58 protein-coding genes and 4 tRNA genes (2 of these 62 cut by a window edge) are annotated in these 57671 nt (G+C 34.4%); 8 read left to right on the top strand and 54 right to left on the bottom strand.

What is annotated here, in order from left to right; all coding sequences use genetic code 11:
* The 28 genes from C683_RS02190 to C683_RS02060 form a co-directional block, all read right to left on the bottom strand.
* Positions 1-800 carry the 5' portion of a CvfB family protein gene (locus C683_RS02190; RefSeq protein WP_009488902.1) on the bottom strand. It extends 58 nt beyond the left edge of the window, so the window shows 800 of its 858 coding nt (coding positions 1-800); the start codon lies at positions 798-800; its stop codon lies beyond the left edge, outside the window.
* A gap of 99 nt (positions 801-899) precedes the next feature.
* Positions 900-1241: a phage holin family protein gene (locus C683_RS02185; protein ID WP_009488900.1), complete on the bottom strand. Its 342-nt coding sequence runs from the start codon at positions 1239-1241 to the stop codon at positions 900-902.
* A gap of 118 nt (positions 1242-1359) precedes the next feature.
* Complete coding sequence (gene hpf / locus C683_RS02180) at positions 1360-1929, bottom strand: ribosome hibernation-promoting factor, HPF/YfiA family (RefSeq protein WP_009488898.1); 570 nt, start codon at positions 1927-1929, stop codon at positions 1360-1362.
* 101 nt (positions 1930-2030) lie between these two features.
* Positions 2031-2705, bottom strand: coding sequence for a ComF family protein (locus tag C683_RS02175; RefSeq protein WP_040388592.1), 675 nt, complete (start codon positions 2703-2705; stop codon positions 2031-2033).
* On the bottom strand, positions 2686-4011 hold the full coding sequence (locus C683_RS02170; RefSeq protein WP_009488894.1) for a helicase-related protein: 1326 nt from the start codon (positions 4009-4011) through the stop codon (positions 2686-2688). The genes C683_RS02175 and C683_RS02170 overlap by 20 nt, the downstream gene beginning before the upstream one ends.
* A gap of 46 nt (positions 4012-4057) precedes the next feature.
* A complete protein-coding gene (locus C683_RS02165) occupies positions 4058-4693 on the bottom strand; it encodes a YigZ family protein (RefSeq protein ID WP_009488892.1) in 636 nt (211 codons plus the stop codon).
* Between the two features lie 4 nt (positions 4694-4697).
* Positions 4698-5405 carry a GntR family transcriptional regulator gene (locus C683_RS02160; protein WP_009488890.1) on the bottom strand — a complete coding sequence of 236 codons (708 nt, stop codon included), beginning with the start codon at positions 5403-5405 and terminating at the stop codon, positions 4698-4700.
* Positions 5406-5475: 70 nt separating this feature from the next.
* Positions 5476-5547, bottom strand: a tRNA-Gln gene (locus tag C683_RS02155).
* Positions 5548-5561: 14 nt separating this feature from the next.
* Positions 5562-5633, bottom strand: a tRNA-Gln gene (locus C683_RS02150).
* Between the two features lie 5 nt (positions 5634-5638).
* Positions 5639-5719 (bottom strand) — tRNA-Tyr (locus C683_RS02145).
* Between the two features lie 31 nt (positions 5720-5750).
* Positions 5751-5820 (bottom strand) — tRNA-Gln (locus C683_RS02140).
* A gap of 148 nt (positions 5821-5968) precedes the next feature.
* Positions 5969-6202 (bottom strand): DUF2969 family protein, encoded by a 234-nt coding sequence (locus C683_RS02135; RefSeq protein ID WP_009488888.1) that lies wholly within the window; start codon positions 6200-6202, stop codon positions 5969-5971.
* A complete protein-coding gene (gene yidD, locus C683_RS02130; RefSeq protein ID WP_040388591.1) occupies positions 6186-6494 on the bottom strand; it encodes a membrane protein insertion efficiency factor YidD in 309 nt (102 codons plus the stop codon). The genes C683_RS02135 and yidD overlap by 17 nt, the downstream gene beginning before the upstream one ends.
* 35 nt (positions 6495-6529) lie before the next feature.
* Entirely contained in the window at positions 6530-6703 is a 174-nt protein-coding gene (locus C683_RS06465; protein WP_009488884.1) for a DNA-directed RNA polymerase subunit beta, read from the bottom strand.
* A gap of 11 nt (positions 6704-6714) precedes the next feature.
* Entirely contained in the window at positions 6715-7986 is a 1272-nt protein-coding gene (gene murA / locus C683_RS02125; protein WP_040388606.1) for a UDP-N-acetylglucosamine 1-carboxyvinyltransferase, read from the bottom strand.
* Between the two features lie 56 nt (positions 7987-8042).
* On the bottom strand, positions 8043-8255 hold the full coding sequence (locus C683_RS02120; RefSeq protein ID WP_425277607.1) for a DUF1146 family protein: 213 nt from the start codon (positions 8253-8255) through the stop codon (positions 8043-8045).
* Positions 8256-8413: 158 nt separating this feature from the next.
* Positions 8414-8839, bottom strand: coding sequence for a F0F1 ATP synthase subunit epsilon (locus tag C683_RS02115; protein WP_009488880.1), 426 nt, complete (start codon positions 8837-8839; stop codon positions 8414-8416).
* A gap of 12 nt (positions 8840-8851) precedes the next feature.
* Complete coding sequence (atpD, locus tag C683_RS02110) at positions 8852-10261, bottom strand: F0F1 ATP synthase subunit beta (protein WP_009488878.1); 1410 nt, start codon at positions 10259-10261, stop codon at positions 8852-8854.
* Positions 10262-10305: 44 nt separating this feature from the next.
* Positions 10306-11205 carry a F0F1 ATP synthase subunit gamma gene (locus tag C683_RS02105; protein WP_009488876.1) on the bottom strand — a complete coding sequence of 300 codons (900 nt, stop codon included), beginning with the start codon at positions 11203-11205 and terminating at the stop codon, positions 10306-10308.
* A gap of 11 nt (positions 11206-11216) precedes the next feature.
* Complete coding sequence (atpA, locus tag C683_RS02100) at positions 11217-12725, bottom strand: F0F1 ATP synthase subunit alpha (protein ID WP_040388589.1); 1509 nt, start codon at positions 12723-12725, stop codon at positions 11217-11219.
* Between the two features lie 22 nt (positions 12726-12747).
* Positions 12748-13296, bottom strand: coding sequence for an ATP synthase F1 subunit delta (atpH, locus tag C683_RS02095; protein WP_009488872.1), 549 nt, complete (start codon positions 13294-13296; stop codon positions 12748-12750).
* Positions 13283-13813 (bottom strand): F0F1 ATP synthase subunit B, encoded by a 531-nt coding sequence (atpF, locus tag C683_RS02090; protein WP_009488870.1) that lies wholly within the window; start codon positions 13811-13813, stop codon positions 13283-13285. Before atpF ends, atpH begins: the two co-directional genes overlap by 14 nt.
* A gap of 41 nt (positions 13814-13854) precedes the next feature.
* Positions 13855-14073: a F0F1 ATP synthase subunit C gene (gene atpE, locus C683_RS02085; protein WP_009488868.1), complete on the bottom strand. Its 219-nt coding sequence runs from the start codon at positions 14071-14073 to the stop codon at positions 13855-13857.
* A 17-nt stretch (positions 14074-14090) separates the two neighbouring features.
* On the bottom strand, positions 14091-14807 hold the full coding sequence (gene atpB / locus C683_RS02080) for a F0F1 ATP synthase subunit A (protein WP_040388588.1): 717 nt from the start codon (positions 14805-14807) through the stop codon (positions 14091-14093).
* A gap of 297 nt (positions 14808-15104) precedes the next feature.
* Positions 15105-15566 (bottom strand): SsrA-binding protein SmpB, encoded by a 462-nt coding sequence (gene smpB, locus C683_RS02075; protein ID WP_009488864.1) that lies wholly within the window; start codon positions 15564-15566, stop codon positions 15105-15107.
* Positions 15567-15575: 9 nt separating this feature from the next.
* Positions 15576-17903 carry a ribonuclease R gene (gene rnr, locus C683_RS02070; protein WP_009488862.1) on the bottom strand — a complete coding sequence of 776 codons (2328 nt, stop codon included), beginning with the start codon at positions 17901-17903 and terminating at the stop codon, positions 15576-15578.
* 105 nt (positions 17904-18008) lie between these two features.
* Positions 18009-18245: a preprotein translocase subunit SecG gene (gene secG / locus C683_RS02065; protein WP_009488860.1), complete on the bottom strand. Its 237-nt coding sequence runs from the start codon at positions 18243-18245 to the stop codon at positions 18009-18011.
* 59 nt (positions 18246-18304) lie between these two features.
* On the bottom strand, positions 18305-20473 hold the full coding sequence (locus C683_RS02060) for a HelD family protein (RefSeq protein WP_009488858.1): 2169 nt from the start codon (positions 20471-20473) through the stop codon (positions 18305-18307).
* A gap of 153 nt (positions 20474-20626) precedes the next feature.
* On the opposite strand from C683_RS02060, the gene mvk reads away from it, so the two are divergent.
* From mvk to C683_RS02035, 5 genes are read left to right on the top strand one after another with little or no spacing between them, the layout of a single operon-like run.
* Positions 20627-21541, top strand: a complete 915-nt coding sequence (mvk, locus tag C683_RS02055) for a mevalonate kinase (protein WP_009488857.1) — start codon at positions 20627-20629, stop codon at positions 21539-21541.
* Between the two features lie 4 nt (positions 21542-21545).
* Positions 21546-22553: a diphosphomevalonate decarboxylase gene (mvaD, locus tag C683_RS02050; protein ID WP_040388587.1), complete on the top strand. Its 1008-nt coding sequence runs from the start codon at positions 21546-21548 to the stop codon at positions 22551-22553.
* A gap of 23 nt (positions 22554-22576) precedes the next feature.
* Positions 22577-23650 (top strand): phosphomevalonate kinase, encoded by a 1074-nt coding sequence (locus tag C683_RS02045; protein WP_009488855.1) that lies wholly within the window; start codon positions 22577-22579, stop codon positions 23648-23650.
* On the top strand, positions 23647-24699 hold the full coding sequence (gene fni / locus C683_RS02040; protein ID WP_009488854.1) for a type 2 isopentenyl-diphosphate Delta-isomerase: 1053 nt from the start codon (positions 23647-23649) through the stop codon (positions 24697-24699). Before C683_RS02045 ends, fni begins: the two co-directional genes overlap by 4 nt.
* A 42-nt stretch (positions 24700-24741) precedes the next feature.
* On the top strand, positions 24742-25176 hold the full coding sequence (locus C683_RS02035; protein WP_009488853.1) for a hypothetical protein: 435 nt from the start codon (positions 24742-24744) through the stop codon (positions 25174-25176).
* 35 nt (positions 25177-25211) lie between these two features.
* Here C683_RS02035 and C683_RS02030 read toward each other — a convergent pair whose 3' ends face one another.
* The 8 genes from C683_RS02030 to rpoN all read right to left on the bottom strand — a co-directional run bounded on the left by C683_RS02030 (position 25212) and on the right by rpoN (position 34232).
* The gene (locus tag C683_RS02030; RefSeq protein WP_009488852.1) at positions 25212-26054 is read right to left on the bottom strand and encodes a hypothetical protein; all 843 of its coding nucleotides are present in this window, start codon (positions 26052-26054) and stop codon (positions 25212-25214) included.
* Positions 26054-26959: a hypothetical protein gene (locus C683_RS02025; protein ID WP_009488851.1), complete on the bottom strand. Its 906-nt coding sequence runs from the start codon at positions 26957-26959 to the stop codon at positions 26054-26056. Before C683_RS02025 ends, C683_RS02030 begins: the two co-directional genes overlap by 1 nt.
* 183 nt (positions 26960-27142) lie before the next feature.
* A complete protein-coding gene (eno, locus tag C683_RS02020) occupies positions 27143-28435 on the bottom strand; it encodes a phosphopyruvate hydratase (protein WP_009488850.1) in 1293 nt (430 codons plus the stop codon).
* A gap of 82 nt (positions 28436-28517) precedes the next feature.
* Positions 28518-29273: a triose-phosphate isomerase gene (gene tpiA, locus C683_RS02015; protein WP_009488849.1), complete on the bottom strand. Its 756-nt coding sequence runs from the start codon at positions 29271-29273 to the stop codon at positions 28518-28520.
* Positions 29274-29297: 24 nt separating this feature from the next.
* Positions 29298-30491 carry a phosphoglycerate kinase gene (locus C683_RS02010; protein WP_009488848.1) on the bottom strand — a complete coding sequence of 398 codons (1194 nt, stop codon included), beginning with the start codon at positions 30489-30491 and terminating at the stop codon, positions 29298-29300.
* 110 nt (positions 30492-30601) lie between these two features.
* Positions 30602-31609: a type I glyceraldehyde-3-phosphate dehydrogenase gene (gap, locus tag C683_RS02005; protein WP_009488847.1), complete on the bottom strand. Its 1008-nt coding sequence runs from the start codon at positions 31607-31609 to the stop codon at positions 30602-30604.
* Between the two features lie 69 nt (positions 31610-31678).
* Entirely contained in the window at positions 31679-32710 is a 1032-nt protein-coding gene (locus C683_RS02000) for a sugar-binding transcriptional regulator (RefSeq protein WP_009488846.1), read from the bottom strand.
* A 199-nt stretch (positions 32711-32909) separates the two neighbouring features.
* Positions 32910-34232 carry an RNA polymerase factor sigma-54 gene (gene rpoN / locus C683_RS01995; protein ID WP_009488844.1) on the bottom strand — a complete coding sequence of 441 codons (1323 nt, stop codon included), beginning with the start codon at positions 34230-34232 and terminating at the stop codon, positions 32910-32912.
* Between the two features lie 140 nt (positions 34233-34372).
* Here rpoN and clpP point away from each other — a divergent pair, with 140 nt between their 5' ends.
* A complete protein-coding gene (gene clpP, locus C683_RS01990) occupies positions 34373-34966 on the top strand; it encodes an ATP-dependent Clp endopeptidase proteolytic subunit ClpP (RefSeq protein WP_009488842.1) in 594 nt (197 codons plus the stop codon).
* A 132-nt stretch (positions 34967-35098) separates the two neighbouring features.
* The gene (locus C683_RS01985) at positions 35099-36001 is read left to right on the top strand and encodes an L-lactate dehydrogenase (RefSeq protein ID WP_009488840.1); all 903 of its coding nucleotides are present in this window, start codon (positions 35099-35101) and stop codon (positions 35999-36001) included.
* Between the two features lie 47 nt (positions 36002-36048).
* Here the strand turns inward: C683_RS01985 and C683_RS01980 are convergent, their stop codons facing one another.
* The 8 genes from C683_RS01980 to uvrB all read right to left on the bottom strand — a co-directional run bounded on the left by C683_RS01980 (position 36049) and on the right by uvrB (position 47971).
* On the bottom strand, positions 36049-37047 hold the full coding sequence (locus C683_RS01980) for a lipid II:glycine glycyltransferase FemX (RefSeq protein WP_009488838.1): 999 nt from the start codon (positions 37045-37047) through the stop codon (positions 36049-36051).
* Position 37048: 1 nt separating this feature from the next.
* Entirely contained in the window at positions 37049-38266 is a 1218-nt protein-coding gene (locus tag C683_RS01975) for a carboxylate--amine ligase (RefSeq protein ID WP_009488836.1), read from the bottom strand.
* A 29-nt stretch (positions 38267-38295) separates the two neighbouring features.
* On the bottom strand, positions 38296-40179 hold the full coding sequence (gene asnB, locus C683_RS01970) for an asparagine synthase (glutamine-hydrolyzing) (protein ID WP_009488834.1): 1884 nt from the start codon (positions 40177-40179) through the stop codon (positions 38296-38298).
* A gap of 169 nt (positions 40180-40348) precedes the next feature.
* A complete protein-coding gene (gene whiA, locus C683_RS01965; RefSeq protein ID WP_009488832.1) occupies positions 40349-41305 on the bottom strand; it encodes a DNA-binding protein WhiA in 957 nt (318 codons plus the stop codon).
* 1 nt (position 41306) lies between these two features.
* The gene (locus tag C683_RS01960; RefSeq protein WP_009488830.1) at positions 41307-42293 is read right to left on the bottom strand and encodes a gluconeogenesis factor YvcK family protein; all 987 of its coding nucleotides are present in this window, start codon (positions 42291-42293) and stop codon (positions 41307-41309) included.
* A gap of 12 nt (positions 42294-42305) precedes the next feature.
* Positions 42306-43172, bottom strand: a complete 867-nt coding sequence (gene rapZ / locus C683_RS01955) for an RNase adapter RapZ (protein WP_009488828.1) — start codon at positions 43170-43172, stop codon at positions 42306-42308.
* Complete coding sequence (gene uvrA / locus C683_RS01950; RefSeq protein ID WP_009488826.1) at positions 43162-46011, bottom strand: excinuclease ABC subunit UvrA; 2850 nt, start codon at positions 46009-46011, stop codon at positions 43162-43164. The genes rapZ and uvrA overlap by 11 nt, the downstream gene beginning before the upstream one ends.
* Complete coding sequence (gene uvrB / locus C683_RS01945; protein WP_009488824.1) at positions 45998-47971, bottom strand: excinuclease ABC subunit UvrB; 1974 nt, start codon at positions 47969-47971, stop codon at positions 45998-46000. The genes uvrA and uvrB overlap by 14 nt, the downstream gene beginning before the upstream one ends.
* Before the next feature lie 143 nt (positions 47972-48114).
* Here uvrB and C683_RS01940 point away from each other — a divergent pair, with 143 nt between their 5' ends.
* On the top strand, positions 48115-48993 hold the full coding sequence (locus C683_RS01940) for a cation diffusion facilitator family transporter (protein ID WP_009488822.1): 879 nt from the start codon (positions 48115-48117) through the stop codon (positions 48991-48993).
* 16 nt (positions 48994-49009) lie between these two features.
* On the opposite strand, the gene C683_RS06720 is transcribed toward C683_RS01940, so the two are convergent.
* From C683_RS06720 to C683_RS01895, 10 genes are all read right to left on the bottom strand, one after another.
* Positions 49010-49120 carry a FeoB-associated Cys-rich membrane protein gene (locus C683_RS06720; RefSeq protein ID WP_083848934.1) on the bottom strand — a complete coding sequence of 37 codons (111 nt, stop codon included), beginning with the start codon at positions 49118-49120 and terminating at the stop codon, positions 49010-49012.
* Complete coding sequence (gene feoB, locus C683_RS01935; RefSeq protein ID WP_009488820.1) at positions 49102-51225, bottom strand: ferrous iron transport protein B; 2124 nt, start codon at positions 51223-51225, stop codon at positions 49102-49104. Before feoB ends, C683_RS06720 begins: the two co-directional genes overlap by 19 nt.
* Positions 51222-51449, bottom strand: a complete 228-nt coding sequence (locus C683_RS01930) for a FeoA family protein (protein WP_009488818.1) — start codon at positions 51447-51449, stop codon at positions 51222-51224. The genes feoB and C683_RS01930 overlap by 4 nt, the downstream gene beginning before the upstream one ends.
* Positions 51450-51615: 166 nt before the next feature.
* Positions 51616-52200: a ribosome biogenesis GTP-binding protein YihA/YsxC gene (gene yihA / locus C683_RS01925; RefSeq protein ID WP_009488816.1), complete on the bottom strand. Its 585-nt coding sequence runs from the start codon at positions 52198-52200 to the stop codon at positions 51616-51618.
* Positions 52201-52209: 9 nt separating this feature from the next.
* Positions 52210-53469 carry an ATP-dependent Clp protease ATP-binding subunit ClpX gene (gene clpX, locus C683_RS01920; RefSeq protein ID WP_009488814.1) on the bottom strand — a complete coding sequence of 420 codons (1260 nt, stop codon included), beginning with the start codon at positions 53467-53469 and terminating at the stop codon, positions 52210-52212.
* A gap of 113 nt (positions 53470-53582) precedes the next feature.
* A complete protein-coding gene (gene tig / locus C683_RS01915) occupies positions 53583-54860 on the bottom strand; it encodes a trigger factor (protein WP_009488812.1) in 1278 nt (425 codons plus the stop codon).
* 155 nt (positions 54861-55015) lie between these two features.
* Positions 55016-55279: a DUF1797 family protein gene (locus tag C683_RS01910; protein WP_009488810.1), complete on the bottom strand. Its 264-nt coding sequence runs from the start codon at positions 55277-55279 to the stop codon at positions 55016-55018.
* Positions 55280-55435: 156 nt separating this feature from the next.
* Positions 55436-57160 (bottom strand): phosphoenolpyruvate--protein phosphotransferase, encoded by a 1725-nt coding sequence (ptsP, locus tag C683_RS01905; protein WP_009488808.1) that lies wholly within the window; start codon positions 57158-57160, stop codon positions 55436-55438.
* Positions 57161-57162: 2 nt separating this feature from the next.
* A complete protein-coding gene (locus C683_RS01900; protein WP_009488806.1) occupies positions 57163-57423 on the bottom strand; it encodes a phosphocarrier protein HPr in 261 nt (86 codons plus the stop codon).
* Positions 57424-57621: 198 nt separating this feature from the next.
* On the bottom strand, positions 57622-57671 hold the end of the coding sequence (locus C683_RS01895; RefSeq protein WP_009488804.1) for a hypothetical protein. The gene runs 145 nt beyond the window's last position; only the last 50 of its 195 coding nucleotides appear in the window; its start codon lies off the right edge, out of view — the gene reads right to left on this strand; its stop codon occupies positions 57622-57624.

The raw sequence follows: 57671 nt of genomic DNA, 5'->3' as shown, positions 1-57671 counted from the left end.
AATTTTCCTAATGCTCGTTTAAATTGTCCTTTACTAATAGCAAATTGTTTTTGAATTTCCTCTGGGGTAGAGCGGTCACTAAAAGGAAGAGCTCCTAATGGAGATTGCTCTAAAAAAGTCATAATCATTGCCGCATCTGGTGCAATTACTTCGTGCGCCCTTGGTTTTAAACTTAAATTTAAAACACCATCAGGACGAACACCAATTACTCGAGCAGAAACTCTTTCTCCTAATCTTGGCTCTACATAGCGCTCACTTGGATGAATAAATCCTAATTGATATTGTGTAGTTAAGACGTAAGTTCCTACCAATTTAGGTTGTACTACAATGGCCTCTACATTTTGATTATGTTCTTCTTTTGTACCACGACGGGTTACAGAGCGAATGACATTTTCACTGGCTAATTTTCCCCATACACGCTCTTTTTCATCGACTGTTAAAGAAATCATCAAATGATCCCCTTCTTTAGGCCATAATTGAGTTAATGCTGGTAAATCATCACAAGATACAACAATATCTTTATCTGGTAAGCCAATATTAACAAAGACTCCTAGATCTTTACGTACTTTTGTTACCACACCAAAGGCATAATGCTTTTGACGGATACGAGGGATTTTTGTCGTCATTTTTAATTGACCTTTTTGGTTACGGTAAACAAATCCCTCTACATGATCTCCTAAACGATGTTCCCCTTCATTTTTACTTAATTGATAAGTAATTCCTTTTTTTTGAACAAAATAATCTTTTTCATTTTCATCGGTAACCATTCCGACAATTACAGTCGCAATCTCTGTATTCAATATGCTTTCTCCTTCGATTTTATCTTCTTTTTATTTTATCATAATTTCCGCTTGCCCTCCATGTTCGAATCCATGGAAAAAGAGGAGTTGTCGCTCCTCTTATATCATATTATTCTTAATTACTACTCCATTAACTAAGCTTAAAACAAAAGCGGTCAATAAGGCAGACCAAAAACTAGAAAATTGGATACCACTTACAAAGAAACTGGTTAATTCTAACATTCCAGCATTAATAATAAAACTAAATAAACCAAAAGTAAGTAAGGTTAATGGTAGTGTTAAAAGGTTTAGGATGGGTGCAATAAACATATTTAAAAAAGCAAGCACAAAAGCAGCTAATATTGCATACCATAAACTTTCTACATGAACCATAGAGGGAAATAATACTGTCAATGAAATAAAAGTTAATACATTGACAATAATTCTTTGAATCAATGACATAGTATATCCTTTCTTTTCTTTCGATATGGATTCGAATTTATCATATCGTTATCTTACTATAATTTTCTCCCTCTGTCTAAAAACAAAATAAATAAGAGGGGAAAACCCCTCTTATTTTTTATTCTTCTGTTGTAATTAGCCCATATTTTTTATCTTTACGACGATATACGATGCTTACTCCACCGTGATCTACATCTTCAAAGATAAAGAAATCGTGACCTAACATATTCATTTGCAAAATTGCTTCTTCACTATCCATTGGTTTTACATTGACATGTTTTGTACGAACAATATCAAATTGTTTTTCTTCTTCCCATTCATCAGCTTCTTCTTGGGCAGCTAATACTTCTAAGTTATGTAAATGTTCAGAAAATTTCTCTTTTTCACGCATTTTGCGGTTAATTTTTGTTTTATATTTGCGTAATTGACGTTCTAGTTTATCTACTACTAAATCAATTCCACTATATAAATCAGGATTCATTTCCTCTGCACGTAGAGTTAAATAAGGTAATGGTAACGTTACTTCAATTTTTGTAGAACGTTCAGGATACACACGAAGATTTACATGTGCTGTTGCTTCTGGAACTTGATTAAAATAACGAGTTAATTTATCAATTTTCTTTTCCACATAAGCACGAATTGCATCTGTAACTTCAATATTTTCTCCACGAATGACATATTTAAACATACACCAAAACTCCCTTCAATGGATAGAATAGAAAGAGTTGTAACCCCTTTCTTTCTACCTTCATTATAGAAAATTATGACATAAACCTCAAATAATTTGTCTTATGCTCGCCATAAAGAAAAACTAACTACTTCCTTGGCTCCCCCTTTTTGTAAACAATCATAACCATAAGTAATCGTACGTCCAGTAGTATAAATATCATCCACAAGACAAATTTTTTTATCTTTCACGACACTACCCTCTTTTAAAGCAAACATATATGGAGTTTTTAAACGTTCCGCTTTATTTTTTAATCCCTGTGTTTCTTCATGGATTTTTTCTAAAAAAGAACAATAAGAAAGATGACTAAATTCTAATAATCCTTCTACTTGAGAAAAACCACGTTGTTCTCGTTTTGCTTTTGTTAAAGGAATCGGACATAAAATAAATCCTTCTTTTTGGTAGGAATGTAATGCAATATAGATTTCTTTTTGAAAACAATGACGCAAGGAATACTCACCTTTAATCTTATAACGTTCCATAAATTCTCTTCCCCAGTCATCATAGTAATAAAGAGAGTGATGTTGTAAGTGATATTGCTCCCGCCAAAGTTCGCATTCTTGACAGGGCACCTCTCGATGTCCACAATATGGGCAACGTTCTTCTTTTGCATCTACTTTCTGCAATGCTTGAGAACAATTAGGACATAACGAAGCTTGTCCTAAAAAAGGATGGAACAGTAAGTCTTTTATTGAATAACTAGGATGATACTCTTGTTTACAAAATAGACATTTCATGTTTTAATTTCTCTCCTTTCTTATTATTATCCATAATTTCCTTTTTCGCTTTTTGCATTGCTATGGTTTCCCCTTCTGACCAAAAGATAACCTTTCCTGTAGCAAAATCTTTTTTCCTTCCTGCACGTCCTGCAATTTGCACTAACACTTCTCTTTTAAAATTAGGATGCTCTGCATGCATGACCCAAACATCGATGTTGGAAAAAGTTACTCCGCGTTCTAAAATCATTGTCGTTAATAAAAGATCATACTTTTCTTGGTAAAAGTCTTGAATTTTTTCTCCTCGCTGTTGATCTTTACTATGAACACAAGCAATCTTTAAATTAGGAAAACACTTTTCCCAAGTCAAAAATTCTGCTTCTAGTTGATAAATACTAGGATAAAAAACTAAAACCCGTCGTGTAGTCTTCTTTAATTGATCTTTGATTTTCTTTTTATAATACCACTTTTGCCATCCTTTTTTAGGGAAAAATATAAATTGAGGAACAGGTAAGGGTTGTAGATGATAACGTAATGGAAGATGGCATTTTGGATAAGTGCTCAATTCTTGATTCATCGTGGCCGTCATAAAAAGAATTTTCCCATCGGGTTGACAAGCATGGTCTACCATTGCATGTAGCAAAGTATTATTAGCAAAAGGAAAAGCATCTGCTTCATCTACAATAATCAAATCAAAAGCTTGATAAAAATGTATACATTGGGGAATGGAACAAACTACAAACTCACTAAGAAAATAATCATGGCATTCGCCATATAAAATAGGAATAGGAATCATTGGAAAAGCTGCGGAAAAACGTTGATATAATTCTTTAATTACATCCACTCGTGGTGAAACATAAGCAATTCGTTTTCCTCTTTGTAATTCTTGTTCTAAAAGGAGAAATAACATTTCTGTTTTCCCAGCTCCAGTAACCGCAAATAAAACCATTCGTTCCTCTTTTTGATAAAGTCTCAATAAGTCATTGGCTGTCTTTTGTTGATAAGGAGAAAGCGATCCTTGCCAAGCACAAGAAATCTGTAATTGTTGCTTTTTATTTTTAGGAAAAGGACAACGTAGAATTTGATCTTGATTCGTTATTCTTCCATAAGAAATACAATGTGGACAATAGAATTTTCCATTGGGTAACGTTGCTTCTTCTTTATTTGTCCATTGATGACAAAAATGACAATAGATTTTATTCTCTTTTATTTCTAGTGCTGGAATCTGTTCTACTGCATAATAATAAGGATAAAAGACCTTTTTTCTTGTTAAAATAAATCTTCTCTTTTCTTTTGTTGGCTCTTTTTTCCATTGATGACCTAACATAAAAATCCCTCCACTCTTCTATACGAAAGTAAAGGGATTTTTGTTTTTAAAGAAGAGGAGGTGAAACAGGAACTTCGATTTCTTGAACTTCTCCCCAACAAAGACGAATTTTTGAAGCAAAACGTTCTTCAATAGATTGACAAAAGTTTTCTTCTTCTTCGACATCAATCATTAAATGAGTAGAAACCTCTGTTGTATAAGTAGTATCTACAATTACATATTGATTTTGAGATAAATAATATTGCAAAGAATCAATCAAAGCATACTCATAAGATAGTGTTACCTCTTTTTGCCATTTTTTCTCAACAATAATCGCCTGTTCTAATGCTTCTTTTGTTGCTTGGCAATAAGCACGAATCAATCCACCTTTTCCTAGTTTGATTCCCCCAAAGTAACGAACAACAATGGCAACAATATTTGTCAGTTCTCCTTTTTGTAAAACTTCTAAAATAGGCATTCCCGCAGTACCTGCTGGTTCCCCATCATCATTACTTCTTTGAATTTCTTGTTTATCTCCTAAAATAAAAGCACTACAATGATGATTTGCTTTCCATTCCTCTTTTTTATGTTTTTGAATATATTCTTTTGCTTCTTCTTCTGTTTGAACCGGATAAAGGTAACAAATAAAACGAGAATGTTTAATTTCAATTTCCGCTTGAGCTGGTTTTTGTATACTGTACATCTAACTATTTCTCCAATACAAATTCAAAACGATGGGCTGCATATTTACTACGAACATATTCTAGTGGACGCCCATCTTTTAAAAAGGTAGTTTGTCTCAATTGTAAAATTGGCTCTCCAACTTTTAATTCTAAAAGATCCGCAATTTTATCTGAAGCTAAAGAAGCTGTAATATGTTGCACCGCTTTTCCAAGGCGTAAGTTCTCTTTTTTAGCTAACGTTGCATACAAAGAAGAACTAATTTCTGTTTTATCTAAATTCATAATAAATTCGTAGGGAATACTTGTGGTCTCTACGCAAATCGGAATTTCATTCGCATAACGAATACGCTCCATACGAACAATTTTATCTTCACCATCAATCTGAAGCGCCTCTTGTTCTTGTAAATTTGGTTTGACCACTTTATAAAACACAGTTTTACTAGAAGGAATTTTTCCTTGATTTTCAATAATCTCTGTAAAACTTGTAATTCCAGACATTTTTTCTTGTACTTTTTGGCTGGCGACATAAGTTCCTGAACCTACTTTACGTTCCAATATTCCTTCATCTGCTAAGGTTTGGATGGCTTGACGTAAAGTCATACGACTAACTGAAAATTGTTCCGCTAAAATTCTTTCCGCTGGCAAACGATCTCCTACTTGCCATTTCCCTTCTTCAATACATTGCTGAATCTGATCATGAATACGCATATAAATCGGTGTTGATTCTGACATAATGCTCCCCTTCGATCCTCTCATTTTTTCTACAAAAAAAATACACCCTCGAAACCAAGGATGTAGCAGACTGGGGTAGCTGGATTCGAACCAACGCATGAGGGAGTCAAAGTCCCTTGCCTTACCGCTTGGCTATACCCCAAAATAAATTATAAACTGGGGTAGCTGGATTCGAACCAACGCATGAGGGAGTCAAAGTCCCTTGCCTTACCGCTTGGCTATACCCCAATCAATGGAGGAGAGTGGATTCGAACCACTGAACCCGAAGGAACGGATTTACAGTCCGTCGCGTTTAGCCACTTCGCTACTCCTCCCTAATTTAGAGAATATATTCTATTTTCTAACTGGGGTAGCTGGATTCGAACCAACGCATGAGGGAGTCAAAGTCCCTTGCCTTACCGCTTGGCTGAACCACTGAACCCGAAGGAACGGATTTACAGTCCGTCGCGTTTAGCCACTTCGCTACTCCTCCCTTTGTCCTGTCGTATCAACCTGACTCCTATATAATAACTGTTATTTTATTATTTGGCAAGACTTTTTTGTAATTTTTTTTGAAAAAAATTTTATTGATGTAAATTCCACTCTTTTAATAGGTATTCAATCCCATCTGAAAAATTACGAACACGCATTGTTGTTTTTTCTGGTTCAACAGTTACTTCAAAATTCCCATCTAAATCAACAATTGTTCCCATACATTTTTTTCCTAACCAAAATTCAGAAGCTGAATAATTTTTTCCATCACGTTGGATTGTTACTGATTTTTCCATTACTTCTAAATCTTTATTTTTTTTGCTCATGTTTTAACTCCTCTTGAATATGTTCTTTTGTATATGGACCATGATAGCATTCATCATGATTACGAAAAATACTGAATTTTAAAGGCACGTAATCAATACCTCCTTTTATGAAAGGATGACAACGTAAAATTCTAGCAACTCCCATTATACCACCTTTTATCACTCCGTGCACTTGAATCGCGTCTACCATATATTGAGAACATGTTGGATAATAACGACAACGTCGAGGTAATCCAGGAGAAATATACTTTTGGTAAAAAAAGATTAATTTTAACACAATTTTTTTGAGCATATCTTCTCTTCCTTTCTAAAAGAAAAAGGAGAAGCTTAACTTCTCCAAAAATCAAAAATATGTTGCCAAGTATCCCATTGAAAGATTGAGGACCATGATCCTTTTCCGACTACAACAAATCCTACAACCACTCCAATAAGAAATAAAAGAATGAAGATGACTAAAATAAGAAGTAGTCGTTGTAAAAAGCGTTTATTTCTTGTTTTCATTGGTCAACCTTTTATTTTTCGTCTGGATTCACGCGTTCGATATCTGCTCCTAGATCTTTTAATTTATTATGGAAATCATAGTAACCACGATCTAAAAATTCTAAGTGTGTTACTTTTGTTTCTCCTTCTGCGCATAATCCTAATAAAATCAAAGCTGCTGCTGCACGTAAGTCCGTAGCTTCAACTTCTGTTCCTTGTAATGGATTTCCTCCATCAATATGAGCAACATTTCCATCGATAGTAAATTGTGCGCCCATACGTGCCATTTGTGTTAAATGTTGGAAACGATTTTCAAACACAGTTTCAGTAATTTTACTTGGACCTTCTGCAATTAATTGAATAGCAGACATTTGTGCTTGCATATCTGTTGGGAAACCTGGATGTGGCATGGTTTGGATCGTTGTTCCTTCTAATTTTTCTGGACCAATAACACGAACTCCTTGTTCTTCTTGTTCAATCGTAGCACCCATCTCTTTTAATTTAGAAATTAATGGAACGTTATGTTCAACAATCGCATCTTCAATTAATACATTTCCTTTTGTCATTGCAGCTGCAATCATGAAAGTACCTGCTTCAATACGGTCTTGAACGACATTATATTCTACGCCATGTAAAGAAGATACCCCAGTTACACGAATCGTATCTGTTCCTGCTCCACGCACTTTTGCACCCATTTTATTTAATAAGTTTGCTAAATCAACGATTTCTGGCTCACGAGCAGCATTTTCTAAAATTGTTTCTCCTTCTGCTAAAACGGCAGCCATTAAAATATTTTGCGTAGCTCCAACACTTGGGAAATCTAAGTAAATATGTGCTCCATGTAAATGATCAGCTTTCGCTTCAATATAACCCGCTGTTTGAGTAATTGTTGCTCCTAAAGCTTCAAATCCTTTTAAGTGTAAGTCGATTGGACGTTTACCAATTGCACAACCTCCTGGCATTGCTACTTTAGCATGACCATTACGTGCTAATAAAGAACCCATAACAACAATAGAAGCACGCATTTGACTAACATATTCATATGGAGTTTCTACTAATAATTGTTTAGTAGCATCAATGACCATAGTATTTTCTTCACGATCAAATTCAATATCTACATTTAAAGCACGAATAATTTGTTCCATAATTAGAACATCAGACAAGATAGGAACATTATGTAAAATTGTTTTTCCTTCAGAAGCTAACAATGTTGCTGCCAAAATGGGAAGAACTGCATTTTTAGCTCCTTCAATTTTTACGTTACCTTCTAATGGATGTCCTCCGCGCACTAAAATATATTCCATCTTCATAACTCCTTCTAGACGATCTTTTTTCATTTCCATTTATCTTATTTCATTTTTTACTTTACGAAAGTGAATACAAAATTTTTAAATAACTGTATCACTTGCAAGAAGAAAGAACTTACTGTAAAACCAATGGCTATTGATAACAATAAATACAGTATTCGAATCTGTTTAGCATATCCCTTTTTAAAACATTTTTCCAAACGTAAAGATTGCAATGCCCAAAAGGTTAAATAAATAAACATTAGATGACATAAAATATAAACCATTGCTTCAAAGCCATAAACCATATCATCCCTCCTTCTAGTACCGCCTTTCATTTTATCATAGTATGTAACAAATGAAAATAAAAAAAGCACTCCTTATAAGAAGGAAAGAAAAAGTTTCACTAAATTCTCTCCTTTTATAAAGAGTACCTTATTATTTATTAACGATGTCTTGATACATTAATACGATTAATGGCACGATGGAGCGCAATTTCTGCTCGACGATATTCATCAACATCTTTCGCTTCTTTTGCTCTTGCAACAGCTTCTTCGGCACGAATCTTAGCTCGTTCTGCACGTGACACATCAATATCACGTTCCCGTTCTGCAGAATCAGCGACGATAGATACTAGATTATCACGCATTTCTAAAATTCCACCATTTACAGCAATCCAATCTACGTGCTTATCACTATCACAACGCTTAATTCGAACAACGTCAATGTCCAATGGAGCGATAATTGGAGCATGGTTAGCCATCAATCCAATTTCACCATCAACAGTTTTCGCAATCACCATTTTTGCATGGTGGTCGTATACTAAACCATCAGGTGTAACAATATTGACGATCATCATATGTTCATCCATACGCTTCCCTCACTAATATCCAATTTTTTTCGCTTTTTCTACAACTTCATCGATAGAACCAATATTACGGAAAGCTTCTTCAGGGTAATGATCATATTTTCCTTCCAAGATTTCTTTAAATCCACGAACAGTTTCTTTAACTGGAACATAAGAACCTTTCAAACCAGTGAAAGTTTCAGCTACGTGGAAGTTTTGAGATAAGAAGAATTGAATACGACGTGCACGTCCAACTAATACTTTTTCTTCGTCAGAAAGTTCATCCATACCTAAAATCGCAATGATATCTTGCAATTCACGGTAACGTTGTAAAATATGTTGAACTTGAGTCGCTACTTCGTAATGTTCTTTACCAACAATTTCTGGTGCTAACGCACTAGAAGAAGAAGCCAATGGATCGACCGCTGGATAAATCCCTTGGGCTGCTAAACTACGTTCCAAGTTTGTCGTTGCATCTAAGTGTGCAAAGGCTGTAGCTGGCGCTGGGTCTGTGTAGTCATCCGCTGGTACGTAAATCGCTTGAATAGAAGTGATAGAACCTTGTTTTGTTGAAGTGATACGTTCTTGTAATTGACCCATTTCTGTAGCTAATGTAGGTTGGTATCCTACGGCTGAAGGCATACGACCTAATAAGGCAGATACTTCAGAACCAGCTTGAGTGAAACGGAAAATATTATCGATGAATAGTAACACATCTTGATGTTCTACATCACGGAAATATTCAGCAATCGTTAACCCTGTTAAGGCAACACGCATACGTGCTCCTGGTGGCTCATTCATTTGTCCAAAGACCATGGCTGTTTTGTTAATAACTCCAGATTCACTCATTTCATGGTATAAGTCGTTCCCTTCACGAGTACGTTCTCCTACACCAGTGAAAACAGAGATACCCCCATGTTCTTGTGCAATATTATGAATTAATTCTTGAATTAAAACGGTTTTACCAACTCCGGCACCACCGAATAAACCGATTTTACCACCTTTTAAGTAAGGAGCTAATAAGTCAATAACCTTAATCCCTGTTTCTAAAATTTCTGTATTTGTGCTTAATTCATCAAAGCTTGGAGCTTTCTTATGAATAGAGCTACGTTCTGTTTCTTTAGGGAATGGTTCTTTTAAGTCGATAGTATCTCCTAAAACATTGAAGACACGACCTAATGTTTCTGTTCCAACAGGTACAGAAATTGGTGCTCCTGTATCTAGAACTTCCATTCCACGTTGTAATCCATCTGTTGATTCCATAGCAATCGTACGAACGATACTATCTCCCAATTCGACAGCTACTTCTAATACTACTTTCTGTTTATCCTCTTCTGAGCCTTTGTAAACATACAAAGCATTATTAATATCAGGTAACGCTGTACGATCAGAGAATTCTACATCCACAACAGGTCCGATTACTTGTACAATTTTCCCTGTGTTCATATCTCTTTGTACTACGAGTTGTAGTTTCTCCTTTCCTATTTCTTCTATTCTAAGGCTGCGGCTCCGCCGACGATTTCTGTAATTTCTTGTGTAATAGAAGATTGGCGTGCTCGGTTATAAGTGATTGATAAATCACTTATAATGTTATGAGCATTATCTGTCGCTGATTTCATCGCTGTCATACGAGCAGCATGTTCAGCAGTTTTAGCATCTAAAATAGCTCCATAAATCATACTTTCTGCATATTGTGGTAATAATTTATCCAAAATCGCATCTTCAGAAGGTTCAAATAAATAGTCCACTTCAAATTCTTGAGCTTCTGTATGATCTAGGTCATTAATAGGTAACATCTTTTCCATGCGATACTGACTTGTCAAAGAGTTAACATGGTGATTGTAGCAAACATATAATTCATCAAAAACTTGATTATGATACATTTGTACTGCACTACGCACAACTTGACGTACTTCATCAAAGTTTGGTTGATCACTTAATCCACGTAATTCATAAGCGACATTATAACCTCGACCTTTGAAAAAGTCAGCTCCATTTCCACCAATTACCATTAAAACACTATCTTCCTTATCGTGTCCTTTTTCTTCCATTACATTCAACGTTTGACGAATTACGGCACTATTATAACCACCAGCTAATCCTTTATCCGTTGTAATTACTAGATATCCAGTCTTTTTAATCTCTCTTTGTCGTAACATACAATGAAATTCCATTCCTTCTTTGGAACTAGAATCTTCAAACTCACTGTGTGAAGCAACAACTTGAGTAGTAATTTGTCGTACTTTATCTGCATAAATTTGGAAATTATATGCAGCTTCTTCAGAACGATTCAATTTGGATCCTGATACCATTTGCATCGCACTGGTAATTTGACTCGTTTTTTTTGTAGATTCAATACGACGTTGAATTTCCATTAAAGAGGCTCCCATTGTCTTCCTCCTTATCCTTTATGTAAAAATAATTCTACATACTCATTTAATAAGCGATCTAAAGTTTCTTCGTCTGGTAAATCTTTTGTTTCTTTAATTACAGATAAGATTTCTGGATTATGTCCTTCTACATAATCAAATAGTCCATTTTGGAAATCTAATACTTGATCCAATTCAATATTATCAATGAATCCATGCGTCAAAGCATAAATAATTAATACTTGTTTTTCTACCGCTAATGGTTGGTGTAATCCTTGTTTTAATACTTCAACGGTACGTTTACCACGATTTAATTTTGCTTGAGTCGCTTCATCTAAGTCTGAACCAAATTGAGTAAAGGCTTCTAATTCATGGTAACTTGCTAAGTCCAAACGTAAAGTACCAGCAACTTTTTTCATTGCTTTAATTTGCGCAGATCCCCCTACACGAGATACGGATAAACCAGCATCAATCGCAGGACGAACTCCAGAATAGAACAAATCATTTTCTAAGAAGATTTGTCCATCAGTAATAGAAATTACGTTTGTTGGAATATAAGCAGAAATATCTCCTGCTTGTGTTTCAACAACAGGCAAGGCTGTCATTGAACCGCCACCTAATTCATCATTTAATTTGGCAGCACGTTCTAATAAACGAGAATGCAAGTAGAATACATCCCCTGGATAAGCTTCACGTCCTGGCGGACGACGTAGTAATAGGGAAATTTCACGATAAGCGGCAGCTTGTTTTGACAAGTCATCATATACCACTAATACATGTTTTCCGTTATACATAAATTCTTCACCCATTGCAGCTCCAGCATAAGGTGCTAGATATAGTAATGGGGCTGGTTGAGAAGCACTTGCAGTTACAACAATTGTGTAATCCATTGCTCCATGTTGACGTAAAGTTTCTACAGCAGAACGAACCGTAGATTCTTTTTGCCCAATTGCTACATAGATACAAATCATATCTTGATCTTTTTGATTTAAAATTGCATCTACTGCAATTGATGTTTTCCCTGTTTTACGGTCCCCAATGATTAATTCACGTTGTCCACGACCAATTGGAACTAAAGCGTCAATCGCTTTCCATCCTGTTTGTAATGGTTCTGTTACAGATTTACGTTGCATAACTCCAGGAGCTTTTGCTTCTACTGGACGAGTCTTTTCAGTAACGATAGGTCCTTCACCATCTACGGGTTGACCTAATGGATTGACAACACGTCCAATTAAGCTTTCTCCAACGGGTACTTCCATAATTTTGCCTGTGCGAGATACTTTATCTCCTTCACGAATAGATTCATAATCACCTAAAATAATGATACCAACATCATTGGATTCTAAGTTTTGAGCCATACCGTATGCGCCATTTTCAAAAGCTAATAGCTCACCACTCATGGCATTATCTAAACCATTTGCACGGGCAATGCCATCACCAATATAAGTTACTGTACCTACTTCATCTACTGAGAGTACTTCTTTATAATTGGCAATCTGTTCTTTAATTAATGTACTAATTTCTTCAGCATTCATGCCCACACGTTTCTCCCCTCTATTGTAATTATGCCTCTAGCATAAGTGCTTTTGACATCATTTGAATTCTCTTTTGTAATGTACGATCAATTACATAATGGTTTGCTTCAATTTTGATGCCACCAATAATACTCGTATCAATTACATTTTCTAAATGCGCATGTTCATAACCTAAAATTTGTGCTGTTTCTTTCTCGATTTTTTCTAATTGTTCTTTAGAAAGAGGAAGAACACTCCAAACTTTTCCGGTAATAATGTGTTGCGCTTCGGCTAAACGATTCGCAAAGTCTGCAATCATTTCGGGAACTTCTGCCCAACGTTGATGAGATTGTACTACTTCAAGAAAAGAAGTAACTATCCCTCCTGTTTGTGCTACTAATGGTTGCATCATTTGATTTTTATCTTCTGCTGATAATTGAGCAGAAGATAAACAAGCTTGCAACTTTGGAGTTGTTGCATACACTTCTTGAATCGTTTGTAATTGTTGATAAATTTCTTTGGCATTCCCTTGTTCTACTGCAAGATCAAAAAGGGCTTTACCATAACGTTTTCCAATTTCATATTTATCGAGTTTCATTATATTCTTCCAACCCTTCAATACATGAATGGATCAATGCTTGATGTGTTTGCTCATCTAATTCTTTTTCTAAAATTTGTTGTGCAATTTGCAAAGACATACTTGCAATATCAGATTTTACACAAGCATAAGCTTGTTGTTTTTCTAAATCAATTTGTTGTTGCGCACGTTTTTGAATCATTTGCGCTTCTTCTTTAGCACTAGATAAGATTTGTTGACTATTTTTAGATGCTGTATCTTTTGCATCATTAATAATCTTCATTGAATCTTGACGTGCATTTTTCAATTCTGTTTCTCTTTGTCGTTGCAATTCACTTGCTCTTACTCGTGCTTCTTCTGCACTATCTAAATCATTGGCAATTTTATTTGCACGTTCATCAAAAATCTTTGTGATATTTCCCCATGCAAACTTTTTGACACAAAAAATAAGTAATAAGAATGAAATGCTGACAAAAAGGATGTTTCCAATGGTTGTGCTTTGACTAGCTCCTGCAGCAACCAATAATGTTGATGTCATCTTGTCGGGCACTTCCTTTCATATCAATCATTCTTTTTATCTTATAAAAAGATTAATAATAGACCTACAACGACTGCGATAATTGGCACCGCTTCAATCAAACCTACACCGATAAACATTTGTGTTCTTAATTCTTTACTCATTTCTGGTTGACGAGCCATTGATTCAATTGTTTTTGAGATAACGGCACCGTTACCAATACCTGCACCTAATGCTGCACCGAATACGGCAATTGCTGCTGCGATTGTGTTTAAATCCATAATAAATTCCTCCTAAATTAATGCTCCTCGCTAATTTTATGTGACATGTATACCATTGTTAATGTCACAAAGATGAATGCTTGGATAGCTCCGATGAAAATAGAGAATGCTTGCCAAATCATTTCAATAGGAATGGCGATTGGGAACATTGCTCCATTTAGTAATCCAAATTGAGCGATTAAGGTTAATAATACCTCACCGGCAAAAATATTTCCGTATAGACGTAAGCCCAATGTTAAAACGTTAGTAAATTCTTCCAAGATTTTAATTGGTAGTAATCCTGGCATTGGACTCATATAACTCAAACGAACATATTTCTTAAATCCAAATCGTTTCACTGAGACATAACTTGTTAATAAAATCATAATAAAGGCTAAGGTTAAAGTGATGGTTGGATCCGCTGTTGGACTTTTCCAAAAACTTACATCTTCGCCGATGGTAATCTTAGTGGCTAATCCTAGAACGTTGGCTACTAAGATAAATAAGAATAAAACAGAAGCAAAAAGACTAAAAGTCGGTACTTCTTTTTCAGATAAGTTGTCTTTAATGATGTTATTAACAAAATCAATGACATACTCTAAAACATTTTGCTTCCCTTTTGGTCGTAATTTCATATTTCTTGAACATAAGAAGATAAATAGAAATACGATGACACAAGTTAAAGCAATCATTGAACACACGGTACCATCAAAATGAATTCCCAAAATAGAAAATGTCCATGATTGTTCATGCATTCCTTTCACCTCTCTTTCCAATAAATTCGTTGAAAATGAAATTTTATAACTTCTATTTTCACTTTCTAATACTACCATCATTAATTAAAAAAAACAAAAACCAGAGTAAAAAAATGAAACGCTTTCTTTATGCTTCAACTTATTGAAATAAAACAAAAACATCGCGATTTTCCTTTGTTTTCCAAGAGCGATTATCATTTACATTCTCAATAATTTCCGAAAAATTTAAACTTTTCTTAATAATTTAAGATGAGAAATTTTCTCATAAACAAAAAAAGAAGAGGTAAACCCCTCTTCTTAATAACGATTTTTCAATGTACGTTGAATATCTCGCTTCATATCTTTTTCTTTTAAAGCTTCACGCTTGTCATACTGTTTCTTCCCTTTTGCTACACCAATCAAAACTTTAGCAAATCCATCCTTCAAATAAATTTTTAAAGGAACAATAGTAATCCCACTTTGTTTTTGTTCTTCCGCTAACTTTTTAATTTGTTTCTTATGTAATAGTAATTTTCTTGTTCTTAAAGGATCATGGTTAAAAAGATTCCCTTGTTCATAAGGACTAATATGTACATTATATAAGAATGCTTCTTGATTACGTACACGAATAAATCCATCTTTTAAATTTACTCTTCGATTACGAATAGACTTAATTTCTGTTCCTTGCAGAACAATTCCAGCTTCATAAGTTTCTAAAATCGTATAATCATGACGCGCTTTTTTATTTTGCGCAATTACTTGACCTTCCCCTTTTGGCATACTCTTTTCCTACTTTCTTTTCCGTTTTTTCTTCTTCTTCACTACGGTTTCATAAAAGGGTTTCTTTTTCGCTTTTGGTTTATTTTTACTTGATTTCCCTTTTGTACCTTTTTTCTTATCTTTACGCTTACCTTCTATAGTATGTTGTTGGCGTTTTTTCTTCGTTTTCTTTTGTGAACGTCCTTGATGAGGCTGTTTTTCTTTTGGCTGAGCCACATCTCCTACCATTACAAAGTCAATTTCTCTTGTTTCTGGATCTGCCTTTACTAATTTAACTTCTACTTGTTGGCCAATACGATAAGTTCGATGATGTTTCTTTCCAATTAAAACCATTTGATTTTCAAAGAATTCATAATAATCATCCAGGGTAGTCATATGAACTAATCCTTCGATCGTATTTTCCAATTCAACAAATAAACCAAATTTTACTACTGAGCTGATGACTCCAGTAAACGTTTGTCCGACATAAGGCATCATATATTCTGCTTTTTTCATTGCATCTACTTCACGTTCAGCATCTACTGCTACTCGTTCCATCACTGAACTATGACTAGCAATTTCTGGTAAACGTTCTTCCCAATATTCATCACGATGTTGATGATTTAACACATATTCATGAATTAAGCGATGAACCATCAAGTCTGGATAACGACGGATAGGTGAAGTAAAGTGAGTGTAATCTCTCGCTGCTAATCCATAGTGTCCTAATGGTTGTGTGTCATATTTCGCTTGTTGCATACTACGTAAAAGCATTGTATTAATCACTGCTTCTTCTGGAGAACCTTTCACTTCATCTAATAATTTTTGTAAATTTTTAGAATCAATATGGTCTTTTGTTCCTTTTACGGTTAATCCAAAATTTGTAATAAATTCAAAGAAGCGTTGAATTTTTTTCTCATCCGGTTGCTCATGCACACGGTAAATAAAAGGCCAATGATGTTGATTGAAATGATAAGCTACTGTTTCATTTGCAGCTAACATAAAGGATTCAATCATTTTTTCTGAAATTCCACGTTGACGAAGAACAATTTCAGTTGGTTTCCCTTCTTCATCCACTTTGATTTTTGCTTCTGTATCTTCAAAAGAAATAGCGCCACGTTCTTCACGTTTTTTCTCTAAAATTTGATGTAATTCTTTCATCTCTTTAAGCATAGGAACAATCGCTTGGTAGCGTTCATTTAATTCTTTGTCCCCATCTAAAATTTGGTTTACGTGACGGTAAGTCATTCGTTCACAAGTCTTAATGATACTCTTAAAAATTTGATAGCGTAAAATATTTCCTTTAGTATCAATTTCCATTTCACAACTTAAGGTATAACGAGCAACACGAGGATTTAAACTACAAATGCCATTTGATAAACGACGAGGTAACATGGGAATTACTCGGTCTACTAAATAAACACTTGTCCCACGTCCTTGTGCTTCACGATCAATGGCACTATTTTCTTTGACATAATGAGCTACATCGGCAATATGTACTCCTAAAATATAATGTCCTAACTCATTTTTATGTACATGAACCGCATCATCAAAGTCTTTTGTTTCATCTCCATCAATAGTAATAATTTGTTCTTCTCGTAAGTCTCGGCGAGTCTCATCTAAATGATTTTCATCTAATTCAGCTGGGATTTGTGCAGCTTCTTCCAATGTTTCTTTTTGGAACTCTGGATCAATGCCATTAGCTAAGACAATGGATAAAATATCTACTCCAGGGTCATCCTTGTGTCCAATCGTTTCAACAACAGCAACTTCCATCATTTTTTCTGCGGTTGGATAAGAAACAACGTTAGCTAAACAAATACTCCCTTCCTCTGGGTGCAATCCATCACCATTCACTAATATAGGAAGAGATTTTAATTTTTTATCTTGAGGCTCTAACATCGCATAAGATTCTGACCATTCTTCTTTATGCCAATGAATCGTACCGACAATTTCTGTAATTGCTCGATGTAAAATAGATACTACTTTTCCTTCCGCTGCTTTATCTTCCCATGGGTTTGCTGTTTTTGTAATTTCTATTTTTACCGTATCACCATTCATTGCCCAATTGGTTTTACCTTTAGGAATAAAAATATCTGGCTCTTCTTCATCAATGGTTACAAATCCAAACCCACGGTCGTTGGCACGAAAAGTCCCCTCTAAATATACTTCTTCTTGGGGTAAACGTAATTTACCATCATTCATTAATTCGATACAGTGTTCACTTTCTAAAATTGTAATTGTCTTCACTAATTGTTTAAAATCTTTACTTTTTGTTAGATGCAACTGTTGTGACAATTCTTCTACTGTCATCGGTCGTTCTTCTAATAACTGAGTAATCGCTTGTTTTATCTTCATATCGATTCTCCTTTCTGCTCGTTTTTCTTTAGTCTCATCTATTATAACATACCCTAAATCTATCGATTAAAAAAATAAACACCTGAGAAAATCAGGTGTCTACTTTTATTTCGCATTCATTATTGCTAAAATTAGTGCAATTGCCATCCACAAGATTGCTAAAACTGTTGTAGCACGTTGCATTACAGCTACAAATCCGCGTGCTTTTTGCTTACCAAATAATTGGTCTGCTCCACCAGTAAAGGCAGAAGCGGCACTATTTTGCTTGCTTGGTTGCATCATCACTGTAGCGATAATTAAAATGGAAATAATAATTAAAATTACAACCAGCGCATTGTACATAATTCACAGTCCTCTCTTCTATTCTACCTTTTTACTCTATCATAGAAGTTCTTTTTTTTCTAGTCTTTCTTCTGATAGAGCGTATTGGGGATATTTTTTAACCATGCTGGCACTTCTTCTTTTGAAGTATAAATCCATAGATGATGCATCGCGCGTGTAGCCATTGTATAAAGAATATTTTTATTTTGTTCTGCTTTTGTTTTTACCATGACTACTTCATCAAACTCTAACCCTTTGGCTAAAGCAACTTCTAAAACAAAATAGCCTGTCTCAGGTAGCGTTTTTTGATGAGAAATCCATTGCAAAGGCAGATCTCTCTTATGTTCTTCATAAAACTCTTTAGCTAATTCTTTGGTTGGTGCAATAAAAGCAATGCGTTCTTCTTTTTTATCATTTAATTCTGACAAGTTATGGATAAAAGTAGGAACTTCTCCTTGACGAATTGAAATCGATTGTTCTAATTCTAGCCCCATAATCGCATTACTAAAACGTGTAATTTCTTGTGTACTACGATAATTGGTCAATAATTGATGACGTACAAATTTTGTTTGGAAAATTTCATCTAAAAGAGGTAAAACACTCGTTCGTTCTGCTAATAATTGATGATAATCTCCGCAAAGGGTCCACTCTGCATGAGGGAATAATAATTTTAAAAGACAAAAATCAAGTCCACTATAATCTTGTACTTCATCGACAAAAATTGATTCATAATTTTGACGCAATGTTTTAGGAGTTAACCACTGTTGGAAGAATAAGAAGAATTTTGCTTGTACAGCAGTTAACTGATGATTTTTAATATTTGCAATAAAATATTCGGCATATCCTTTGGCAAAAGCGTATTCTTCTTTTGCTAGTACCCATTGATAAAAGTCAAGACATTGCTTTGGCAAATGAACAAATTTCAATTGTTGAATGGCTCGCTTTGCCGTATAAAAAATGGCATCCAATAATTGATCGGTCACAACTTCCTCTAGTTGTTCTGGTGCTACTTGTTGTTGAAGCTGATCTAACGATTCTGGCGCATATAGTTCAAACAACTCCGCAAATTCTTGACTTTTCACATAACGTTGTTGCACTTTTTCTAATGCACGTTCCCCTTTTTGTCGCAAAACTTCCATTTTCTGAGCTGGAGAACCTTCAGCGGGTAATGATTGATAAAGTTCTTGCCACTTTTTCTTACTAAATAAAAGTTTTGGTTCCATTTCCTTTGGTAAACCAAACGCAATATTTCGAAATTGCAATCCTCGTTTTGGTAATGTATCTATATATTCTTTTAATAATTGTAATCCTTTCGTTGATAACAATTCTTCTTCGAACGCTAAAAATTCTTTTTTCGTTTCTTCTTTTTGATATGGAACAAGCTGCCAAATCCATTCTTCCCATTCTAACCGCTGAATATCAACTTCTCCTAAAGAAGGTAAAACTTGCGAAATATAGTCGCTAAAGATAGGATTAGGAGAAAACATTAATCGTTCATTTGCTTTAATATACTTACGTTGGCGATACATTTGATAAGCAATTCGTTGCATTAAAACTACCGTTTTCCCACTTCCAGCTACCCCTTCAATTAATACATGTCGATGTGGATCTCGAATCATTGTATTTTGATCTTTTTGAATCGTTGTGACCACTTCTTTCATGTGTGCTTGACTTTTTTCTTCTAAGGCTTGTAATAGAATTTGATCGACAATCGTTTCTTTTGTATCAGCCATAACTTTTAATTGACCTTTTTCAATGACAAATTGACGTTTGTTTTCTAAGTATGCGGTTTGTTTCTTTCCATCTTCTAAAGCATAACTCATTTCTCCTAATTTATCTTGATAAAATAAATCACCAATCGGTGCTCGCCAATCGTAGATTTCTGGGTTTTCATCTGGTCCAAAATTAGCTAATCCCAAATAAATAGCTAATGGTTCACCATCTAATTGCACATAGAGTTTCCCAAAATATGGATTTCCTACCATTTTTTCATATAATTTTTCTTTCTTAGCCCATTGTTCCCAAAGTTGCTCATTAATTTGTAATTCATCTTCAAACTGCTTCCATTCTACAGCAGACTCATAAAAAGCTTGTTCATTTCCATCTTTAATTGGAATTTTTTTGTTTTGTAAAGCTCTTTGCTGCCTTTGAGCAATTTCTTTCTTTTGTTTTTTTATTGTTTTAACTTGGGTTACTAAATCTTGGGCTACTTCATTAATATGTAATTGTTCCTCATCCCATGTAGTCATTATGTCCACTCCTTTTTTAACTCATATAAATATATTAAGAAAACGATGCTTGTCCTATATTTACTATCGTCGGTATGTTAAAATAATCGAGAGATATTCACTCTTATCCTATTATAACCGATAAGAAGTGACAATAAAGAAAGAGGAACAAAAATGAAAACAAAAGGTATTGGCATTACCCATGGAAAAGCAATTTTAATGGGTGAACATTCCGTGGTTTATGGTGAACCTTGTATCGCAATCCCTCTTCTTTCTTTGCAAGTAAAAGCAAAAGTAGAAAAAGCAGCGATTGGAACCTTAAATTGTAATTTATATACTGGACCGATACAATCTTTACCTGAATCCTTAAAAAATATACAAGTAGCCATCCAAACTAGTTGTCAAAAATGTGGCATTTCTTTCCCTTTATCCGTAGAAATTCAAAGTGATTTACCTCAAGAACGTGGAATGGGATCAAGTGCTGCTGTCGCTGGGGCAATTATTAAAGCAATTTTTGACTTGGCAGAAAAACCATTATCCGAAGAAACATTATGTCTCTTCATTAATGAGGCAGAAAAAATTACGCATGGACGTCCTAGTGGTATTGATGCGATTGCTACTACTCATTCTTATGCTTGTTATTTTATTAAAGAGAAAGCATTGGAAATTTTACCTTTGTCTTTGAATGCTGATTTAATTGTGGCAGACACAGGAATTTTAGGAAATACAAAAGAAGCTGTCCAATGGGTAAAAGAACATTATCAAGAAAAAAATTATCAAGAAGCGATTCAAAAGTTAGGAAAATTAACAAAAGAAGCTAAAAAAGAAATTCAAGCTGCCAATGTTCCTGCTTTAGGACAATTATTAACAGCAGCCCAAAAGGAATTAAAGGAAATTGGTGTCTCCCATCCAGCTTTAGAACGCTTAATTCATATTGCAAATCAATATGGTGCTTATGGAAGTAAATTAACCGGCGGGGGCCGTGGTGGTTGTATGATTGCACTTTGTCCCCCTGAAAAAACAAAAATAATTTGCCAACATTTACAAAATGAAGCAAAATATGTTTGGCATTTTCACTTAAAGGAGTGATGGATTGTTGAAAGTAACAGCTCGCGCGCATACGAATATTGCCTTAATTAAATATTGGGGAAAACGTGATAAAAAATTATTTTTACCTTATAATAGTAGCTTATCTTTAACCTTAGATGCTTTTTATACCGATACAACGGTCTCTTTTATTGATCAAAAGGAAGATGTATTTCTTTTAAATGGTGAACTTCAATCTAAAGAAGAAACACAAAAAATTTCTACTTTTATTCAACGCTTTCGCGATCTTTCTTCTTTAGAAAAGAAAGTAAAAGTAGAAAGTTGGAATCATGTTCCTACTGCAGCAGGATTAGCTTCTTCTGCTTCTGCCTATGCTGCTTTAGCTATGGCTTTAAATGAACTTTTTCAATTATCTTTATCAAAAGAAGAACTATCTATTTATGCTCGACAAGGAAGTGGAAGTTCTACTCGTAGCTTATTTGGCGGTTTTGTTGAGTGGCAAAAAGGAACAAAACAAGATGGAACAGATAGTTATGCTGTTCCTATTTTAGCGCCTGAAGAATGTCCTGTAGGGATGATTTTTTGTCTTATCAATCAAGAGAAAAAGAAAATCTCAAGTCGAGAAGGCATGAACCGAACAGTAGAAACTTCTCCTTTTTATTCTGGTTGGGTAGAAAGTGCAGCTACCGACTTAGTCCAAATGAAAAAAGCAATTGCCAAAAAGGATATTCCTATGATTGGAGAATTAACAGAAAAAAGTGCCTTAAAAATGCATGCGACGACATTAGGAGCTAATCCCCCATTTACTTACTTAGAGCCATTTTCTTGGGAAGTCATTCGTAAAGTTCAAGAGTGGCGTCAAGAAGGACATACTTGTTATGCTACGATGGATGCAGGTCCTAATGTAAAAATTTTATGTCCAAAAGAAGAGATTTCTCTTTTACAACAAAAAATCAAAGAAACCTTCCCAAACTTGGAAACGATTTGTTCGTTACCAGGTTCTGGAGCGCAAATCTTATCTATAGAAAAAAATGAAAAAAAGAAAGGCTATTGAAAGTATTCGATAGAAAATAAACTATGATTACAGCAAGTGCACCTGGAAAATTATATATCACTGGAGAATATGCAGTTTTAGAAACCGGTCATCCGGCAATTATTGTTGCGCTTGATCAATATATTACTGTTTCCTTAACCAAACAAGACCATCGAGGAAGTATTACTTCTAGTTATAGCAATTTTTTACCAATTCCTTGGACAAGAAAGGATGGGAAAGTTTTTGTTGATGAAAGAGAAAATCCTTTCAATTATGTTATTACCGCGATTCAAATGACAGAAAAATATGTAGAAAGTTTAGGAAAAGAACTTTCTTTTTATCATTTAGATATTCAAAGTGATTTGATGAAAAAAGATGGTCGTAAATATGGATTAGGTTCTAGTGGCGCCGTTACGGTCGCAACTGTAAAAGCCTTATTAAAATTTTATGGAGTGCCCTTACAACCGCTATCCATTTATAAATTATGTGTTTTAACCCATCTAGAAATTGGAAGTAACGGCTCTTTTGGTGATATTGCAGCTAGTACTTTTGGGGGTTGGATTGCTTATTCTAAATTTGATCAACAATGGTTAGAAAAACAAGCAAAAACACATTCGATTCAAGAGTTAGTAGCGATGGATTGGAAAGACTTACGTATTGAGTCTTTACCTGCACCAAAAGAATTAGAATTGTTCATCGGTTGGACAGGAGATCCAGCCTCTACTACTTCTTTAGTCGATCAGATGAATCAAGATAATGAGAAGCATCGTGCTTTCCATCGTTACTTTTTACAAAATGCCAAGACGATTGTTGAAAAGACAATTCATGATTTTAAAACACAGCAAACAAAAGAAATTTTAGAAGATATTGCACAATATCGTCAATTATTGAAAGAATTAGCACAACAAGCAAATATTTGTATTGAAACGCCTACCCTTACAGAATTTTGTACGATTGTGGAAACTTTTGGCGCTAGTGGAAAATCTTCTGGTGCTGGTGGCGGCGATTGTGGAATTGCTTTTTTACCTAAATCCGTAGAAAAAGAAGCATTAATCAAAATTTTACAAGAAAATGAAATTGAATATTTAGATTTTCATGTGCATGGAGAAGAAAAATGACACAACAACAACGAAAAGATGAACATATTTATTGGGCAGAAAAATTTTATCATGAAAAAGAAAATTCTTTAGAAGGAATTCGTTTCATTCATCAAGGTCTACCAAAAATCGATGTAGAAGGTGTCGATATTCAAACGCATCTTTTTGATAAAGTACAAGCAGCTCCTTTTTATATCAATGCAATGACAGGTGGAACAACAAAAGCAAAAGATATCAATCAACAACTAGCTTGGGTAGCCAAAAGAGCTAATATTGCTTTAGCATTAGGTTCTGCCAGTATTGTTACAAGAGAAGAAGAAACTCTTTCTTCTTTTTTAATTGCTAAAGAAGAGCTTCAAGAAGGAACTTTTATTGGTAATATTGGCTTAGAGTACGAACCTTCTATGATTGAAGACGTAGCGAATCGATTAGAAGTAGATGCCATGCAAGTACATATTAATGTAGCTCAAGAGCTTTTTATGCCTGAAGGAAATCGTACTTTTTCTTCTTGGAAAAAACATTTATCAATGCTTTCCACTCTTCCTTTTCCTGTGATTATTAAGGAAGTTGGTTTTGGTATGAGTGGAGAAACTTTCACAGAATTAATTGAAAATAATATTCAATATGTAGATCTTTCTGGTCGTGGAGGTACAAACTTCGCTCAAATTGAGATTGCTCGTTCGAATCATCGAACAGAAAACCTAGCCACTTGGGGACAAACAACAGCCGAATCTCTTTTAGAAGCTCAACCATTTCTCAATGATCTTCAAATTTTTGCTTCTGGTGGAATTCAATCTCCATTAGATGTTGTAAAATGTATGGCACTGGGTGCACAATCCGTAGGAGTAGCTGGATATTTCTTACATTTCTTATTAGAACATGGAAAAGAAAAAACGTTAGATGAAGTTCTTCGTTGGCAAGAAGAAATTCGTTTATTGTATACACTATTGAATTGTAAAAATCATAAAGAACTGCAATATACAAATCTCTTTTTAAGTGATCATTTACAACATTGGTATAACACTCGTCAGATTGGTCAAGAAAATTTCGCATGTCGAAATAAAAAATGATATAATGAATACATTCATAATAAATATTAGGGAGGATATCATATGATTGAAATGAACCCAATTGGTAAAGCAAAAGCAATTATTGCCCAAAAGGACACAGATCAAGAATTGGCAAATCGTTGTTCTGCCCTAACCCCTGAAGATATTCATACCATTCGTAATACGGATGTTGACTTAACTTTATTACCCTTTTTAGCAATTCAAGAATTAAGTCAACGCTATGACGAATCGATTACTCAAGAAATTTTAGTTTCACCAATCCAAGAAAAAGAATTTGCTTTATTTAAAGAAAGATTACAACAAGAATTAGATGAATTTTTCCAATATCAACAAGAAAAAGCAAATAGTGAAGCCAGTAAAATGGATACTCTATTTTTTATGAATATGGCTCAAGATTTAATGATTCGTATTTTACAAGATGAGACTTTACTACTCTCTTATTTTTTACAATATCAACAAGAATTAGATAATTTATAATAAAAAAGACTTGATGAACTTCATCAAGTCTTTTCTTATTTTTGTACATTATATATTCTTTGTGCAAAGAATAATTCTAATTCTGGATACTGACCTAATAAATCAAAAAGATAAATTTCTTCTTTTTCATTTTTCATTTGTACTTTGGTCATTTTAGGATCTGTTTTTAATTGAATAGAATTTTCTTTATCTAAAGTAAGTGTCATATCACGGTAATCAAAAGTTTCATTATTATAAGTTAAATCACCAGTAGTACTAGCAATAAATAAACGATCCATTTCTTTTTCTGTCCATGCAGGTAGAATTTCGAAAGATAAAGTTTGATACGTTAAGAACGGATCAATCACTTCTTTACTTTCTTTTTCAATAACAAAGCCAATTCCTTCTAACTGTTGCATTACCGCATTCAAATAACGAATCACAAAACTTTTGATTTTAATATCTGCTGCTAGATGTAATAAATCTCCTGTGCGAACCGAAGCTTTTTTTTCTAACATATCAACTGTCAATACAGTTAATAAGTCTATCCCACAATGTTCAAAACTGATTTCACATTTTCCTTGAGTCGTATAATAAAAAAGCATAGAAAAGCAAATATCCTTATGGTCATAACGCAAACTTGGATTTTTCAAATCAATCGTAAAGAATTCATCCATCTTTAATTGACGATTGATATTACTGAAAAAGTATAAATATTCTTGTTCTTTTTTAAATAATTCTGCTCGGAAGTCTGTTAAACAATGACAAAAAGATTGATAACTTTCTGTTAATTGTTCTGTCGTAATCATCGTTTTTAACTCTGCAGTATAACGTAATTCTTCTTCTAATAATGCAGCTTCATGGTCTAACTTTTGTTCAATATCTCTCGTTACGCTCATTATTTACTCTCCTCTGTTTCTTCAGTCATTAATCCTTGCCACTCTAAGTTTAATTCTGCAATTTTGTTACAAAATTGTTCTGCAGTATAATTTTCTCGTTTCATAATTTTTAAATCTTGACGAACAAGTGCTTTTAATAAATCCATAGAACTCATTTCTTCTTGTACTTTTACCACTTGTTTTTTCATAGTTTCTAACTCTTGATATTCTGTAACAAAAGTTGTTTCTGGATGATCAGATAAATCTTGAATCATTTGTGATTCTTTTTTGATTTCTTTTTCTACTTCATCAATATCACTTTGTTTTTTCAAAACTTTACTTGTTAATGTATGATATTTTTTACGTAAATCACTCAATGTTCTTTGATGATCTGTAATGGCATCTTCAACTTTTGTTTTATATTCTAATTCTTTTTCTTTTTGTTTTGTTTCTTCTTTACGTAACATATCCATCTTATTTGCTTTTAATTGATCTAATTGTAACCATTCTTCTTGGATATGATCTAATACTTTAATTCCAACACCCAAATAATTTGTTTTTTGAATTAAAGATAATTCCAAAATTTTACGTGTATAAGCTTTATAATAATTTTTTCCAATATAATAAAAACGAGTCGTTGCTGTTCGTTCTCCTTCTAATTCTTCTAAAAATGGGAAATAATTTTTTAATACCACATTCCCCATCGCCATAAAATATTGTCCTAGAGACTGTCCTAACGTCCCCATCATAAATTTTTCATCAACAAACTGTTGTTGTTCACGTAAGAAATCTAGTAAGACTTCAAACTCATTATCCATCATTAATTGACGGACTTTTTCTTGGAAAATTGTATTTTGGTCAATTGCCGTACAAACTCCACTTTTAGCTAATTCAACCTCTGAATTAGCAAATACTTTCTTATCCATTTTTGTTCCTACTATGAAAATTTATTCATAGCTTTTCCTTTCGTCATCCTTTAATTCTATTATCCTATTTATGATTTGTTCTGTTTTTATCATACCATATTTCCTCACAATCCTCTATTTATGCGTTTATCAACAAAAAAAGAGATGGCTAATGCCATCTCCTTCTCTTTGAATTCAATTATCTTATAAGTTGTAGAATGAATCTAATCCACGGTATTCTGCAACTTCACCTAATTGATCTTCAATACGTAATAATTGGTTGTATTTAGCAATACGGTCTGTACGGCTTAATGAACCAGTCTTAATTTGACCAGCATTTGTAGCAACAGCGATGTCAGCGATTGTTGAATCTTCTGTTTCACCTGAACGGTGTGATACAACAGCTGTGTAGCCAGCTTCTTTAGCCATTTCGATTGCGTTAAATGTTTCTGTTAAAGTACCGATTTGGTTAACTTTGATTAAGATTGAGTTACCAATTCCTTTTTCGATACCTTGAGATAATTTTTCAGTGTTTGTTACGAATAAGTCGTCACCTACTAATTGAACTTTGTTACCTAAACGTTCAGTTAATAATTTCCAACCATCCCAGTCGTTTTCATCCATACCATCTTCGATAGTAATGATTGGGTATTTGTTAACTAATTCTTCTAAGTAATCTACTTGTTCAGCAGGAGTACGTTTTGTACCTTTTTCACCTTCAAATTTAGTGTAGTCATATACACCGTCTTCGAAGAATTCTGAAGATGCACAGTCAAATCCGATGAATACATCTTTACCTGGTTCTAATCCAGCAGCTTTGATTGCTTCTAAGATAGTTTCTACAGCATCTTCTGTACCGTCGAAACGAGGAGCAAATCCACCTTCGTCACCAACAGATGTTTCTAATCCACGTTTTGATAAGATAGATTTTAATGCGTGGAATACTTCAGCACCCCAGCGTAAAGCTTCTTTAAATGAATCAGCACCTACTGGTAAGATCATGAATTCTTGGAAAGCGATTGGTGCGTCTGAGTGAGAACCACCGTTAACGATGTTCATCATTGGTGTAGGTAATACTTTAGTATTGAAACCACCTAAGTAGTGATATAAAGGTACTTCTAAGTAATCTGCAGCAGCACGAGCAACAGCAATAGATACACCTAAGATTGCGTTTGCACCTAATTTAGCTTTGTTAGGAGTTCCATCTAATTCGATCATAGTTTTGTCGATTAACATTTGTTCACGAACATCCATACCGATGATTGCATCAGCAATAATGTTGTTTACGTTATCAACAGCTTTTTGAACCCCTTTACCTAAGTAACGACCTTTGTCGCCATCACGTAATTCAACAGCTTCGTATTCACCTGTTGAAGCTCCTGAAGGAACGATTCCACGACCAAAAGCACCGCTTTCAGTGTAAACTTCTACTTCGATTGTTGGGTTACCACGTGAGTCTAATACTTCGCGTGCATAAACGTCTGTAATAATTGACATTGTATATTCTCTCCTTTAACCTTAATGGATATATTTCTTATATCTTTTGTTATTATACCATAAGTTATGGGTTTTGTTTATATTATTTTACTGCATCTAATAATGCTAAGTATGAAGCTGGTTGTAAGCTTGCTCCACCAACTAAAGCACCGTCGATGTTTTCTTCAGCCATGTATTCTTTGATGTTTTCTGGTTTTACAGATCCACCGTATTGAATACGTACGCTTTCAGCTACTTCTTTACCGTATAATTCTTCTACAGTTGCACGAACAACACCACAAGTTTCGTTTGCAGTTTGTGCATCTGAAGATTTACCAGTTCCGATAGCCCAGATTGGTTCATAAGCAATTACTAAGTTTGCCACTTGTTCTGCTGTTAACCCTTCTAAAGCTGCTTTAATTTGACCAGAGATCCAGTCATTTGTTTCTCCGCTTTCGCGTTGTTCTAAGCTTTCACCACAGCAAATAATTGGTGTCATACCATTTGCTAAAATAGCTTTTGCTTTTTTGTTGATGTCTTCATCTGTTTCATGGAAGTAATCACGACGTTCTGAATGTCCAATGATTACGTATTGGATACCCATATCAGCAATTGCTAATGGAGAGTTTTCTCCTGTGAATGCTCCATTATTTTCAAAGTAGCAGTTTTCTGCTGCTAATTGTAATTGTGATCCTTTTGCTGCTTCAACCATTGGGTATAAGAATAAAGCAGGAGCACCGATTACAGAATCTACAGCATCATTTGATGGAATTTTATTTTTTACTTCTTCAACGAAAGCAATTGCTTCTTTCGCTGTTAAGTTCATTTTCCAGTTTCCAGCGATAATTGGTTTACGCATAATTTCACCTCAAAAAGTTATCTATTATTTATCAGAAATTGAATCTACACCTGGTAAAACTTTACCTTCTAAGTATTCTAAAGAAGCTCCGCCACCAGTTGAAATGTGTGAGAATTTATCAGCAAAGCCTAAAGAAATTGCTGCTGCTGCTGAGTCTCCCCCACCGATAATTGTTGTAGCATCTTTTAAGTTAGCGATAGCTGCGCAAACGCCAACTGTACCACGTTCGAAGTTGCTCATTTCGAATACACCCATAGGTCCATTCCAAATAACAGTTTTCGCATCTGCTAAAATTTGTGAATATAAAGCGATAGTTTCAGGTCCGATATCTAATCCCATTTGATCTGATGGAATTCCTTCTTCTAAACGATGACGTTCTGTTGGTGTATCGTTAGAAAATTCAGGAGTAGTAATTGCATCTACAGCTAATACTAATTTATCGCCTGCTTTTTCCATTAATTCACGAGCTAATTCAATCTTATCTTCTTCTACTAAAGAAGTTCCGATTTCATAACCTTTAGCAGCGCAGAATGTATAAGTCATCCCTCCACCGATTAATACTTTGTCTGCTTTTGTTAATAAGTTTTCAATAACGTTAATTTTATCTGAAACTTTTGCTCCACCTAAGATAGCAACCATTGGACGTTCTGGATTGTCAACAGCACCACCGATGAAGTCGATTTCTTTTTGCATTAAGAAACCAGCAGCTGATGGTAAGTTAGATGCAATTCCAACGTTAGAAGCATGTGCACGGTGAGCAGTACCAAATGCGTCGTTAACGAATACATCACCTAAAGATGCCCAGTATTTACCTAATTCAGCGTCGCATCCGCTTTCTTTTTTACCATCTACATCTTCAAAACGTGTATTTTCCATTAATAATACATCGCCATCTTTCATGTTTTCGATAGCAGCTTCTAATTCTTCTCCACGAGTAGCAGGTACGAATGTTACTTCTTTACCTAATACTTCACTTAAACGTTTAGCAACAGGAGCTAAAGATTTTCCTTCTTTATCTTCTTCTGTTTTTACACGTCCTAAGTGTGATAATAAGATTGCTTTACCACCGTTGTCGATGATATGTTGGATTGTTGGAGCAGCAGCAACGATACGGTTATCATTTGTAATTACTCCATCTTTTAATGGAACATTAAAGTCTACGCGAACTAAGACTTTTTTCCCATTTACGTCTAAATCTTTGACTGTTTGTTTTGCCATGGGATAGCCTCCTCTTTTGAATTTTCTTATATTAACAAAAAAAGCGAGGAAGCGAATCGCTTCCTCGCTTCAATAAGTTTCATTTTCAGAATAAAACGAAGTTTCTAAAATTATTTAGCTAATTTTGCGAAGTATTCTAAAGTACGAACTAATTGAGATGTGTATGACATTTCGTTATCGTACCAAGAAACAGTTTTAACTAATTGTTTACCATCAACGTCCATAACTTTAGTTTGTGTAGCGTCGAATAATGAACCGTAGTTCATACCAACGATATCTGAAGAAACGATCATGTCTTCGTTGTAACCATATGATTCGTTAGCTACAGCTTTCATAGCTTCGTTAACTTCTTCAGCAGTAACGTTTTTATCTAAAACAGATACTAATTCAGTTAATGAACCTGTTGGTACTGGTACACGTTGAGCAGCTCCGTCTAATTTACCTGCTAATTCAGGGATTACTAAACCGATAGCTTTAGCAGCACCTGTTGAAGCTGGAACGATGTTAGCAGCAGCAGCACGTGCACGACGCATATCTCCACCGCGGTGTGGACCGTCTAATGTCATTTGGTCACCAGTGTAACCGTGGATTGTTGTCATTAATCCTTCAACAATTCCGAATTTATCGTTTAATGCTTTAGCCATTGGAGCTAAGCAGTTTGTAGTACATGAAGCACCAGAAATAACTGTTTCTTCTCCTGTTAATGTTTCATGGTTTACATTGTAAACGATTGTTGGTACGTCGTTACCAGCTGGAGCTGAGATAACAACTTTTTTAGCTCCACCTTTGATGTGAGCTTCAGCTTTTTCTTTAGATGTGAAGAATCCAGTACATTCTAAAACGATGTCTACTCCTAATTCTCCCCATGGTAATTCAGCTGGGTTAGGATTTGCTAAAATTTTAACAGCTTTACCGTTAACGATAAACTCACCGTCACCTAATTCAACTTCTCCGTTGAAACGACCTTGAGTTGTATCATATTTTAATAAATGAGCTAACATAGCTGCATCTGTTAAGTCGTTGATTGCAACAACTTCAATTCCTTCTACTTCTTGGATACGACGGAAAGCTAAACGTCCGATACGACCAAATCCGTTAATACCTACTTTTACTGTCATTTGACATTTCCTCCTTAAGAAAATTCAAAAAATAATTTATTTTAAAGGGATAAACCTTTTAAAATCACGTTAATTTAATTGTTGGATACGATCTGCTGCACTTTGATCAGTAATCAAACAAGTTTGTTTTGGTGCTTGCTTCATATATCCACAAATTGCCTCTGCTTTTTTAACGCCGCCAGCTACGGCATAAATGAATGGGATATGATTAAGATCTTCTCTTAACAACCCTAAACGAGGAAGTTGGTAAATTACCTCTCCTCTTGCATTATAAAAGCATCCGAAACTTTCTGCAACTGCTTTTTCTTTTTTCAAAAAATTTATTTCATTTTCATCCATCTCTCGCAACGATGCCATCGAAATTGCATCCCCAATCCCATGGATTACACAATCCGCTTGTTGTAAAAGTTTCAATATGCGTTGAATCGATGGTTCTTTTTGCAAAGACTGACAAGTTTCTTTTCGAATAGACTCTGGAACATAGAGTGGTAAATAACTTCCACCGACTTTTTGAGCCATTCGTTCACAAATCACATTAGCTTGCCATTCTGTCTCATTACCTAAAGCGCCTCTTCCTGACACAAAACATAAAGGATAATGAGAAGGTATTGCTTGCATAAACTCTGCAGTAGAACGCAAAGTAGAACCACCAAGCACTGCAATAATATTCTCTTTCTTTCGTAATGTCCGATGAAGTTGTTCTGTCAAAACTGGCCCAAATTGTTCATAAACTTTTACATCTTCTGAACCATTCCCTGGAACAATGACTACTCTTTGAATCCCCAATTGTTGGGCAAGGAGCTGTTCTTGTTCTGACATAGATACTTCTTCTTTAAGAAGATTTTGCAGCTCACCTAATAAATGAACTCCTTCTGATGTTAAACTCATTCCTTCACGAGAAACTTGAATTAATTGTTCTTTTTTCAAAAATTCAATCTCTGTCCGTAATGTCCGTTCACTCCAAGATAACCGATCTGCTAAGACACGGCGTCCAATAGGAGCACACTTTTGAATTTCAGATAGTAGATGGTAACGCTTTTGAGCTACTTCTAATAAATCCGGAACCAAAGTATTTAAAGATAGCAACAATGAATCTTTCACCGGCCATCCCTCCTTGTGGTTAATCTCTTGACCCAGAGAGTCTTTTTTTGACCCACCAACATCAAAAAGGAAGTCGATTGATTTATCGACACTTATATTCTATCACTTATGAAATGATTTTCAAATATATTATTCCTTATTTTTTTCTTTTTCTGAAAAAAAATTTTTCTTAAAACTTTATTTTCATTCTTGTGAAAAATTATAAATCATCAAAACGCTTTCTTTTCGTTGTAGCAGGAATTCCTAATTCTTTACGATATTTTGCTATCGTTCGACGTGAAACTTCGTATCCTTTTTCTTTTAATAAATCACTTAACTTTTGATCAGATAATGGTTTTCTCTTATCTTCGTCATTGATAAGCACACGCAATTCTTGCTGAATTTTTTGTGCTGTAAGTTCTGCTTCATTGTCCGCTGAAAATTTTTGAACAAAGAAAGAACGTAATTCAAAAATCCCAAACCAAGTTTCGATATATTTCCCATTCACAGCTCGACTAACTGTTGATTCATGAATCCCCAATTTCTCTGCAACCTCTTTTAAGGATAATGCATGTAAAGGATGATCAGGTTGTAAAAAGAAATCAATTTGTGCTTCTACAATTTGCTGCCCAACAGATAAAATCGTCTCATTTCTTTGAGCTAAGCTTCGTTGTAGCCACTCTACCTCATTTTTCTTTTCAATCATAAATGATTTTTCTTCCTTGGTACTTTGATTGAACATCGCTTGATAATAATCATTTGTAAAATTAATTTGCGGCATATTACCAAAGTTTAATGTCAAATGTAGTCCCTCATGATCTTTTGATAATGAAAGTTCTGGGATTAATAAAATTTCTTTTACTTCTTGAAAAATAGCCCCAGGATTGGGAGTTAATGTTAAAACATAATCAAAAATTTGTTGAATATCTGATAATTTACAATCATATTTCTTTGCCAAATCGTTCCAATTACGATGCACAAAGTCTAGGAAATTTTCTTCTAAAATAATATAAGCTAACGGTGGAGAATATGGATCACGTTCAATTTGTAATAACAAACATTCTTGTAAATCTCTCGCTCCAATTCCTGCAGGTTCTAGTTGCTGTAATAAAGTTAATGCATCTAGATAAAGCAAATATTCTTCATGTCTTGGATATTCTTGTTTTAAATCGATGGTTAAATAGCCATTTTCATCAATAAAATCTAAAAGATGAATCATTGCATTTCGAATAGCACTTTTTCGATAATTCAAGTGGATTTGTTCTCGCAATGAATCATAGAGAGAAGTTCTTTGATCTGAAATTTGTGCTAACCAATCAAAATCTTCTTTTTCAGTATAAGATTTTAAATTGTTGACTAAAAACTGCTCTTTATAGTCACGATTGTATTCTAAAAATGGATTTTCTAATGATTTCTGTTCAATAAAATGAACTAATTCTTCAGTGCTATCATTGAGCAATTGAATGGATTGTTGCAATTGCTGTGTTAATAATAACTTCTGTTTTTGAACTTGCGCTTGTTTGTGTTGTAAACTTTGTTTCATATTTTCCCTGTCTCTTTTCACATCTTGAATACGCTTTATTATAGCATAATCATTTTTTATATTCTCCCCCTTCTTTTGTAATATTCTTCTTTCTCTTTATGAATGTGCTATAATGAAAGAAAAACGAAAGGAGCTCAATTATGAATTTAATTCCAACTGTAATTGAACAAACTTCACGTGGAGAACGTTCTTATGACATTTACTCTCGCTTATTAAAAGATCGCATCGTAATGTTAAGCGGTGAAGTCAACGATGATATGGCAAATTCTATCATTGCCCAACTACTATTTTTAGATGCACAAGATCCTGAAAAAGATATTTATTTATATATTAATTCTCCAGGAGGAAGCGTATCTGCTGGCTTAGCTATTTTTGATACGATGAACTTTGTAAAAGCAGATGTCCAAACGATTGTTTTAGGAATGGCTGCTTCTATGGGAAGTTTCTTATTAACAGCAGGAGCGAAAGGAAAACGTTTTGCTTTACCAAATGCAGAAGTAATGATTCACCAACCTCTTGGCGGTGCGCAAGGGCAAGCGACAGAAATCGATATTGCAGCTCGTCATATTTTACAAACTCGTGAACGCCTAAATAAAATTTTAGCGGAACGTACAGGCCAACCATTAGAAAAGATCAATCGTGATACAGAACGTGATAATTACATGACTGCACAAGAAGCAAAAGAATATGGCCTTGTCGATGAAGTATTAACTTCAAGTAATGAAATTAAATAATTAAACTCATTTCCTCGAATTTTAAGTGTATTTCATTTGAAATTCGAGGATTTTTCTTTTCTCAATTAAAGGTTTATTTATGATATAATGAAAGTGCTTACAATAAAAGTTAAAAGAAAGAAGGAATCTTCTATGCGTAAAGTAGGAATTATTGGTTTAGGTCATGTGGGGGTAACGGTAGCGTATACCTTGATTACAAAAGGAATCGTGGATGAATTAGTTTGTATCGATACCGATGAAAAAAAAGCAAAAGCTGAATTTTATGATTTTTCTGATGCACTAGCAATTTTACCTAATCAACCTCATATCATTATGAATTCTTATGAAGCATTAGCCGATGCAGATATTATTATTACTGCTTTTGGTGACATTCGTCTTTCCGTTGAAGGAAATGATCGTTTTGGAGAATTATCATTAAATGCTAAAAATGCAAAAGAAGTGGGTCAAAAATTAAAAGCAATTCAATTTGATGGAATTTTACTAAATATTTCTAATCCTTGTGATGTAATTTGTGCTTTATTACAACACTATACAGGATTACCAAAAGAACGCGTATTAGGTACGGGGACTTCTCTAGATACTGCTCGTATGAAACGTGCCTTAGCTCAACATTACAACGTTGCTAGCAATAATATTAGTGGCTATGTATTGGGTGAACATGGAGATTCTCAATTTATTGCTTGGTCTACCGTTCAAGTAAATCATCTTCCATTTTCTATTTCTGAAGCTGAAACAAAAGAATTAGAAGAAAAAACTCGTAATGGTGCTTGGACGATTGTTGAAGGAAAAGGATATACTTCATACGGAATTGCTAGTTGTGCCGTGGAAATTGTCAATGCTATTTTTAATGATGCGCATCAATTACTTGTCGTTTCTACTCCATTTAACGAAGAAGAAACTTATATTGGATACCCAGCAATTATTGGTGCTAAGGGCATTGTAGATACGATTGAACTTCCTTTATCTCAAAAAGAAAAAGAAGAATTAGCAAAAACTGCTCAAATGATCCAAGAAAAAATTGATCATTCTTTATAAAATAAAAACTCTCGAAGGAAACACTTCGAGAGTTTTTTGTATTTATTTTATTGATTAAAGGCGTCGTATTTTTCTTGGTCATAAATACGATCGATTTCTCCAATATATTCGGTTACACCATTGGTGAAAGAATTTTTGAAACGATATAGCCCATCTTCTAAATCTTCTTCAAAAATACCACCAAAATCATAATAAGATTTATTCGTATCCAATCCCCAACGGATCATTTCCCACTGCATCAAATAATTAGGCATTAAATTACGTTTTTGGTTTGTAGAACCACCATACATATACCAAACACGGTCGCCATAATTAATCGCTACCGCTCCAGATAAAATTTCCTCTTCATCATGAGTTAAGAAAATTTGTAGTTCATCTTCATCAAAAGCTTCTAATAAATCTAGGAAATACTCTTTTGGACGATAAGTAATGCCTTGGCGCTCTGCCATAATTTTATGAGTTTCATAAAAGGCATCTACCGCTTCTTTGGAGTGAGCACGCGCACATTGCACCCCTTTACGAATAGAATAACGAATATTATATCTCGTTTTAGAATGGAAGCTAGCTAATAATTCATCCTCTGTTTTTCCTTTTAATTGTAAAACCATATTCAATCGAGGCTGAATCGTACTATGTGGATCTACTTTTCGACTGCGTACGGTAAACCCTTCTGCTTCTAATTCTTTTTCTAACTCTTCAGAATACAATACTTCTGGATCACAGCGTAACATAAAAATTTCATCAACAGGTAAATATTTTTCTGCTTCGTCAAACAAAGCTTTTAATTGTTTTGGATTTAATTCTGCACAAACTGGACCTTTTGTGGCATAGGCAATCTTTTTCCCTACTGCATTATTTACCATTAAAATAGATAAACTAGCAGTAATATTACCTGCTTCATCCTCTAAATAGATGTATAAAGGTTCCCAGGCTTTTTTTACTTTAGACCAAGGAATGGATTGAGTGATTTTCCCAAATTCCGCATTCTTTGTAAATTGTTGAAAACGTTCTACTTCTACTGGATTTGATAAATCTAGTTTTGGCATCCTATACATCTCCTTTACGTTTGAACCATTTTTGATAACGTTCAATATAAGAATTATAATATTTCTTTATTCCTCTTTTACGTAAGACACTATCTTGGTCAAAATAAAGGGTAAATCCGTATTGTTTCGCATCGATTAAACGTTTTGCCTCTGCTTTCCAATGTGGATCTTCGATATATTCTAGAGCAACTTTTTCAGGAACGCCCAACCACAAAATTTCTTTTGTATTTTTCAATACTTCTTTTGGTTGTTCGTCAAAAATTAAATCAGCAATAATTTGTTGAATTAAATGACTTCCTGCCATTGTTGTATAGTAGCTACTACGCCCTAAACGTAAGTTCACTTCAAAAATTTTATATTGTTGATCTCGTTCATCATATTTCAAATCAATATCAGCAATCCCTTTGAATTGAATAGATTCTAGAAACTGACAACATAACTCAGAAAGTGGCTCATTTTCTTCACTGATAATTGCTACATAATTCCCTACTAACTCTGGAGTTACATCTTCCAAAATTGGATGACCAATGCTGATTGCTTGCACATGACTAGAAGCATCGACATAAGCATTGACCACGCGCATACAAGAATCATCTCCAGGGATAAATTCTTGTAAAATCATTGGATCTGTATAGCCTCCTTCGTAAATACGATTTAACGTAGCTTGTACTTCTTCTAACGAATCAATAATAAAGGCTTTTTTCTTTCCTTCAAATTCATAATCAAAATAAGAAACGCTATTGCTTGGTTTTAAAACTACTGGGAACATTAATTGTGATTGATAATTAACATAATTATCTTTTGTAACCACTTCTGTTTTTGCGTATGGCATTCCATGCTTTTCACATAATTGATAAAAAGCTTCTTTTTCCTCAAACTGTTGTAATTGTTCTTTTGGAATTACAGGAAGGTGATAATATTCTTTTAATTTTTCTTGTTGATTAATAAGCGCTACTGCATAAGCATCACTTGCCGCAAATAAAATTCGTTTTCCATCCATTTCTGGTGTTTCTTTAGCTAAACGAATTAATTCATCTACCATTGCTGTTTCATCGTGTAATTCTTTACAAATACGTACATCGATAATTTTAGAATGATTAGTCATAAATAAAGGCATTGTAGAAACACAAATGCTTTTTTCTTGATAGTATTGATAAATACTTTTGGCAATTCCATATGCATTTGTATCTGCCCCTAAAATCACAGGTAAAAATTTCATTTCAGGCATCCTCTTTCCAACGATACTATTTAGGCAAATTCCATTAATTCTGGCATTTCACCGTTATGATTGAAGTAAATATCATACCAAACTAGGAAGGTATAAATATTCCAAATTTTCTTACGATCATTATTTTTATCGTTATAGAAATCGTCTAATAGTTGAGTGATTTTTTCACGATCAAAGAATTGAGAAACAAATTCTTGATTAAACATGTCACGTACAACATGATAGAATTTATCTTCATGCAACCACACTTTAATTGGAGTTGGGAATCCTAATTTTGTACGATCATACCATTCTTGTGGAATATGACGAGCGGCAGCTTGACGGAATGCATATTTTGTATTTTCTGCATTGATTAAATATTTATTTGGCACTACTTCAGAAACTTCTGCTACTTTACGGTCTAAAATCGGCACACGTAATTCTAAAGAGTTTGCCATAGACATTTTGTCCGCTTTTAATAAAATATCTCCTGGCATCCATTGGTGAATATCTAAATATTGCATTTTACGTAATTCACAGTCTTCTTTTTCCACTTTTTTGTAGATAGGTCCAACAATATCTTCAATCGTTGGTGCTTTACGGTATTCTGGTGTTAAAATTTCATCCGCTTCTTCTGGTTCAAAAATACGAGAAGGTCCAATAAAGAATTCTTCTGCTGGAGCTAAAGAAGTGTATAAGTGTAATTGACCATGGAAATGTTTATGCTTAATTGATTTTGCAATTTTATAACGCATATTTTTTGGTAATTTTTTCATTCCTTCTGCTACGACACGGATTGCTTTTACATTAGAATAGAAACCATAAGTTTGGTATCCAGCAAATAATTCGTCAGCGCCTTCCCCACTCATTACTACTTTCATATCACGACTAGCAAATTCAGATAAGAAGTATAACGGTACACAAGAGAAGTTTGAATCGGGTTCATCTAAGAAATATTGGATGCGTGGAAATGCTGAAAATGCTTCTTCTGAACCAATCACACGAGATTTATTGTTTAACTCTAATTTATCTGCTAAAGCTTTTGCTGCATCAGCTTCACTATATTCTCCACCATCAAATCCAATAGAATACGTTTGATTTGGACGTAATACAGCTGCTACATAACTAGAATCTACTCCACTAGATAAGAAAGATCCAATTTCTACATCAGCTTCTTCATGAATTTTGATGGAAGATTTCACTACATCATCAATTTTATCTACAGTTTCTTCTAAACTTAAGTTTTCTGGATGAGCATGATAATCATAATATTGTTCAATATTCATAACACCATTTTTGTAAGTAAAACGATGTCCTTCTTTTAATTTAAATACCCCTTTAAAGAAAGTTTCATTAATTGCTGGGTATTGGAAAGTCATAAATGGTTTTAATGCTTCTTTGTTTAATTCTTTTTCAAAGCTTGGATGAGGTAAGAAGCTTTTAATTTCAGAACCATACATAAAAGTACCATTCATATTTGCATAATAGAATGGTTTAATTCCAAAGTGGTCACGAGCACCAAATAATTCTTTTGTTTCTTCATCCCAAATTACAAAAGCAAACATTCCACGCAATTTTTTCACGATATCTTGACCATATTCTTCATAACCGTGCAAAATTACTTCTGTATCCGTATGCGTAGTGAAAACATGTCCTTTAGCTACTAAATCTTCACGTAATGCTTTATAGTTATAAACTTCCCCATTGAAAGTAATGACTTTTGTTTTATCTTCGTTATAAATTGGTTGGCTACCTTCTGATAAATCAATAATACTTAAACGGCGGAATCCTAATCCTACTTCATCTGTTACGTGCATTCCAGAACTATCTGGCCCACGGTGGACAATTTTATCCATCATTTCTTTTAAAATTGGTTTTTTATCTTCCGCTGAACGTTGGTCTACAAATCCAACAATACCACACATAATCACGCCTCCATTTTTTATATTTCATACTTCATTTTTCGTTAATATCTTTGTTCATATGTTAGAGTAATTATAACATAGAAAGACTAAAAAAGAAGAAGCCTCTTTCATTTTAGGTTGAATTTTTATACTTCTCTTTACTTCTTCTTTGTAGACATTAAGAAACAATTTATACATTTTCTTTTGTTCTATTATTTTCTTCTTGTTGCATTTTTTCTGCAATTTCATTAATTTTACGCAAACGATGATTTACTCCTGATTTAGAAATTGGACCCGAAGGAACGAGTTCTCCCAATTCTTTAATACTTAACTCTGGATAATCCAATCGTAATTGAGCGATTTCTTGTAATTTATCATTTAAGGAATCCAATCCAACTTGTTCCTCAATGTAACGAATATTGCGAATTTGTCTTGTGGCTGCATCAATCGTTTTATTCAAATTGGCATTATCACAGTTTACAAGACGATTGACGTTATTTCTCATATCACGAACAATACGAATATCTTCAAATTTTAACATCGCGTTTGTCGCCCCAATCAGAGTTAAAAATTCAGAAATTTTTTCTGCTTCTTTCAAATAAGTAATAAATCCATTACGACGAGGTAAGGTTCTAGCATTTAAACCAAAATAATTCATCATCGTACAAATATCTTCATTGTGCTCTTCATATAAAGAATAAATTTCTAAATGATAGCTACTTGTTTCTGGATTATTTACAGATCCACTCGCTAAAAATGCGCCTCGTAAATAAGAGCGCATTTTTTGTGAATTTCCCATAATGGAATCCGATACTTGGTCTTTAAACATCAATCCATCCATAATATCAAGATCAGATAAGATAGAAAGTGTATTTTGTTTTAAACGAACAATATAAACATTGTTCTTTTTTAATTTCATTTTTTTACGTACCAACAAATCACTCGTTACCCCATAATGTTGGATCAATAAAGAATAAATTCTTCGAGCGATTGCAGCATTTTCTGTTTGTACATTTAAAACCCACATTTGACGATAAATATTAATCGTTCCATTCATCTTAATGAGTGCAGCCAACTCTGCTTTTGCATGCTCACGGTGCACTTCTAATTGAGTTAATTCTTTTTTTACATCGGAGGCAAAAGACATGTTATCCCTCCTTTTTCTTTTCTCCTTTTTCTAACTGTTCCATCAATGCTTGAACAACTTTTTCTCCATCATGGAACACTCCTTCATCGCGCAAGCAAAGGAAATTTTTAGCTACGACTTGGCAATGCTCTTCTTTTAATGCGCAAGGATCATGTCGCACTTGAACTAAATACTCATCATAGCGCTGAGCATTCATTTTTTCCAAAGGAATCGTTTCGACATTCACCAAAACCGTATCAATAAAGCGATGATGTAAATGGCGATGCAAAATCTTCACATGATCGGCATCACTAAATTCTTCGGTTTCTCCTTTTTGCGTCATAATATTACAAATATATACTTTTTGCGCTGAAGTTTCAATGATTGCTTTACCAATTTCTGGAATCATTAAATTGGGTAAAATACTCGTGAACAAACTTCCTGGTCCCATTACAATCATGTCAGCGTTCATAATTTCTTCCACTACATGCGGACAAGGTTCTGGTAATTCATCTTTTTGATCTTTTGTTACATGAATTTCATGAATTGTTTGACGACGTTTTGTAATCGTAGTTTCTCCAGAAAGAATCGTTTGATCTTCAAAAACAGCATGTAAGGTCAAACTTTCATCGGCTGCAGGATAAACTTTCCCGGTAATATTTAACAAACGAGATAATGTTTGAACGGCTTGATAAATTCCACCTTCCATATCATTTAGTGCCGCAATAATTAAATTTCCTAGTGCATGATTTTCTAGTCCATTTTCAAAACGATATTGGAAAATATCCGTCCATTCTTTTTCCACATTACTTAAAGCAACAAGAACATTGCGCAAATCTCCTGGTGGAGCCATTTCCATCATTTTACGTAATTTCCCACTACTTCCTCCATCATCCGCTACCGTTACAATGGCTGTTAATTCACAATCTTGTTTCTTTAGTTCTTTTAAAATCACAGGTAAGCCTGTTCCGCCACCAATGACGACAATTTTCTTTTTCGTTTCTTCCATCCTCTTTATCCCTTAATCAATTAATTTATCTCGATGACTAGTATTGACAATATACCCTTCTTCTTTAAAGTCATGACTTAGGCGTTCAGTAATAGCTACAGATCGATGATGTCCTCCTGTACAGCCAATCGCAATCGTAACACTTTTCTTCCCTTCCTCTTGATATCCAGGAATGGCTGTATCTAATAAAGATTTCAATTTCTCATAAAATTCTTCAGTTTCTGGGAAACTCATCACGTAGTCATATACCTCTGCATCTTCCCCAGTTTTATCACGTAAACGATCAATATAATATGGATTTGGTAAAAAACGAACGTCCATGACTACATCGGCATCAATGGGGATCCCATGTTTAAATCCAAAACTCATCAATTGTAGATGGAAAGGATTATCGGTCGCATTTTGATAAATTTCTAAAATCTTTTCTTTTAATTCTCGAGCACTAAGATGAGAAGTATCAATTACAACTTGCGCTTCTTCATGTAAGCGATAAAGCATTTCTTTTTCTTTTTGAATTCCCTCTAAAATACGTCCATCTTGAGCTAATGGATGGTTACGTCTTGTTTCTTTATAACGAGAAACTAATTCTTCTTCACTGGCATCTAAAAAAAGAATACTAAAGTCTAGACTATCCATATTTTGTGCTTTTTCTAGCATTTCTTCACTTTCTTTAAAGAAGCTACGTGAACGTAAATCTACCACCATCGCAATTTTTTTAATGGCACCATTTTCACGAACCACTTCTAAAAACTTGGTAAATAAGCCAGGAGGCATATTATCAATGCAAAAATAGCCCATATCCTCAAAACATTGCATTGCTACAGTTTTACCTGCTCCACTCATTCCTGTGATAATCACTAATTTTAATTTATCTTCCATTGTTTCGTTCCTTCCATAATTTCTTTAAATATTGACCCGTGTAACTCTCCTTACATTGAGCTACTTCTTTTGGCGTTCCTGTCGCAATGACTTGCCCACCTTTTACGCCACCTTCTGGTCCTAGATCAATAATATAATCCGCACATTGAATTACATCTAAGTTATGTTCAATCACTAACACGGTATTTCCATTATCTACAAGTCTTTGTAAAATGTCTAGTAATCGTTTGACATCATCTGGATGTAACCCGGTAGTAGGTTCATCTAAAATGTAAAGGTAATTTCCGGTATTTTTCTTTTGTAATTCACTAGCCAATTTAATACGTTGCGCTTCTCCACCAGAAAGTGTTGTTGCAGGCTGTCCCAATGTAATATAATCTAACCCTACATCCATTAACGTCTGTAATTTTCGTTCAATTTTTGGAATTGCGGCAAAAAATTCTACGGCTTCTGCTACCGTCATATCTAATACTTCTGCAATGGTTTTTCCACGATATTTGACTTCTAGTGTTTCAGAATTATAGCGAGTTCCTTTACATACTTCACAAGGAACATAGACATCAGGTAAAAAGTGCATTTCAATTTTTAAAATGCCATCCCCTTTACAATACTCACAACGTCCTCCTTTGACATTAAAGCTAAAGCGCCCTTTTTGATAGCCACGAGCTTTTGCTTCTTTCGTTTGAGCAAATAACTCTCGAATATCATCAAAAACTGAAGTATAAGTAGCTGGATTACTGCGTGGAGTTCTACCAATAGGGCTTTGGTCAATATCAATAATTTTTTCAATTTGTTCTACCCCAAGGATTTCTTCATGACGTCCTGGCTTTTCAGTTTTGATTCCCATTTTTTGCCATAAACCACGTTTTAAAATTTGATTCACTAATGTACTCTTTCCAGAACCTGAAACACCAGTCACAGCCGTAAAGGTATGCAATGGAAAATGAACTTCAATATTTTGTAGGTTATTTTCTTTTGCTCCACGGACAATAATTTCACCTTGATCTAATGGTCGTGTTTCTTCTCGTGGTAAAATTTGTTTCTTTTGTGATAAATATTGTCCCGTAATCGAATGAGGTTCTTTGATTAAATCTTCAACTGAACCAGTCACAATAATTTCTCCTCCATTTTTTCCTGCTTTTGGTCCAATTTCTACAATGTAATCTGCTGCTCGAATGGTATCTTCATCATGTTCTACAACAATTAATGTATTTCCTAATTGTTGCATCGCGCGTAAAGAAGATAATAAACGATCATTATCTCGTTGATGTAGACCAATGGAAGGTTCATCCAACACATATAGCACTCCTGAAAGATTCGCTCCAATCTGAGTGGCTAAACGAATACGCTGAGATTCTCCTCCAGAAAGACTTCCTGCGGTTCGATTCAGTGTTAAATAATCTAAGCCTACATTTTGTAAAAATTGTAAACGACTCTGAATTTCTTTTTGGATGGGTGCCGCAATTTGTTGATGGACAGAGTCAAATTCTAATTGAGAAAAGAATTGTAATGCTTCTTCTACCGATAAAGCGGTCACTTCACCAATATTTTTTCCACCAATATGAACACTTAATGCTTGATCATTCAAGCGATATCCATGACAGTGAGGACAAGGTAGTGCTTGAATATAATCTTTTAATTGTTCACGAACCGTATCACTACTTGTTTCATTATAACGACGCCAAACATTAGGCACGACTCCTTCAAAAGTCACTTCTGCTGTTCTCATTTCTCCTGTGAATTCATTTTTTCTTTCAAAACGAATTTTTTCTTTTTTCTTATCTCCATATAATAGAAGTTCTCTTTGTTTTTTCTTCAATTTTTTGAAAGGAACATCCATCGGGATTGAAAACTTCTCACAAGCTGCAGTCAATAAATCACGATAATAGTTAGAACTTTTCGGTTGCCAAGGAGCTAAAGCACCTTCTTCTAAAGTTAAACCATCATCAGGAATCACTGCCTCTAAATCTACTTCTAATTTTCTTCCTAATCCATCACATTGAGGACAAGCACCATAAGGAGAATTGAAACTAAATAAGGTTGGTGTCAATTCTTCAACTGTAAATCCACATTTTGCACAAGCATAATTTTCATTATAAGTATGAGGTTCTTTTTCTTTATTTTTTAAAACTTCAATTCTACCATCTGCTAATTGCCCTGCTAATTCTAAACTTTCGTAAAGACGCGTTTGAATTCCTTTTTTCATCACTAAACGGTCAATGACGATGGATAAAGAATGCTCTTTGTTTGGATCAACACCAGCAAATTCATCTCCTAAGACCATCTCTTCATCAATATAAAAGCGCAAGTATCCTTCTTTTTTCCAACGTTCGACAATCGCTTTTAAATCTCCATTTTCTTTTTGTACAATCGGAGCTAAAATCTGAATTTTGGTTCCTTCTTCCCATTGCATAATTTCTTCTGTAATTTCAGATAGTGATTGAGCAATGATTGGAATATGGTCATGAGGACAATAGGGAACCCCCACACGGCTATATAACAAACGTAAATAATCATAAATTTCTGTCACCGTTCCGACGGTTGAACGAGGATTATGGTTTGTCGTTTTTTGTTCAATCGCAATCGCTGGGCTCAACCCATCAATTTGATCCACTTCTGCTTTATCCATTTGTCCCAAAAATTGACGAGCATAAGTGGATAAACTTTCGACATATCGACGTTTTCCTTCGGCATAAATCGTATCAAACGCTAACGAACTTTTCCCCGAACCAGAAAGACCTGTAAATACTACAAACTGATCTTTGGGAATATCTACAGAGACATCTTTTAAATTATGCGTCTTTGCGCCACGTACTTTTAACCATTTATTTGTTTCCAATTTCTTTTTGCACCTCTTTTAATAAATCTCTCAATTCCGCTGCTTGTTCAAAATCCAACTGCTCTGCTGCTTTTTTCATTTCTTGTTCAATGTGTTGAGCATAAGATTTCTTTTCACGAATCGTCATGACAGATAAATCTAATACTTCTTCTTTTTCTTTCTTTTGTTCAATAGTAATTTCTTCTGGAATTTCTTTAATAATCGTTTTTGGTGTAATTCCATGTTCTTTATTATACGCTTCTTGAATGGAACGACGACGTTCTGTTTCATAGATGGCTTTTTTCATTGATGGTGTGATTTTATCTGCATACATAATGACCTCTCCATGAGCATTTCGAGCTGCTCGACCAATCGTTTGAATTAAAGATCGTTCATTACGTAAAAATCCTTCTTTATCTGCATCCATAATTGCTACTAAAGAAACTTCGGGCACATCAATTCCTTCTCGCAATAAGTTAATTCCAACTAAAACATCAAACTTTCCTAAGCGCAAATCACGTAATAGGCGGCTTCGCTCTAATGTTTTAATATCACTATGCATGTAGCGAACACGGACATCTAGTTCTCGTAAATAGTCTGTCAAATCTTCCGCCATTTTTTTCGTCAAGGTAGTGACAAAAACACGTTCTTTTTTCTTTACTCGTTGACGAATTTCCCCTAATAAATCTTCCATTTGTCCTTTCGTTGGACGAACTTCAATTTTTGGATCTAGTAATCCTGTAGGACGAATAATTTGTTCTACAATTTTATCGGTTTTTCCTAGTTCATAGTCTCCAGGGGTGGCAGAAATATAAATCACCTCAGGTACTTTTTTTTCAAATTCTTCTAAGGATAAAGGTCGGTTTTCTGCAGCACTTGGTAAGCGGAATCCATATTCGGCTAAACGATTTTTTCTTGATAAATCCCCTTTCACCATTCCTGAAAGCTGAGGTACGGTTGCATGAGATTCATCAATAAATGTTAAAAATTGATCAGGGAAAAAATCTAATAAGGTAAAAGGTGGATTTCCTTCTTTTCTGCCATCAAAGTAACGCGCATAGTTTTCAATTCCACTCGTATATCCCATTTCTTTTAACATTTCTAAATCATATTCTGTTCGTTGTTGTAGACGTTCTTTTTCCAGAGGCTTGCCTTCTTTTTCAAAAAATTCTAAGCGCTCTTCTAGCTCTTTTTCAATTCCAGCAATCGCACTTTGTAGTCGCTCTTCATCACTTAAAAAGTGCGTTGCAGGAAAAATCGCAATATGTTTTAGTGATTTTTCAACATGACCAGTTAGCACATCAAAAAGATAAATTCCTTCCAATTCATCTCCAAAAAATTCTAAACGAACTCCCTTATTTTCATAGTTTGCCGGAATAATTTCGACTAAATCACCACGAACGCGGAAGGTTCCCCGTTGGAAATTGATATCATTTCGTTCATAGTGGCGTTCCACAAAAGCATGCAATAATTCTTGACGATCCCATTCTGACCCCACACGTAAGGATAATACTCGTTTTTTATATTCTTCTGGATTTCCTAATCCATAAATGGCAGAAACCGAAGAAACGATAATGACATCTTCTCGCTCTAATAGCGCGTTGGTTGCAGAGTGGCGAAGACGATCAATATCTGCATTACGACTCGCATCTTTTTCAATATAAGTATCGCTAATCGGATTATAGGATTCTGGTTGATAATAATCATAGTAGCTAACAAAATATTCTACGGCATTATGAGGAAAAAATTCTTTTAACTCATTGTACAATTGTCCAGCTAATGTTTTATTATGAGCAATCACTAACGTAGGTTGGTTCACCTGAGCAATAACATTTGCCATGGTGAACGTTTTTCCTGTTCCTGTTGCCCCTAATAAAATTTGTTCATGACTTCCTTCTTCTACTCCTTGTACTAATTGATGAATTGCTTTTTCTTGGTCGCCACTCGGTTGATATTTTGATACTAACTCAAATTTTGCCATCTCTATTCCTCCTTTATCGTTTTCTTCTCACATTCTTTTTACTTTTTTTCAGTTTACTATTTTCTATTCTCATTCATCATACTATAATAAATGGATGGTGCCTATTTATAGGAATTATTTTTTAGTCGAAAGAGGGAATTACCATGTCAACAAATCCTTTAAAACTCGCTGAACGCGGAGCTATCATTAGTATTGTTACCTATACGTTCATCGCCGGATTGAAGATCTTTATTGGTCGCTTCACCTCATCTGAAGCCTTAAGTGCCGATGGATGGAATAACTTCACAGATATTTTAAGTAATATTTTTGTTCTCATTGGGTTAAAGCTTTCTAGTCGTCCTAAAGACAAAGGGCACCCTTATGGTCATTGGAAAATTGAAACCATTGCGAGTTTATTAACCTCTATTTTAATGATTGTCGTTGGGCTAAATGTCATTGGACCTGCAATTGAAAATCTTTTCCATCATAAAAATGAGACTCCAGATATTTATGCTTTTATTATCGGACTATTCTCTGCTCTTATTATGTATTTTGTTTATCGTTACAACAAAAAATTAGCTCAAAAAACAAAAAGTAATAGTTTGCTTGCAGTAGCGAAAGATAATTTGAGCGATGCTTATACTTCTATTGGTACAAGTATTGCCATTATCGCCTCTGTTTTCCATATGCCTTGGTTAGATACTACAGCTGCACTTATTATTGGTTTAATTATTTTAAAAACAGCGTTAGAAATTTTCTATCAAAGTGCTTTTTCTCTTTCTGATGGCTTTGATAATTGTCTTTTAAATCAATATAAATCTTTTATTTTAAAAATAGATGGTGTCGAAGGAGTACGCTCCTTACGTGGTCGAGAATATGGTAGTCATATCTTTTTAGATGTGGTGGTTTATATGAATCCACAATGGACCGTGGAACATAGCCATCAAGTTACTGAAATTATTGAAGAAAAATTAGCTCATCAATTTCATATTTATGATGTAGAAGTTCACGTTGAACCCACACCAAAAAAAGCTCCGCATTAAGCGAAGCTTTTTTCTTTTAATGATTACATTTTCCACAGTCACCATCACAACTACCATTCTTTTTCCATGAACGATAGGCAAAAATACTAATAACGACTAATAAAAAAATTATAATGAAATCTCCCATACGGCTTGTTCCTTTCTTTCTTTACGAATAATCAAATAAATAAGCACTAGACAAAGAGCAATCGCAATCCAACTCCATAATGTCCATTCTCCAGTTAAAAAGACACTTCCTAACTGATATACAATAAAACTAATCACATAAGCTAATCCACATTGGAAAAGAATAACATGAATAGCTAAGCGCATACTTCCTAATTCACGTTTCATCGCTCCAATGGCAGCAAAACAAGGAGCACAAATTAAATTAAACAATAAGAAAGAAAAGCCAGCTAGTGGAGTATAAACTTGACGTAAAATCGTCCATAATTCTTGTCCGTTATCTGTATTTACGGTTTGATGGTATAAAACTCCTAATGTATTTACTACATTTTCTTTTGCACTCAAGCCAACAAAGACAGCTACTGTAGCTTTCCAATCACCAAATCCTAATGGTGCAAAGATAAAGGCAATGGCTTTACCAATAATCGCTAAAATACTATCTTCTTCTGGTACCATTTGTCCCATAAAATTGAAATTACTTGTGAACCATAAAATCATACTGCATAGGAAAATGATGGTTCCTGCTTTTTTCACGAAGGCAGAACTATTATGCCAAGTTTGGCGCCATAAATTTTTAAAGGTTGGCCAGTGATAGACTGGTAATTCCATTAAAAAGACACTGCGGTCTTTTTGGAAATATTTTGTCTTTTTCAATAATAAACCAGATAGAATAATGACACCAAAGCAAATGAAATAAGTTAAAGGAGCAACAAAACTATTATTTGGGAAAAAGGCTCCAGCAACTAGACCAATAATTGCTAATTTGGCAGAACAAGGCATGAAAGTAGTTAAAGCAATCGTCATTTGTCGTTCTTTCTCATTTTCAATAGTACGACAAGACATAATCCCTGGCACTCCACATCCTGTTGAAATTAACATCGGAATAAAGGATTTCCCAGATAGCCCAATTTTGCGGAAGAAATAATCCAAAATATAGGCAATTCGAGCCATATATCCACAATCTTCTAAGAAAGCTAAACATAAGAAAAGCATAACCAATTGAGGTAAAAATCCAAGTACTGATCCAACCCCTGCCACAATTCCATCAATCACTAAACTTTGCAACCAAGGAGAAACCGACCATTGCTGGAATAAGTGATCCAGTCCATTAGGAATCCATTCTCCAAAGACTACATCATTCAACCAATCCGTCCCCATCGTACCAATGGTTTGAATCGATAAGAAATAAACAAACCAAATCACTAAAGCAAAAATAGGCAAAGCTAAAAAGCGATTGGTTACCAATCGATCTAGACGTTCACTCCAAATCGTTCCCTTTTCAGTTTGGTAAACACATTGTTTAACAATCTTTTCTACACAAGCATAACGCTCATTAATGATGATACTTACAATATCGTCCTTAAATAGCATTTCTAACATTTTAATAATGTCATCAATTTCTTTTTGCGTAGCATTGGATAATTCCAATCGGTCTTTGACTGTTTCATCTCGCTCTAGTAGTTTTAAAGCATACCAACGATAATAACGAGGATGTTCTACTTCTTCTTTTTGTAATAAAGTAATCACTTCTTGAATCGCTGCTTCTAAACGAGAATCATATTCCAAACGATTGGGCACTTGTTCTTCTTTCGCTGTTTTTTGGGCACAGATCATTAAGTGATCAATACCTTTCCCATTGACCGCATTAATATTTGTTACTGGTACTCCTAATAGATTGCTCAAACGATGATTATCTAATTGAACTCCTTCTTTTTTCATCGTATCTAACATATTAACCGCAATCGTCATCGGTAAATTCAAATCTATAAATTGTAAAGTGAGATATAAATTTCGTTCTAGATTCGAACCATCAATAATATTTAGTAATAAATCTGGTTTTTCATCAATAATGTAGTTTTGTGCCACCTTTTCTTCTGCTGTATAAGGCGACAAACTATAAATTCCTGGTAAGTCGATTAACTCAATTTCTTTATTTTTTTGGTAATAGCCTCGTTTTTGTTCTACGGTAACCCCAGGCCAATTTCCAACAAATTGATCACTACCAGTTAACAAGTTAAATAAACTTGTCTTTCCTGTATTTGGTTCTCCGACTAATGCGATTTTCATTGCTTTTCCCTCACTTTAATCTTTGTTGCTTCTTCTTTGCGCATGCTTAAAGTGTATCCACGCACTGAAATTTTTAATGGGTCACCAAAGGGAGCATGTCCCAATACTTTAACCTCTGTATTTTTTGTTAACCCCATATCTAATAAGCGGCGTTTGACCTTAGGTGTACCTAAAATATCTTCGATGTACACTTTTTGGTTTAAGGCCACATCTGTTAAATTCATATTCTCACTCCTAATTGATAATTAATTTCAATTATCAATCTAACATTTTTTAACTTAAAAGTAAATAAAAAACATAAAAGTTCCATATTAAAAATAGAAACCTTTATGTTTTTCTTTTAAATACTATAGTTATTGTTACTGTGAAACAAACTTCATAAAGTCATTTTTAAGCTAAATAATGCTCAATCGCTTGCCATGCTTCTTCTTTTCCTTGTTTTGTGACAGAAGAAAAGATAATAAAATCATCTTCTTTATCAAAATCAAGCGCTTTTTTGATCATACTTTCATGTTTGTTCCATTTTCCACGAGGGATTTTATCTGCTTTTGTTGCTACAACAATTACAGGAATATCATAATATTTTAAAAATTGATACATTTGGCAATCTTCTTTTGAAGGCTCATGACGAAAATCTACTAAGCTAACAACTGCTTCTAGTTCTTCTCTTTCTAATAGATATTCATCAATCATTTTCCCCCATTTTGCTCGTTCTTTTTTAGAAACTTTCGCATATCCATATCCTGGAACATCTACAAAGTAAAATTGATTTTCAATTAAATAAAAATTCAAAGTTTGTGTTTTTCCAGGTTTACTTGAAGTACGAGCTAAATTTTTTCTACCTAATAAAGTATTAATGAAAGAAGATTTTCCTACATTAGAGCGTCCTGCTAAAGCAATTTCCTTTAAATGAGTATCTGGATATTGTGCTTTAGAAACTGCACTCATAACAATTTCTGCCTGATTTACTTTCACAATCTTCTCCTATTTCTTTTGTTCATTTTCTACTGTGCCATCTTCTAAAATATAAGTTGCTGGCACCATATTTTCTACTCGTTCTGGTGTAATAATTACTTTTTTAATTTCTGGACGAGTAGAGATGTCATACATAACATCCATCATAATATTTTCCATGATGGAACGTAAACCACGTGCTCCGGTGTTACGCTCAATCGCTTGTTTTGCCACAGCACGTAAAGATGCTTCTTCAAACTCTAATTCTGCATCATCATAAGAAAGTAATTTTTGATATTGTTTTACTAATGCATTTTTAGGTTCGACTAAAATACGTACTAAATCATCTTCTGTTAATTTATCTAACGCTGCAGTAACTGGTAAACGACCGATAAATTCTGGAATCAAACCAAATTTCAATAAATCTTCAGGAATAATTTGTTGCATAATCGTTTCGTCATCTACTTTTGTATTTTGACTAGTACCAAAACCAATTACTTTTTCTCCTAAACGATTTTTCACAATATTTTCAATTCCATCAAATGCTCCACCAACAATGAATAAGATATTTGTTGTATCCATTGGAATATATTCTTGTTGTGGATGTTTTCTTCCTCCTTGAGGGGGAATATTCGCTACAGTACCTTCTAAAATTTTCAAGAGTGCTTGTTGTACTCCTTCTCCAGAAACATCACGAGTAATGGATGTACTTTCTGATTTACGCGCAATTTTATCGATTTCATCGACATAGATAATTCCATGCTCTGCACGTTCTAAGTCATAATCTGCTGCTTGTAATAATTTTAAAAGGATGTTTTCTACATCTTCTCCTACATATCCAGCTTCTGTTAAGCTTGTTGCATCTGCAATCGCAAAGGGAACATGTAAAGATTTAGCTAATGTTTGGGCTAAGAAGGTTTTCCCAGATCCTGTAGGACCAATAAAGCAAATGTTACTCTTTTGTAACTCTACATCATCATCGGCACCTTCAGAAAGATGTTTAATACGTTTGTAATGATTGTACACTGCTACTGCTAATACTTTTTTTGCTCGATCTTGTCCAATGACATATTGATCTAAATAAGCAATCATTTCATCAGGACGAGGCATTTCTTGTAAATTCAATTCTTCTTCATAATTACGCTCATCGGATAATACTTGTTCACACAAGTCGACACATTGATTACAAATAAAGACTCCTGGCCCTTGTAGAATTTTTTCTACACCATCTTCACCATATCCTTTACCACAAAATGAGCAACGTGTTCCTTGTTCTCCATTATCTTTCATCTTTCGACCTACTTTCTAGAAAGTCATTCTTTCTGATTCTTCTTCTATCATATCATTCTTAACACAAAAAAGGGAAGAAAGTTTCCTTCCTTCCCTTTCCAATCGTCAAAAGACTATGCTTCTTTTGCTGTTTCAGTAATCATATCTACTGCACGTTTAATCTTAATATCATGTTTCAACATGTCATCGCTTAATACGTTACGTACTTGTTCTTCTTCCATGTTGTATTGTTGTGCTAATTCTTTAATTTCTTCAGCAATTTCTGCTTCTGTTACCTCAATTGCTTCTTTTTCTACTACAGCTTCTAATACTAAGTTAGCAGCTACACGTTGTTCTGCTTCTGTCGCAAATTGAGCACGTAAATCTGCTTCTGTTGTACCTGTTAATTGGTAGTACATTTCAGCTGATAAACCATTATTTTTCATTTGTTGCATGAATTGGTCCATTGAACGTTGAATTTCTTCATCGATCATTTCTTGTGGAATTTCCATTTCAGCGTTTTGAACTGCTTTTTCTAAAGCTAAGTTACGTACGTTGTTGTCTGCTTCTTCTGCACGTGTTTTTTCTAAATCTTTACGGATTTTATCTTTTAATTCTGCTAATGTTTCTACATCTGCATCTACATCTTTAGCGAATTCGTCATCTAATTCTGGTAATTGACGTTTTTTCACTTCATGTACTTTTACTTTGAAGACTACAGGTTGACCTGCTAATTCTTCTGCATGGTAATCTTCAGGGAAAGTAACGTTAACTTCTACTTCATCCCCAGCTTTAGCACCTACTAATTGATCTTCAAATCCTGGGATGAATTGTCCTGAACCTAATGTTAATGGATAGTTTTCACCTTTTCCACCTTCAAAAGCTTCACCATCTTTAAACCCTTCAAAGTCGATAACTACTGTATCTCCTTCGCAAGCTGGTTCATCACTGATGATCATTTCTGCTTGTTGGATTTGTAAGTTTTCTAATTGTTTTTCTACATCTTCGTCAGTAACTTCACGGTTTTGTTTTTCTACTGTTAAGTTTTTGTATTCGCCTAATTTAACTTCAGGACGAACAACAACAGTAGCTTTCATTACCCAGTCTTGACCTTTTTCCATGCTTTCCACATCAATTTTTGGTGCAGCTACAGGTTCAATTCCTGCTTCTACAACTGCTTGTGGATAAGCCATTTGTAATAATTGGTTTAGTGCATCATCATATAATGCAGCTTCACCATACATACGGTTGAACATTTGACGTGTGATATGTCCTTTACGGAATCCAGGCACGTTAATATTTTTTTTGACGCGATTAAATGCACGGTCTAATGCTTTTTCTACATCTTCTTTTGCAATTGTAAATGTTAAAGTACCTTCATTAGTACCTTGTTTTTCCCATTTGGCAGTCATTATATTCCCTCCAAATAATGTTTCTCTTTTTTATTGTTGTTCATATATTCGCAGTTCTGCGTTATATTACACTCCTATATAATACTGAATTTTCCTAGGAATTTCAAGCCTTTAAGCGTTGAAAAAAAGAGAAACCATTGGTTCCTCCTAATTTCTTAATCTTGCAATAATTCGTAAATATCCATTGCAATTAAATCAATATCATCAAATTGATATACTTCGTTTGTTTTTGTATCTTTTAATTCGAAAGTTCCAGATGTTTCCCCATCAACACTTGGAATATAAGTTACGCTACAACGTTCTTCGCGTTCACCATTTTTTTCCACTTCAAAACGACGTGTATTTACTTCAGGGGTAGCTGTATCCATCATTTTTTCTAAACATTTAATAATTGTCCCTAATTGAGATTTTTCAGCCATGCGGATTTCACTCCTTTCTCTTATTCTCTGGATGGTTATCCTAACGTTATTATTATAGCAAACAACCTATTCATTTGCACTGTATTTTTGCAAAGTTTCCTAGTATTTTCGCCATTTTTAGACAAAAAAAAGAGGAGTCGCCTCCTCTCTTTTTTATTATTCACCAACGTATTCGTTTACTAAAGCAACAACTTCATCCATTGTTGTACATTCAGAAACGGCACGTTGTGCTAATTCTTGCATTTTTGTTGTATCTAAACGTTTCATTAAGCTACGTGTTTTTAAGATACTTGTTGCACTCATAGAGAATTCATCTAAGCCTAAGCCGACTAATAATGGAACTGCTGTTTGATCTCCAGCCATTTCTCCACACATACCAGCCCATTTACCCTCTGCGTGAGCAGAATCAATTACGTGTTTGATTAAACGTAAGATTGATGGGTTATATGGTTGATATAAGTAAGAAACGCGTTCGTTCATACGGTCTGCAGCCATTGTATATTGAATTAAATCGTTTGTTCCGATTGAGAAGAAGTCAACTTCTTTAGCAAATTGGTCTGCTAAAACAGCAGCAGCAGGAATTTCAATCATGATTCCGACTTGGATACCTTCTGCTACTTCAACGCCTTCAGCGATTAATTTCGCACGTTCTTCTTCTAAAATTGCTTTTGCAGCACGGAATTCTTGCAATGTAGCAATCATTGGGAACATGATACGTAATTGACCATAAACAGAAGCACGTAATAACGCACGTAATTGTGTACGGAACATTTGATCTTGGTCTAAGCAGACACGAATTGCACGATATCCTAAGAATGGGTTCATTTCGTGTGGTAATTCTAAATATGGTAATTCTTTATCCCCACCGATGTCCATTGTACGAACAACAACTGGTTTACCATTCATACCTTCTAATACTGCTTTATATCCTTCAAATTGTTCTTCTTCTGTTGGGAAGTCATTTGAATCCATATATAAGAATTCAGTACGGTATAATCCAATTGCTTCTCCACCATTGTTTAATACACCAGCAACATCTTTTGGTGTTCCAATGTTGGCAGCTAATTCAAAGTGTTTGCCATCTGCAGTAACTGTTTGGGCATTTTTTAATAATTCCCATTCTGCTTTTTGTGCAGCATAAGCTTCACCTTTTTTAGCAAAATCAGCTTTTTCTTCTTCTGTTGGATCAACGATAACGTCACCTTCGATTCCGTTAACGGCAATCATATCTCCATCTTTTGTTAAAGATGTGATTTCTTGTGAACCAACAACCGCTGGAATTTCTAAAGAGCGAGCCATGATTGCTGAGTGAGAAGTACGTCCACCGATGTCTGTAACAAATGCTTTTACATATTTACGATCTAACTGTGCAGTATCACTTGGTGTTAAATCGTGAGCGATAACGATTACTTCTTCATTAATCATTGCTGGGTTTGGTAATTTAACACCTAACAAGTGTGCCATTACACGTTTTGTAACGTCGCGAATATCTGCAGCACGTTCTTGCATATAAGCGTTATCTACCATTGCTTCAAACATAGAAATAAACATATCTGTTACTTCTTTTAAAGCAGACTCTGCGTTGACAGAGTTATCTGTAATATTTGCTTCAATTGCAGAAATCATTTCTGGGTCTGCTAATACCATTAAGTGAGCATCAAATACTTGAGCTTCTTCTTCCCCTAAAGATTCTGCAGCTTTATTACGGATGATTTGTAATTCTTCTTGTGATTTTTCTAACGCGGCATGTAAACGATTAATTTGTTCTGTCGCATCAACACCTGTAACTTTTTCAAAAGAAAGATCAGGTTGAACTAACATATAAGCTTTTGCAACAGCTACACCGTCACTTGCGCCGATACCTTTTAATACTTTCGACATTTTTATTCAGCTAAGCCTTTCATTACTTCTTCAATTGCTGCCATTGCATCTGCTTCATCTGCTCCATCAGCAGTGATTGCTACAGTAGCACCTTGACCAACACCTAAAGACATAACGCCCATGATTGATTTTAAGTTAACAGCTTTGCCGTTGTATTCTAAGTTGATATCTGATGAGAATTTGCTTGCAGCTTGTACTAATAAAGTAGCTGGACGAGCGTGGATTCCTGTTTCATCTACAATGTGAAATTCTTTTTTTAACATAGTGATTCTCCTTTATATTTACAAATTTTTTTCAACTTCTATCATAAATAGAAGGAAAATAATAAACTTTATACAGAAAACATAGAAAATTATTTCTTGAACTTCTACATTTCCTCTTCACTTAAGTAATATTATCATTATGTGTTACCCGTTGCAATATTTGAAAACAATTTTCATCATTTTCAAATATTTACAAAATCATTCTAATTCTTCTTCCTCTTTTTCTTCCCAATGATAAATAACATCGC

Origin of the sequence: Catellicoccus marimammalium M35/04/3 (genome assembly GCF_000313915.1) — a bacterium.
Lineage (GTDB): Bacteria > Bacillota > Bacilli > Lactobacillales > Catellicoccaceae > Catellicoccus > Catellicoccus marimammalium.
The sequence above is the reverse complement of the archived record's forward strand: the minus strand, read 5'-3'. Positions and strand labels throughout refer to the sequence as shown.

Coding starts and splice junctions, on each gene's coding strand:
- C683_RS06465 (WP_009488884.1), bottom strand. CDS start 6,703: ATGAAAACAAGAAATAAACGCTTTTTACAACGACTACTTCTTATTTTA.
- C683_RS02025 (WP_009488851.1), bottom strand. CDS start 26,959: ATGGATAAGAAAGTATTTGCTAATTCAGAGGTTGAATTAGCTAAAAGT.
- C683_RS02035 (WP_009488853.1), top strand. CDS start 24,742: ATGATTGAAATGAACCCAATTGGTAAAGCAAAAGCAATTATTGCCCAA.
- C683_RS02105 (WP_009488876.1), bottom strand. CDS start 11,205: ATGGGAGCCTCTTTAATGGAAATTCAACGTCGTATTGAATCTACAAAA.
- C683_RS02170 (WP_009488894.1), bottom strand. CDS start 4,011: ATGTTAGGTCATCAATGGAAAAAAGAGCCAACAAAAGAAAAGAGAAGA.
- clpX (WP_009488814.1), bottom strand. CDS start 53,469: ATGAAAGATAATGGAGAACAAGGAACACGTTGCTCATTTTGTGGTAAA.
- eno (WP_009488850.1), bottom strand. CDS start 28,435: ATGTCAATTATTACAGACGTTTATGCACGCGAAGTATTAGACTCACGT.
- C683_RS01960 (WP_009488830.1), bottom strand. CDS start 42,293: ATGGAAGAAACGAAAAAGAAAATTGTCGTCATTGGTGGCGGAACAGGC.
- C683_RS02030 (WP_009488852.1), bottom strand. CDS start 26,054: ATGAGCGTAACGAGAGATATTGAACAAAAGTTAGACCATGAAGCTGCA.
- rpoN (WP_009488844.1), bottom strand. CDS start 34,232: ATGAAACAAAGTTTACAACACAAACAAGCGCAAGTTCAAAAACAGAAG.
- C683_RS02120 (WP_425277607.1), bottom strand. CDS start 8,255: ATGGTTTATATTTTATGTCATCTAATGTTTATTTATTTAACCTTTTGG.
- mvk (WP_009488857.1), top strand. CDS start 20,627: ATGAAAACAAAAGGTATTGGCATTACCCATGGAAAAGCAATTTTAATG.
- C683_RS02045 (WP_009488855.1), top strand. CDS start 22,577: ATGATTACAGCAAGTGCACCTGGAAAATTATATATCACTGGAGAATAT.
- rnr (WP_009488862.1), bottom strand. CDS start 17,903: ATGAAGATAAAACAAGCGATTACTCAGTTATTAGAAGAACGACCGATG.
- feoB (WP_009488820.1), bottom strand. CDS start 51,225: ATGAAAATCGCATTAGTCGGAGAACCAAATACAGGAAAGACAAGTTTA.
- yidD (WP_040388591.1), bottom strand. CDS start 6,494: ATGCTCAAAAAAATTGTGTTAAAATTAATCTTTTTTTACCAAAAGTAT.
- C683_RS01910 (WP_009488810.1), bottom strand. CDS start 55,279: ATGGCTGAAAAATCTCAATTAGGGACAATTATTAAATGTTTAGAAAAA.
- C683_RS02115 (WP_009488880.1), bottom strand. CDS start 8,839: ATGGATGAACATATGATGATCGTCAATATTGTTACACCTGATGGTTTA.
- rapZ (WP_009488828.1), bottom strand. CDS start 43,172: ATGGAAGATAAATTAAAATTAGTGATTATCACAGGAATGAGTGGAGCA.
- whiA (WP_009488832.1), bottom strand. CDS start 41,305: ATGTCTTTTGCCTCCGATGTAAAAAAAGAATTAACTCAATTAGAAGTG.
- ptsP (WP_009488808.1), bottom strand. CDS start 57,160: ATGTCGAAAGTATTAAAAGGTATCGGCGCAAGTGACGGTGTAGCTGTT.
- tig (WP_009488812.1), bottom strand. CDS start 54,860: ATGACTGCCAAATGGGAAAAACAAGGTACTAATGAAGGTACTTTAACA.
- C683_RS02010 (WP_009488848.1), bottom strand. CDS start 30,491: ATGGCAAAACAAACAGTCAAAGATTTAGACGTAAATGGGAAAAAAGTC.
- atpF (WP_009488870.1), bottom strand. CDS start 13,813: ATGACATCAACATTATTGGTTGCTGCAGGAGCTAGTCAAAGCACAACC.
- gap (WP_009488847.1), bottom strand. CDS start 31,609: ATGACAGTAAAAGTAGGTATTAACGGATTTGGTCGTATCGGACGTTTA.
- C683_RS01900 (WP_009488806.1), bottom strand. CDS start 57,423: ATGTTAAAAAAAGAATTTCACATTGTAGATGAAACAGGAATCCACGCT.
- atpH (WP_009488872.1), bottom strand. CDS start 13,296: ATGAAACTCGATAAATATGAAATTGGAAAACGTTATGGTAAAGCCCTT.
- C683_RS02060 (WP_009488858.1), bottom strand. CDS start 20,473: ATGACTACATGGGATGAGGAACAATTACATATTAATGAAGTAGCCCAA.
- C683_RS01980 (WP_009488838.1), bottom strand. CDS start 37,047: ATGCCAAAACTAGATTTATCAAATCCAGTAGAAGTAGAACGTTTTCAA.
- secG (WP_009488860.1), bottom strand. CDS start 18,245: ATGTACAATGCGCTGGTTGTAATTTTAATTATTATTTCCATTTTAATT.
- asnB (WP_009488834.1), bottom strand. CDS start 40,179: ATGTGTGGTATTGTTGGATTTGTAGACCAACGTTCAGCGGAAGATAAA.
- C683_RS02165 (WP_009488892.1), bottom strand. CDS start 4,693: ATGTACAGTATACAAAAACCAGCTCAAGCGGAAATTGAAATTAAACAT.
- tpiA (WP_009488849.1), bottom strand. CDS start 29,273: ATGCGTAAACCAATTATCGCTGGAAACTGGAAAATGAACTTAACAGCG.
- clpP (WP_009488842.1), top strand. CDS start 34,373: ATGAATTTAATTCCAACTGTAATTGAACAAACTTCACGTGGAGAACGT.
- atpD (WP_009488878.1), bottom strand. CDS start 10,261: ATGAACACAGGGAAAATTGTACAAGTAATCGGACCTGTTGTGGATGTA.
- C683_RS02160 (WP_009488890.1), bottom strand. CDS start 5,405: ATGTCAGAATCAACACCGATTTATATGCGTATTCATGATCAGATTCAG.
- uvrB (WP_009488824.1), bottom strand. CDS start 47,971: ATGGCAAAATTTGAGTTAGTATCAAAATATCAACCGAGTGGCGACCAA.
- C683_RS01975 (WP_009488836.1), bottom strand. CDS start 38,266: ATGAAATTTTTACCTGTGATTTTAGGGGCAGATACAAATGCATATGGA.
- smpB (WP_009488864.1), bottom strand. CDS start 15,566: ATGCCAAAAGGGGAAGGTCAAGTAATTGCGCAAAATAAAAAAGCGCGT.
- fni (WP_009488854.1), top strand. CDS start 23,647: ATGACACAACAACAACGAAAAGATGAACATATTTATTGGGCAGAAAAA.
- C683_RS02135 (WP_009488888.1), bottom strand. CDS start 6,202: ATGAGCAAAAAAAATAAAGATTTAGAAGTAATGGAAAAATCAGTAACA.
- murA (WP_040388606.1), bottom strand. CDS start 7,986: ATGGAATATATTTTAGTGCGCGGAGGACATCCATTAGAAGGTAACGTA.
- atpB (WP_040388588.1), bottom strand. CDS start 14,807: ATGCATGAACAATCATGGACATTTTCTATTTTGGGAATTCATTTTGAT.
- C683_RS02175 (WP_040388592.1), bottom strand. CDS start 2,705: ATGAAATGTCTATTTTGTAAACAAGAGTATCATCCTAGTTATTCAATA.
- C683_RS01985 (WP_009488840.1), top strand. CDS start 35,099: ATGCGTAAAGTAGGAATTATTGGTTTAGGTCATGTGGGGGTAACGGTA.
- C683_RS01940 (WP_009488822.1), top strand. CDS start 48,115: ATGTCAACAAATCCTTTAAAACTCGCTGAACGCGGAGCTATCATTAGT.
- C683_RS06720 (WP_083848934.1), bottom strand. CDS start 49,120: ATGGGAGATTTCATTATAATTTTTTTATTAGTCGTTATTAGTATTTTT.
- hpf (WP_009488898.1), bottom strand. CDS start 1,929: ATGTTTAAATATGTCATTCGTGGAGAAAATATTGAAGTTACAGATGCA.
- C683_RS01930 (WP_009488818.1), bottom strand. CDS start 51,449: ATGAATTTAACAGATGTGGCCTTAAACCAAAAAGTGTACATCGAAGAT.
- atpE (WP_009488868.1), bottom strand. CDS start 14,073: ATGGATTTAAACACAATCGCAGCAGCAATTGCCGTATTCGGTGCAGCA.
- C683_RS02185 (WP_009488900.1), bottom strand. CDS start 1,241: ATGTCATTGATTCAAAGAATTATTGTCAATGTATTAACTTTTATTTCA.